The following is a 56420-nucleotide window of genomic DNA, read 5'->3' as shown; positions in this document are numbered from 1 at the left end:
GAAGCTGGCGCAGGCGTGGACCGCGCGCGAGCTCGAATCCCGCCTCGCGGACAAGGCCGACGAGCTTGCCGCCCGCGTGCGCAAGGGCGAGAGCCTGGAGGCGGTCGCCGCCTCGTCCGGGGCCAAGGTCGTTCACGTCAACGGCCTGACCCGCGCCGCGGCCGGCCAGAACCAGGCGCTCTCGGGCGAGATCCAGGCCCGCGTCTTCGACTCCAAGCCGGGCGAGGTCTTCACCGCCCGCACCAATGGCGTCGGCTACGTGGTCGGCAAGCTCGAGGCGATCCACGCCGGCCAAGGCGCCAACCTGGCGCAGATGGCCGAGGCCGCCCGCGGCCAGATGACCACCGCCTACGTGCGCGAGGTCGAGGACGCCGCCCGGCGCGCCGCCCGCAGCGAGGTCAAGGTCACGCTCGATGCGGAGCGCGCCCGCGCCGCCCTGGGCCTCGAAGCGGCCGGCCAGGCCAAGCCTCAGCCCGCTCAATGATCCTGGAGCCCGGCTTTGCGGAGTTCGAGTCCCGCTACGACGCGGGCGCTCCGCAACTCGTCTGGACCCGGCTGATCGACGATCTCGAGACGCCGGTCTCGGCCTATCTGAAAATCGGCCACGGGCGCACCCACGCCTTCCTGTTCGAATCCGTCGAGGGCGGCGCCTGGCGCGGCCGCTACTCGATCATCACCCTGGAGCCCGACCTGGTCTGGCGCTGCCGCGGCGACCGCGCCGAGGTGGCGGAGGGCGAAGATATCGCCGCGGGCCGTTTCACGCCCCAGGCCGGCGGGGCGCTTGATTCGCTGCGCGACCTGCTGGCCGCCTCGCGCATCGACCTGCCGGAGGGCCTGCCGCCGATGGCCGCGGGCGTGTTCGGCGCGCTCGGCTACGACATGATCCGGCTGGTCGAGCGGCTGCCCGACGTGAACCCCGATCCGCTGGACCTGCCGGACGCGGTGCTCACCCGCCCCTCCATCGTCGCGGTGTTCGATTCCATCGGCCAGGAGATCCTGCTGGTCACCCCGGTGCGCCGGAGCCGCGCCTCGGCGCGCGACGCCTATGCGGCGGCCCAGGCCAGGCTGGCCGGCGTGATGACCGACCTGCAGCGGCCCGCCCCTCGCCTGCTCGGCAACGGCGAGCCGCAGCCCGACCGCTTCGTCACGCCCGTCGATCGCCAGGCCTATCGCGCCATCGTCGAGCGGGCGAAGGCCTACGTCCGCGCCGGCGACGTCTTCCAGGTGGTGCCGAGCCACCGGTTCCGCTCGCCCTTTGGCCGCGACCCCTTCTCCCTCTACCGCTCGCTGCGGCGGATGAACCCCTCGCCGTTCCTGTTCTACCTGAACTTCGGCGACTTCCAGCTCGCCGGCTCCTCGATCGAGATCCTGGTGCGGCTGCGCGACGGCAAGGTCACCATCCGTCCGGTCGCCGGAACCCGGCCGCGCGGCGCGACGCCGGCCGAGGACGCCGCCCTCGAGCAGGAGCTGATCCACGATCCCAAGGAGCGGGCCGAGCACCTGATGTTGCTGGACCTCGGCCGCAACGACGTGGGCCGGCTGACGATGCTGAAGGAGGCCGGCGCCAACCAGCCCGCGTCCCAGGGGCGCCGGCCGCCCCGCGTGCGCGTCACCGACAGCTTCTTCATCGAGCGCTACAGCCACGTCATGCACCTGGTCTCCAACGTCGAGGGCGATGCGCCGGAGGGCCTCGATCCCGTGGACGTGGTCATGGCGGCGCTGCCCGCCGGCACGCTCTCCGGCGCGCCCAAGGTCCGCGCCATGCAGATCATCGACGAGCTCGAGGTCGAGAAGCGCGGCATCGCCTACGCCGGCGCGGTCGGCTACTTCGGCTGCGACGGCTCGGTCGACACCTGCATCGTGCTGCGCACCGCCCTCTTCAAGGACGGGACCATGTACGTCCAGGCGGGCGGCGGCATCGTCGCCGACAGCGATCCCGACGCCGAGTACGACGAGACCCTGCACAAGGCCCGCGCGCTGCGCCGCGCCGCCGAGGAAAGCTGGCGCTTCGTCTAGGGCATCAGGCGCGACGCGGCCTTCATCTGAAATCCGCAGAAGACGTTCGGCTGTTGGGAACCACGAAAGACACCAAAATCACGAAAGTCAGCCGAGACGCTCGGGCTCGCCATGATCAAGCGCGCCGCAGGGCGCGCTCCTTCCACCTTGGAACGACGTCTCAGGGCTATACCTTCCGCGTCCTTCGGCGTTTTCCGCGGTTCCTCCTTCTTTCGTGTTCTTCGTGTGTTTGGTGGTCCTCTTTAGGGCCCCGGCTTCAGCACGTGCTCGGAAATCACCGGAGGGGCCAGGATCATGGCCGTGGCGAAGGCGAGTGCGGAGAGCGCCAGCAGGCCCGCCGCCGCGAGCACCGGCCAAATCCGCTCGCGCGGCTTGGGCGCGGCGAGCAGCGCGCGGGCGCGGTCCATGGCCGCGGGATCGAGGGCCGATTCGGTGAACGACATCGCCGAGCCAGCATCACGGGAGTCGGCGCGGACGCCAATCGGCCCGCTTGGCGGAATGCGCAGCACGGCCTAGATGTGCCGGCATGATCCTGGTGATCGATAACTACGACAGCTTCACCTACAACCTCGTCCATTACCTGAACGAGCTGGGGGCGGAGACGCGCGTGGTCCGCAACGACGCGATCACCGTCGAGGCGGCGCTCGGGCTGCGGCCCGAGGCGCTGCTGCTGTCGCCCGGCCCCTGCACCCCGAACGAAGCCGGCGTCTGCCTGTCGCTGCTGCGCGCGGCGCCGGCCGACCTGCCGGTGCTCGGCGTCTGCCTCGGCCACCAGGCGATCGGCCAGGCCTACGGCGGAGCGGTGGTCCACGCCCGGGCGCTGATGCACGGCAAGATCAGCCCCATCCACCACACCGGCCAAGGCGTGTTCCGCGGCCTGAAGAGCCCGTTCAACGCCACGCGCTACCACAGCCTGTCGGTCCGCCGCGAGGACCTGCCGGGCGACCTCGAGGTCACCGCCTGGACCGACGACGGCGAGGTCATGGGCGTGCAGCACCGGTCCCGCCCGGTGCACGGCGTGCAGTTCCACCCGGAGTCGATCGCCACCGAGTGCGGCCACCAGCTGCTGGCCAACTTCCTCGAGATCGCCGGCGTGAGGCCGCTCGCCGAGGCCTGAGCCATGTCCGACGCCTTCAAGCCGCTGCTCTCGCGCCTGGCGGACGGCGCGACCCTGTCCGAGGCGGACGCGGGGACTTTCTTCGACGCCTGCCTGCGCGGCGAACCGACGCCCGCCCAGGTGGCCGCGGCGCTGACCGCGATGCGGATGCGCGGCGAGACGGTGGGCGAGATCACCGCCTGCGCCCGCGCCATGCGCAAGGCCGCGGTGACGCTGGAGCATCCGTTCGAGGTGATCGACGTCTGCGGCACCGGCGGCGACGGGCTGCACACGCTGAACATCTCGACCGCCGTGGCCTTCGTGGCGGCCGGCGGCGGCCTGAAGGTGGCCAAGCACGGCAACCGGGCGCTGTCCTCCAAGTCGGGCGGCGCCGACGTGCTGACGGAGCTCGGCGTCGACATCGCGGCCCCGGCCGACCGGCAGCTCAGGGCGCTGGACGAGGCCGGCATCTGCTTCCTGTTCGCCCCCGCCCACCACGGCGCCATGCGCCACGTGACGCCGATCCGCGCCGAGCTCGGCTTCCGCACGGTGTTCAACCTGCTGGGGCCGCTCGCCAATCCGGCCAAGGCCCGGCGGCAGCTCCTGGGGGTGTTCGACACCCGCTGGGTCGAGCCGCTCGCCCGGGTGCTGGGCGCGCTGGGCGCCGAGCGGGCCTGGACCGTCCACGGCCAGGGCATGGACGAGATCACCACCACAGGGGAGACCCAGGTCGCCGAATGGCGCGAGGGCCCAAATGGCGAGGGCCAGGTGCGGCTGTTCCGCATCACCCCGGAGGCCGTGGGCCTGCCGCGCGCCTCGCTCGCCGAGCTCACCGGGGGCAGCCCGAAGGAGAACGCCGCAGCCCTGCGCGACCTCCTGGCCGGCGCCAAGGGCCCGTATCGCGACATCGTGCTGATCAATGCGGCCGCCGCCTTCCTGGTCGCCGACAAGGTCGAGACCCTGCGCGAGGGCGTGGAGCTGGCCGGCCGCGTCATCGACGACGGCCGCGCCGCCCAGGCGCTGGCCCGCCTCGCCGCCATCGCGCCGGCCCCCGAGCCCGCATGAGCAATGATCTGCCCAGATGCTCCCCCCCAGGGGGAGCTGTCCCGAAGGGACTGAGGGGGTTGAAGGGTTCGTCCCTCGCCGGCTGCGAACTGCAACCCCCTCCGGCGCTTCGCGCCACCTCCCCCTCTTCGCGCTGCGCGCTGGGGGAGGATCGGTGAGCGACATCCTCGCCAGGATCGCGGCCTACAAGCGCGAGGAGGTCGCCGCCCGCAAGGCCGCGCGCCCGCCGGCCGAGATCGAGGCCGCCGCCCGCGTCGCGGGTCCGCCGCGCGGCTTCCGCGCCGCGCTGGCGCGCGCCCACGCGCCGGGCCGCCTGGCGCTGATCGCCGAGATCAAGAAGGCCTCGCCGTCCAAGGGGCTGATCCGCGCCGACTTCGATCCGCCGGCGCTGGCCCGGGCCTACGAGGCGGGCGGCGCGGCCTGCCTCTCGGTGCTGACGGACGAGCCGAGCTTCCAGGGCGCCGACGCCTATCTCGCGGCCGCGCGAGAGGCCGCCGCCCTGCCCTGCCTTCGCAAGGAGTTCCTGCTCGATCCCTGGCAGGTCGCCGAGAGCCGCGCGCTGGGCGCCGACGCGATCCTGGTCATCCTGGCGATGGTCGACGACGCGCTGGCGGCCGAGCTCATGGCGACGGCCCGCGCCTGGGACATGGACGTGCTGGTCGAGGTCCACGACGCCCCCGAGATGGCCCGGGCCGCCGCCCTGGGCGCCGGCATGGTGGGCGTCAACAACCGCGACCTTCGGACGTTTGCGACCGACCTCGCCGTGACCGAGCGGTTGGCGCGGCTCGCGCCCAGGGGCGCCCTGGTGGTCACCGAAAGCGGCATCTTCACGCCCGCCGACGCCGCGCGCCTCGAGCGGGCTGGCGCCGGCGCCATGCTGGTCGGCGAAAGCCTGATGCGCCAGGCCGACGTGGCGGCCGCGACGCGGGCCTTGCTGGCCGCCTGAGCGAGTCGGCGGCGCCGGCTTCGCCACGGAAAAATTCCGCTGATTATTCAACCGCAAGCCTGGTAACTTGACATTAATTCGGAACACCTAGAGAACATTCATTGACGTTTGCGCTTTGTTCTCGAAGCGCTACAACAAGGGTTCCGAAGGGTCGCCGCCATGCTCACCCGCAAGCAGCACGAATTGCTCATGTTCATCCATGAGCGGATCAAGGAGACCGGGGTCTCCCCCTCCTTCGACGAAATGAAGGATGCGCTGGGCCTCGCCTCGAAGTCGGGCATCCACCGGCTGATCACCGCGCTGGAGGAGCGCGGCTTCCTGCGCCGCCTGCCGCACCGCGCCCGCGCGCTGGAGGTGATCAAGCTGCCCGCGCAGGCGACCGCGGCCGCGCCGCCCAAGGGCCGCGCGCCGTTCAAGCCGCAGCTCGTCGACGTGGGCGCCGATGCGCCGGGCGCGGCCAACGACACGCGCGACCTGCCGGTGCTCGGCCGCATCGCGGCGGGCACGCCGATCGAAGCCATCCAGCAGGAGCGCGATCGCCTGCCGGTGCCCGAAACCCTGCTCGGCGCCGGCGAGCACTTCGTGCTGGAGATCCAGGGCGACTCGATGGTGGGCGCGGGCATCCTGGACGGTGACTTCGTGGTCATCCGCCGCACCAACACCGCCCAGTCCGGCGAGATCGTCGTGGCCCTGGTGAACGGCGAGGAGGCCACCCTCAAGCGGCTCCGCAAGAAGGGCGCCTCGATCGCGCTCGAGGCCGCCAATCCGGCCTACGAGACCCGCATCTTCGGTCCCGACCAGGTCGCCGTGCAGGGCAAGCTCGTGGGGCTCATCCGCCGCTATCACTGAGGGCGGGCCTCACGAAGAGTTGGCGATGGCGGGCGGCTCGCCGGTCGGCTGCGAGGCCGGCTCATCCGGCGTGCAACGGGGATGCCGCGGGAAGCCGCCCAGGGCGGCCTTCATGTCGCCGATGAGCTTTTCGAGGTGCGCCTCGACGGGGGTTTCGGCGAAGCCGTCGATGGCGGAGGCGAGCTCCACCCATTCCCCGATGGCGGCGAAGGTCTCGTCCAGCTCCTCGTCGGTCTCCTCGCTGCCGTCGTCCGGGTCGACCTCGTCGTAGACCAGGCGCATGGCGCGGCGCTGCACCGCCTCCTTCGCGGCCTCGATCTTGAGCTCCCTGGCGGCCTGCTCGGCGGCTTCCGCGGCCTTCGCCCGCTCGCGGGCGGCGCGCTCGGCCTCGATCTGATCGCGCTCGAGCCTGGCCTCGAGGAAGACGGTCTGGCGCAGCCCGCGCGTCACCTGGTGGAAGGCCTTGGCGAGCTTCGCCTTGTTGTCTTCGTCCGACGAGGAGACGACCGCGTCCGCCAGGTCCTCGGCGACCGCCAGCAGGAGCTGCTGCACGCGCTGCAGCACCGCCTCCCGTCTCGCCGCCTTCCCAGGATCCAAGGACATGAACAGAAGTAGAACACGGAAGCCGCGGATCGCCAAAGATTTCCGCTTTTTTTTGCAGACGCGAGGCAGAACGGGCGCCGTCGCCAGGCCCCTCCGGCGGCCCTCCAACCCCTGAACCGACATCCAATGAGTCAGCTGAGGGTGGAAAGCGGCATTCCGTTTCCATGGGCAACGGTAGAACGGGCGCGTCGCTGGCGACTTCGATCAATTAGGCGTCACGCAATCATTCGGCCCGCCGCGGCATTTATTGCTCCTCGGCGGCCGCGATGACGTGACCGAGATTGCGCGCCTGGTGGCGCTCTCGCAGCGCGGCCACGACGGCTTGGGTGCGGCTCGTCACGCCAAGCTTGTCATAGATACAACTCAGATGATTGCGCACCGTCTTGTCGGCGATGCTGAGGCGCGCCGCTATGTTGGCGTTGCTGAGTCCTTGGGAAAGACAGTCGAGCACCTGGCGCTCGCGCCATGTCAGGTTTGTCGAGCATTTCGCAGTGCGTCCGGCCGCGCCCATGAAGCGCGTCATCTCCGTGATCAACCCCGCCAGGCTTCCATTGCCGGCCCGCGGCACGTGGCTGCGACCGGCAAACTCCACGTAGGTGGCGCCGGGGATGGCTTCCGCCAAAGCCCGGCCCAGCGACGTCGGCGCAAGCTGGTCGCCGGTGTTATGGGCCACAAGGGTGGGAACCACGATCCGGCCGAGGAGCGGGCGCACGTCCATGACCTTCCAGCCCTGGAGGAAATTGACCGCGTCCGCGGGACCCGCGCAGCGGGAGCGGAAGGAATCGTACCAGGCTATCTCCTCGGCGGTCGCGTCGCCCAGCACGCCGGCGTTTAACCACATGTGGAACGGAGACTTGCGAGCTGACCATACGGCGCCGGTCGCTTCGATCATCGCTTCGAAGTACGAACGCAGGGCCGCGCTGCGCGAGAGGCCGGGCCCGTGGGGCTGGGCCCCATGCACCATCAGGCGCGACACCCGCTCAGGATTCTCCGCGGCGTAGGCGATGGCGGCGGCCGCGCCCTGGGACATTCCGAAAAGCGCGACGGGTCCACGGGGCTGCGCCGCGTCGACGACAGCGGCCAGGTCCTCGCGCCAGGCGTCAAGCGATTGACGCGACACCCCACGGTTGCTCGACCCGTACCCCCGGCTGTCGTAGCGCACCACCCGAAAGTGGCGGTTCAATTCACGGAGCAAGGGGGCTCGAAACGGGTTCTCGGCGTCTTCGACGATGCTGGTGTAGTTGTTGGGCGCCCAGATCAAGGTCGAAGCCCCTTCGCCGCTGGCGGACCAGGCAATCCGGACACCGTCGCTGGACGTGGCGTAGCAAAGTCTCTGCGAGCTCACAGCAGGCTCCTTACGCGGGATCTGGGACAAATGTCCTGGGTCACAGTGCCCCCCGGCCGTCCCACGGGCAAGACCCGCATCCGCATCGGGACAATCCGCCGATTGTGGAGGCCAGCGGGCGCATGGGAGCCTTGTGGTCTAGCGAGGACCCCATGCAACACGACGTTTCGCCTGACCATATCCTGCAGATCGGCTTTGGCTTTTGGGCGTCCAAGACGCTGTTGAGCGCGGTCGAGCTGGAGCTCTTTTCGCGGTTGGCTGATGAACCGAAAACGGCCCCGGAACTGCAGGCGGCCCTGGGACTGCATCCGCGGGGAACCTATGACTTTCTCGACACCCTCGTCGCCCTGGGATTGCTGGAGAGAGATGGCGCCGGCGACACCGGCAGGTACCGGAACACGCCCTCGACCGCCGTATTCCTCGACAAGGCGAGCCCGCAGTACATCGGCGGAATTCTCGAGATGGCGAACGCGCGCCTGTACCGGTTCTGGGCGGATCTGACTCCGGCCTTGAAGACCGGACAGCCTCAGAACGAGATCAAGGAAACCGGCGAGTCGATGTTCGCAGCGCTCTATGCGGACCCCGCGCGCCTGGAGCAGTTCATGGACGCGATGAGCGGTATCTCCATGGGCAACTTCATGGCCTTCGCCGAGAAGTTCGATTTTTCCAAGTACAGAACGCTGGCGGACATTGGCGGCGCCACCGGGCAGCTTTCGGCCATCGTCGCCTCGCGGCATCCGCACATGCTATGCCGGACCTGCGATCTCCCCGCTGTGCAACCGATCGCCGAAAGGCGCGCGCGGGCGCCTGACCTTGGTGGCCGGGTGACAGCCGATACGATCGACTTCTTCGCGGACGAGTTTCCCAAGGCAGATATCATCACGATGGGAATGATCCTCCACGACTGGAATCTGGAGGAAAAGAAGACCCTTATCGCCAAGGCCTACCGTGCGTTGCCGGTCGGGGGAGCGCTGGTGGCCATCGAGAACATAATCGACGATGAGCGCCGGCAAAACGGCTTCGGACTTATGATGTCTCTGAACATGCTCATCGAATTCGGGGCAGCGTTCGACTTCACCGGCGCGCAGTTCACCGATTGGTGCAAAGAGGCAGGGTTCAGCCGCTGCGAGATCATTCCCCTCGCAGGACCCGCAAGCGCAGCGGTGGCCTACAAATAGGTTGGCCCCTGACGCCGACATCCGGACGCGGCCGAGGTCCGCGTCGGGTCGCAGGCGGACCTTGGCGCGTGTTCCGAAAGGAGACCATCGGCGCACGCCCGAGACCGTGCCCGGGCGAGCTTTCCGACGCCACGGGCGGTGGGGGCCTAGGGTTCGTGACAATAGACGAAGTCGATCAGGTAGACGCTCTCGCCCGAGCCGTGCTGGGCGATGCGCATCAGGTCGTCCAGGCTCGCGAAGCCGGAGCGGCGGGCGATCTCCTCGGTGATGTCGCCGCGGTCTACGTGCTGGATGCGGGTGACCTCGACGTGACCGCCGCCCAGCCGATAGCGGCCGCCGAGCTTGACCCGCAGGCGCTTCCAGATCCTGACCGTGCAGGCGATCTCGCCGCGCATGATCGGCGCGCGCAGCCGCTGGGTGAAGGAGAGGCTCACCGCGGGTCGGGCCCCCAGCTCCAGGGCCGGCGGCCGCGGACGTCCTGCGCCCAGAGCACGCGCCACTCGCCGCCCGCGGCACGCCACAGCTCGGCCGCGCCGCCGCGCGCGAAATCGGCGCCGGTGAGCACCACCGGTGCGCGGCAGGCGTCCGGCCTGAAGTCGTTCCTGAGGATCACCAGCTCGGCGCTGGCGCAGATCTGCGCCAGGCGCTCCGGGTCGAGCGGCCGCTTGAGGTTCCAGGCCGCGGCGATCTTCAAGGGCGCGCCGGCCCTGGGCGCGCAGCTCCAGTGGTCGCAGTCATAGGCCGGGTCGCGCACCGCCGCCCCGCCCCCCGGATCGAGGCCGCGCCGGCGCGCCCACAGATCGGCCCCGAACAGCTTGACGTCGGGCCGGAAGAGGATCGCCTCGCGGCCGCTGCGCACGGCCGTCGCCGCCCCGTCGCCCGCCACCCAGGCGTCCGGCGGCGCGGGCCTTGGCGCCAGCGAGATGGCGAACGCCAGCGGCAGGCCGACCCAGCGGAGCGGCCCTCGCCAGAGACACAGCAGGAGGAGCCCGAGGAAGGCCGTCGGCAAGGTCCAGCCCGGTCCGCTCGCCACCACGAACTGCGCGTAGGGCGCGTGGGCCACCGTGCGCGAAATGTCGTTCATCAGGCGGATCGAGAAGCCCGCGACATCGAGCGGTCCCTGGCCCAGGCCGATGGGCGCCAGCGCCGCGCCGACGGCCAGGGCGGGCATCATCAGGAAGCTGGAGATCGGCTCGACGAGCAGGTTGGAGACCAGCCCCCAGGTCGAGACGCGGTTGAAGTGCTGGATGGCGAAGGGCCCTGTCGCCGCCCCCGCCACGAAGCTCGCCGCCGCGGCCGCCACGATCCAGCCGCCGAACCGCTGGACCATGCGGATCGGCCAGGGCGTGTTGATCTCGTGCACCGTGCGCGGCCAGACCTCGGCCATGGCGACCAGCGCGGCGGTCGCGGCGAAGGACATCTGGAACCCCGGCTGGGTGACCGCTTCCGGCTGCAGCAGCATGACCGCCATGGCGGCCAGCGCCAGCGCGTGCAGGCTGATCGCCTGGCGGTCGACCAGGATCGCGCCGAAGGCGATGGCCGCGGTGATCGCCGCGCGCTCGGCCGGCGGCGGCCAGCCCGACAGCACGAGGTAGCCGAGCACGGCTGAGAGCGCCACGGCGGCCGCCACCTTCTTGCCGTGGATGCGCAGCGCCAGCCACGGCCAGGCGGCGATGATGAGCCGCATGGCGGCGAACACGAAGCCGCCGACGATCGCCATGTGCAGGCCGGAGATGGAGGTGATGTGGGCGAGCCCCGAGGCCCTGAGGTCGTTCAACTGGTCGGGCGGGATAAAGGCGTCGTGGCCGGTGGTCATGGCGGCGGCGAGGCCGCCCGCCTCGGTCCCGAGCGCGCCGATGATCTGGCGGGTGAGCGACCAGCGGACGGCGTTGATCCGCATGGTGAGCCGCAGCCGCCACGGCGGGACCTCGTCGGTGACCCAGGTCGATGGCGGGCCAAGCGCAAAGCCGACCCCGCCCACGCTCTGGAAATAGGCGTCGCGGGCGAAGTCGTAGGCGCCGGGGCTGGCCGGGCCCGGCGGCGCGTCGATCACCGCCAGCAGGCTGATCGGCTCCCCCGGCGAGGGGGTGTAGCCTTCGCGCAGCGTCACGCGCACGCGAATGGGCGTCGCCTTCGCGGGCCAGTCGCCGATGCGCGCGGGCGCGATCAGCAGCCGGCGCCCGCCCTGGCCGGGGCTCACGATGTCGAGGACCCAACCCTGCAGCCGCTCGGGCGGAGCCCGGGCCGGCGCCACCGGCGCCCTGACGTGCTCGGTGCGCAGCTTGGCGGCCGAGAAGCCGCCGATCCCGCAGGCGAGCAGCACGAGGCCGACCGTCGCCGCGCGCCCGCCCCGCCACCGTGCGCCCGCCGCGAGCAGGAGCATGGCGAGGGCCGCGCCCGTCCAGGCCGTCCAGGCCTGCGGCTCCCGCAGCAGCGCGAAATAGGTCGCCGCGCCCGAGCCGAAGGCGACCGGCGTCCACAGCGTCCAGCGCGCGCCCTGCCGCTCCACCTGGCGCGCCAGCCAGGCGAGCCCGCCGGCCGCGCTAGGAAGCCTCGGAAGCCGCGTGCTAAGAGGCCCGGCCCAGGCGCCGCCATCCGGCGCGCCCCCAGCCTCCTCGACCCCCATGCCCGAACGCTCCGTCGTCACCCGCATCGCCCCCTCGCCGACCGGCATGATGCACATTGGCACGGCCCGGACGGCGCTTTACAACTGGTTGTACGCTCGCCACACCGGCGGCAAGTTCCTGTTGCGCATCGAAGACACCGACCGCGAGCGCTCCACCGCCGAGGCCGTGGAGGTGATCTTCGAGGGCCTGAAGTGGCTGGGGCTGGAGCCCGACGAGCCGCCCGTCTTCCAGGTCGCGCGCGCCGAACGCCATCGCCAGGCGGCGGACGAGCTGCTCGCCCGCGGCGGCGCCTACCGGGACTACATGACGCCCGAGGAGCTGGAGGCCGAGCGCGAGCTCGCCCGCGCCGAGGGGCGCGTGGTGCGCTCGCCCTGGCGCGACCGGGCGCCGAACAATGCGCCCGACCGGCCCTTCGTGGTGCGCCTGAAATGCCCGCTCGACGGCGAGACGCTGATCGACGACCAGGTGAAGGGGCCGGTGCGGTTCGAGAACAGGAACCTCGACGACCTGATCCTCTTGCGCACCGACGGGACGCCCACCTACAACCTCGCCGTGGTCGTCGACGACCACGACATGGGCGTGACCCATGTGATCCGCGGCGACGACCACCTGAACAACGCCGCGCGGCAGACCCTGATCTACCAGGGCCTCGGCTGGGACGCGCCGGTCTGGGCTCACCTGCCGATGATCCACGGGCCGGACGGCAAGAAGCTCTCCAAGCGGCACGGCGCCCAGGCGGTGAGCGAGTTCGCCGATCTCGGCTACCTGCCCGAGGCCATGCGCAACTACCTGGCCAAGCTCGGCTGGGGTCATGGGGACGACGAGATCTTCTCCGACGCGCAGGCGATGGCCTGGTTCGACGTCAGGGACGTGGTGAGCGCGCCGGCGCGCCTCGACTGGGACAAGCTCAACCACCTCAACAACCACTACATCCGCCAGGCCGACCCGCAGCGCCTGACCGAGCTCGTCGTCGGCATCCTGAAGAGCCGCGACTGGCGGCTGAAGAGCACCGACAAGGCCGTGCTCGAGCGCACGGTTCCCCTGGTGCGGGAGGGCGCCAAGACCCTGCTCGATCTTGCCGACGCGGTGGTGTTCGTCCTGAAGACCCGTCCGCTGGAGCTGCCGGAGAAGGCCCGCGGCCTGCTGGGCGAGGAGACGCTCGGCCGGCTGGACCGCCTGCGCCAGGACCTCTCCGGGGCCCCCGCCTGGGAGGTCCCCCCGCTCGAGGCGCGCATCCGCGCCTTCGCCGAGCGCGAGGGCGTCGGCATCGGCAAGTTCGGCCCGGCGCTGCGGATGGTGCTGGCGGGCGGATCGCCGGCGCCGGACCTGGCCAGCGCGCTGGTCTCCCTGGGCAGGGATGAAAGCCTGGCGCGCATCGCAGATGCGCTTTCGCTCGCGCGCTAAATCGGCTTTAAGGCCTCGAACAGGCGTTTCATTTCCGACGATTGGAGGGGCTCCGCATGGGCGACACGGCGAAGATCGGGATCGGCGGCAAGTCCTACGACCTGCCGGTGCTCAAGGGGACCGCCGGGCCGGACGTGGTCGACGTGCGCAAGCTCTACGCCGACGCCGACGTCTTCACCTACGACCCGGGCTTCACCTCGACGGCCAACTGCGAGAGCAAGATCACCTTCATCGACGGCGACAAGGGAATCCTGCTTCACCGCGGCTATCCCATCGACCAGCTGGCCGAGAAGTCGAACTTCCTGGAGGTCTGCTACCTGCTGCTGCACGGCGACCTGCCGACCGCCCCCGAGTACACGGAGTTCGAGCACAACATCACCTACCACACGATGTTGCACGACCAGTTCGATAGGTTTTTCCAAGGCTTCCGCCGGGATGCTCACCCGATGGCGATCATGGTCGGCGCGGTGGGGGCGCTGTCGGCCTTCTATCACGACTCGACCGACATCGAGGACCCGCAGCAGCGGACGATCTCGGCGCACCGGCTGATCGCCAAGATGCCGACCATCGCCGCGCGCGCCTTCAAGTACTTCCGCGGCCAGCCGTTCGTCTACCCGCGCAACGAGCTGTCGCACGCCGAGAACTTCCTGCGCATGTGCTTCTCGGTCCCGGCCGAGGACTGGAAAGCCAATCCGATCCTGACGCGGGCCATGGACCGCATCTTCATCCTGCACGCCGACCACGAGCAGAACGCCTCGACCGCGACGGTGCGCGGCGCCGGCTCCTCGGGCGCCAATCCCTTCGCCTGCGTCGCCGCCGGCATCGCCTGCCTCTGGGGCCCGGCGCACGGCGGGGCGAACGAGGAAGCCCTCAACATGCTCAAGGAGATCGGCACGGTCGACCGCATTCCCGAGTACGTCGCCGGGGTGAAGGACCGCCGCTACCGGCTGATGGGCTTCGGCCACCGGGTCTACAAGAACTACGATCCGCGCGCCAAGGTCATGCAGAGGACCTGCCACGAGGTGCTGGCCGAGGTCGGCGACAGCGACGATCCCCTGCTGAAGGTCGCCATGGAGCTCGAGAAGATCGCGCTCAACGACGAGTACTTCGTCGAGCGCAAGCTCTATCCGAACGTCGACTTCTACTCCGGCATCACGCTGCGGGCCCTGGGCTTCCCGCCCGAGATGTTCACGGTGCTGTTCGCGGTGGCGCGGACCGTGGGCTGGATCGCCCAGTGGAAGGAGATGATCGAGGATCCGGCGCAGAAGATCAGCCGCCCGCGGCAGCTCTACACCGGCGCGACCCAGCGGGATTACGTGCCGGTCGACAAGCGGGGCTGATCGCTCCGCCGCGATCCGAGGAGCTCGAGGACGGCCTCGGCCGCGGCCTCCGACGGGTCCGGGCCGCCGCGGCCCATCCTGTCCAGGGCGGCGGACTGGGCGGCCGCCTGGCGAGCGCGCAGGTCCGGATCGTCCAGCCGCCGCGCGACCTCGGCCGCGAGCTTCGCTCCCGTGCAATCCTCCTGCACCAGCTCAGGGGCGACGAAGGCCTGGGCGGCGATGTTGAACAGCGTGATGTAGGGGGTGCGGATCAGCCGCCGCGCGATCGTCGCGGTGATCGCGCCCAGCCGGTAGCCCACCACCATGGGGACGCCGGCCAGCGCCAGCTCCGTCGTCACCGTGCCGGAGCAGGCCAGCGCGACCGTCGCAGCCTTCATCGCGTCGAGCTTCGCCGCATCGCCCTCGACGAGGTGCGCCCGGTGCGGCCAACCCGCCATCCGGGCCCTCACCAGCTCGAGCACGGTGGGCGCGGCGGGCACCACGACATGCAGCCCCGGCCGCCCGGCCTTCAGGATGTTCACCGCGGCTTCGAAGGCCGGCATGACGCGCGCGATCTCGCCCGGGCGGCTGCCCGGCAGCACCAGGAGGATCGGATCGCCGGTCCCCGCCCCGATCTGCGCGCGCAGCCGCGCCGGATCGGCTGCGGAGAAGTCGAGGCTGAGCGCGGCGTTTCCCACGAAGGTCACCGGCAGGCCCGCCGCCTCGAAGTAGGGCGCATCGAAGGCATGGATGGAGAGCAGGTGATCGACGCTCGCCGCCAGGGTGCGGGCCCGGCCCGGGCGCGTCGCCCAGACCTGCGGGCCGACATACTTGATGAGCGGGAGCTTCGGATCGCGCGTCCTGAGCCGCTGGGCGACGCGCAGGGTGAAGCCCCAGGAGTCGATCAGGACGACGATGTCGGGCTTCTCGCGCGCGGCGATGGCGGCGGTCTCGTCCGCCCGGCGCACCACGCGCGGATAGGCCAGAAGGCCCTCCCAGAGGCCCAGGATGGACAGCTCGGCGATCTCGAACGGGCTCGCGACCCCTTCCGCACGCATCCGCTCGCCGCCCACGCCCACAAGGCGGACGCCCTCGCCCAGCCGGCGCCTGAGCGCGCGCGCCAGGCCCGCGCCGCGATCGTCGCCCGAGGCCTCGGCGGCGACCAGCATGACCGTGATCGGCGGCCCGCTCACGCCTGCGCAGGCTCCAGGCCGACCACGAACAGGCCGAGCTCGTCGGCGAGCGCGGCCACCGCATCCCGCTCGACGATCAGCAGACGGCCCGCTTCGCCGACCACGCCGGCCAGCCCTGCGGCGGCCGCGGCGCGCACGGTGTCCGGCCCGATGGTCGGCATGTCCACCCGCATCTCCTGGATCGGCTTGGGGGCTTTGGCGAGGACGCCGGCGCGGGCGTGCGCCGCGCCGCGCAGGGCCTCCGGCAGCCCGGCCACGCGGTCCAGCATCCCGGCCGTCCCCTCCTGCGCCTCCACCGCCAGGACCAGCCCGCGGCAGACGACCGCCGCCTGGCCGATGTCGAGCCGGCCGAGCGCGCGGGCGACCTCCAGCGCGCGGGCGGCGTCGGCGCGCGCATCGGCGTCAGGGCGGATGCGGCCGAGCGGGCCCGCGCCGAGCGCCAGGTCGGCGGTCACCTGCTGGGCGCCCTCCACCGCGAAGCCCTCCTTCTCGAACTCGCCCAGCAGGAAGCGCAGCAGCGCGTCGTCGCCCTTGCGGGCGGCCGCGATCGCGCCCGGCAGGGCGGCGAGGCCGCGCAGGTCCGGCTTCAGCGCGGCGAAGTCCGGCCGCGCGACCAGCCCCGCCAGGCACACCGTCTCGCAGCCCGCCGCCTTCAGCGCCTTGATGCAGCGGCCGAGCTCGGCCAGCCCGATCTCGGCCCCCGGATAGGCCGCCAGCTCCGGGCCGGCGAAGCCCCTCAGCCGCACCACGAACAGCGGCCGGCCGGTGCGCCGGCAATGCTCGGCGATCTCCCGCGGCAGACCGCCGCCGCCGGCGATCAGCCCGAGCTTCTTCATCACACCTCGCGTTCGGGCAGGCAGAGCGGGCGGCTGGCGTCGGCGCGGATGAAGTCGATGATCTCCATCACCGGGGCCGACTGGGCGAAGCTCTCGGCGGTGTCGTCGATGCGCTCCTGGAAGGTGCCCTCTTCCGCGAACAGCAGCCGGTAGGCGGAACGCAGCTCGGCGATCACCTCGCGGCTGAAGCCGCGGCGTTTCAGCCCGACGAGGTTGAGGCCTTCGAGGTGGGCGTGATTGCCCCACACCGAGCCATAGGGAATGACGTCCTTCGTCACCGCCGCCAAGCCGCCGACGAAGGCGTGCTTGCCGACCCTGGAGTTCTGGTGGACCGCCGCAAGGCCGCCGAGGATGACGTATTCGTCGATAACGACATGGCCGCCGAGAGTGGCCGATTGGGCGAGGACCACATGATCGCGCACCACGCAGTCATGGGCCACGTGCGCCGTCGCCATGAACAGACAGTCGCTGCCCACAATGGTCACGCCATCTCCGCCCCCGGTGGCGACGTGCATGGTCACGTGCTCGCGGATGGTGTTGCGGTCGCCGATCACCAGCTCAGTCGGCTCGCCGTTGTAGGGGGCCTGCGGCGGGCCGCCGAGGTTGGCGAACGGCCGGATCGTGTTGTCCTGGCCGATCGTCGTATGCCCCTCGATCGCCACGTGGGACAGCAGCTTGGTGTTCCGGCCGATCTTGACGTGCTCGCCGATCACGCAGAACGGGCCGATCGAGACCCCTTCGGCCAGCTCCGCGCCCTTCTCGACGATCGCCGTCGGATGCACCTCGATGCTCACGCTTTCATGTCTTCCCACGACTCAGGTCTCCACCACCATGGCTGCGAACTCGGCTTCGGCCGCCACCTTGTCGCTGACCATCGCCTTGCCGCGGAACTTGAAGACGTCGCCGCGCGCCCGCAGCACCTCGACATTCAGGCGCAGGACATCGCCGGGCCGCACCGGCGCGCGGAATCGGCAGCTGTCGAGCGACATCAGGAAGATCGCCTTGTCGTTCACGTCCACATCCAGCGATTTCGACATCAGGACCGCGCCGGTCTGGGCCAGCGCCTCGATGATCAGCACGCCCGGCATCACCGGATAGCCCGGGAAATGGCCCTGGAAGAAGGGCTCGTTCACGGTCACGCACTTGACGCCCACGATGGATTGGTTCGGCCGGTACTCCTCGCACCGGTCGACCAGCAGGAAGGGGTAGCGGTGCGGGATCCGGGCGAGGACCTCGGTGATGTCGATCTCGGACTCGCCCTCCGCAGTCGGCGCCTTGCGGCTCATTCCTGCGATCCCCCCTTGCGTGCGGCCATCCGGCCCACCCAGGCCGCTTCCTTCAGCCAGCGGCGGATCGGCCGCGCCGGAAAGCCGGCCCAGGTCTCTCCCGCCGGCACGTCGCCCATCACGCCGGCGGCCGCTGCGAGCCGGGCCCCGGCCCCGATCGTGACATGGTCCGCGATCCCGACCCGGCCGCCCATCTGGACGCCGTCGCCCACCTCGACGCTGCCGGAAATGCCCGTGTGGGCGGCCATCACGATGTTGCGGCCGATCCGGCAGTTGTGGCCAATCTGGACCAGGTTGTCGATCTTGGTGTTCTCTCCGATCACCGTGTCGTCGAAGGCCCCGCGGTCGATGCAGCTGTTGGCGCCCACGGTGACGTTGTCCTGGATGATCACCCGGCCGAGCTGGGGGATGTCCATCAGCCCCTGCGGCCCGACCGTGGCGCCGAACCCGGCCTCGCCGATGCTCGCACCGGCCAGGATCGTCACCCGGTCGCCCACCAGCGCGCAGCTCAGGGTCACGTTCGCCGAGATGGCGCAGTGGCGGCCGATGGCGACACCGGGACCGACCACCGAGTTCGGGCCGATCTGCGTACCGCGCCCGATCCGGGCGCCCGGCCCGATCACCACGCCCGGACCGAGGAGCACCTCCTCCTCCAGCTCGGCGCTGTCGGCGATCGCCGGACCGGGCGGAATTGTGCGCGCCCGATGCAGGCGCCCGGCCGCCACAGCATAGGCGCCCTGCGGCGTGCGGCTGACAAGTCCGATCCATCCCTTGGGAAGCGTATCGGCGTCGCGGGCCTGGACGAAGCACGCGCCGGCGGCCGAGGCGGGCAGGTGCTCGGCGTGCTTGCGATCGGTCAGGAAGGTGACGGTGTCGTCTCCGGCGTGGCTGAGGATCGACACGCCGCGGATCATCCGTCGCGCCGCGCCCGGCTGGGCGAGCTCGGCGCCGGCGAGCTGCGCGAGCTCGCCCAGCCCGATCGGGCCGAGCTCTTCGAAGAATCGCGGATCGGGCATGATCCCCCGCCTCGATCCGAGCCCGGGCCTAGCGGCGGGTCGCGGCCGGCCTGGCGGGGGTCGGCACCGTCGTCACCGGCGGCGGCGCAGCGGCGGCGGTCTGATCCAGGTGCTCGCGATCGAAGGCGAACTGGGTGATCTTTGCATTCAGCCCGGCGACCACCTGGGGCGTGATGTCCATGGCCGGATTGGCGAGCACGACAGCGGTCCGCTGCAGCAGGAGCCCGCAGCCCTTCTGCGCATAGGCCTGATGGACGATCGGCTCCATCTCCTGGCTGATGCGCCCGATGGCCTTCTGTTCGGTGGCCTGCAATTCCCGGTCGCGTTGCTGGGCCTTGCGCTGGAGCTCGTTGTAGCGGGCCTGCAGCGCCGAGCCGCGCTGCTCGAAGGTGTTGGCGTCGAGCGTCGCGCGTTGCGACTCGAGCGTCTTGCCTTCGGTCTGGATGGTGGTCTGTTCACCGCCGAGCTCGGCTTTCACCTGCGCGACCAGCTGCTGCATGCGGCTGTCGACATACTTGCCGACCGTCGAGCCGCCGATCGCAGCTTCGACATTGATCACGCAGACGCCGTTGATCACCGGACCCGGATTGCCGGGCGCGGCGGCCGCCTTCTGGGCGGAGGCGCTGGTCGCGATCGCCAGAGCGCCGAGGGCGGCGCACCCGGCCGTGAGGACGTGTTTGGAAGTCATGTGTGTTCAGAACCTGGTTGCAGTGGAGAACCGGAAGGCTTCGGTCTTGTCGTAGGGCTGCTTGGCGAGGACCGCGCTCAGGTCGAAGCGGAGCGGACCCATGGGCGACTTCCAGAATATGCTGATCCCCGCCGAGGCGCGCAGCGACAGATCGTCCTTGATGTCGGGGTTGGGCGCCAGGATGAAGCTGCCGTTGGCGTCCTTCTTGAAGCCCTGGGTCAGGTCGTTCGGATCGACCGGCACCGGCGTCAGCTTGTCGACCGGATCGAGGAGGCCGAGCGTGCCGAAGTCGGTGAACAAGGCGGCCTTGATGCCGTACTGCTCGGGCAGGAAGGTCGGCACGGTGAGCTCCACCGAGCCGATCGCATAGGCCTTGCCGCCGAGAGCGTCGCTGCGGCCGAACGAGAGGTCGCGCGGCCCGATGCCTGCCGTCTGGAACCCGCGGAAGTCGTTGCCGCCCTTGTAGAAGCGGTCGTTGATCCGCACGTGGTCGCCGCCCCAGCCGCCGACGAAGCCCGCCTCTCCGGTGACGCTCAGGATGAAGTCCTTGCTGAAGCCGTGGTACCAGCCGGTCTGGCCCTCCGTACGCACGTAGCGAACGTCGCCGCCGAGGCCTGCGAAGTCCTGGTTCACGCTGATGAAGAAGCCGCGTGACGGGTTGATCGCATCGTTGCGGCGGTCCAGCCGCCAGCCATAGCCGGCCAGGGAGGTGAGGAACGAGCCGCGCTCGTTGCAGATCGCGAAGGAAACCAGCCCGAGGGTGGGGTCGCACAGCGACGGATCGAGCGAGACGTTGTCGGTCCGAAGGGTGTAGAGCGCCGAACCGCGCGAGTTCAGGCTCATCGGGAAGCTCACCCGGACGTTCGCGCCCAGGCTCTTGCTGCGATAGGCGGAGAACTGGCTGAGGTCGTAGTCGTAGTAGTAGATGTCGGTCCCGAGCGCGAGGTCGCGCCCGCCGAACCGCGGTTCCGTGAACGACAGGTCCACCTGCTTGCTGATCGAGCCCCAGGAGACCCGCGCCCGCAGGTCCTGGCCGCGGCCCCTGAAGTTGTGCTGCGCAAACCCGACGTCGAGCACCAGCTGGTCGATCGACGAATAGCCGGCGCTGAACGTCAGCTCGCCGGTGGGCTGCTCGGTGACCTTTACCTGCAGGTTGGTGCGGTCCGGCGCGGAGCCCGGAGTCTCGGTGATGTCCACATCCTTGAAGAACCCCAGCGCCTTGATCTGCTGCTTCGAGCGATCCACCAGGGCGCGATTGTAGGCGTCGCCCTCGGTGACGTTCATCTCGCGCCGGATCACGTAGTCGAGGGTCTGGGTGTTGCCGACGATGTCGATGCGGCCGATGTAGACGCGCGGGCCTTCCTTGACGTCGAACACCACGTCGATGGTCTTGGTGTCGCGGTGGGCGGTGAACCGCGGCCGCACGTCGACGAAGGCGAAGCCGGCGGCGCCGGCCGCGAAGGTCAGGGCGTCGGTGGCGTCCTCCAGGCGCTTGTCCTGATAGATCTCCCCGGTGTGGATCGGCACCAGGGCCTGCAGGATGCCCGGATTGAGCTTCTGCAGCTCGGTCTCGACGCTGATCTTGCCGAACTTGTACTCCGGCCCCTCGTCGATGGTGTAGGTCACGACGAAGCCGTTCTTGTCCGGCGCCAGCTCGGCCACCGCGGAGATCACCCGAAAGTCATAGTAGCCGCGATTGCGATAGAACTTGCGCAGCTGCTCCTTGTCATACTCCAGGCGATCGGGGTCGTAGTTGGCCTCCGAGGAGAAGAATTTGTACCAGTGCGACTGCTCGGTCACCACGACGCCGCGCAGGTCGTTGTCGGAAAACGCCTTGTTGCCCAGGAAGTTGACGCGGAGGATGCCGGTCTTCGGGCCCTCGTCGATCTTGAAGATCAGGTCCACGCGCTTTTGCGGCAACTCCACGATCTGCGGCGTCACCGTCGCCGAGATGCGCCCTGAGCGGCGATAGAGCTCGAGGATCCTGGCCACGTCGGACTGCACCTTGGTGCGGGTGAAGATGCCGCGCGGCCGGACGCTCACCTCGTCCTTGAGCTTGTCTTCCTTGAGGCTCGAATTCCCCTCGAACAGCACCCGGTTGATGATCGGGTTCTCCACGACCGTCACGATGAGATCGCCGTCCTGGTAGTCGATCTTCACGTCGGAGAAGAGATCGGTGCGGAACAGCGCCTTCAGCGCAAGGTCGGCCTTGGCCGAGTCCACCGTGTCCCCCACCTGGATCGGCAGATAGGAGATCACGGTCGAAGGCTCGATCCGCTCGTTGCCCTTGACGATGATCCGCTTGACGACCCCGCCCTGCTGCACCTGCGCGGCCGCGGGCTCCGGCGCGACGAGCGCCGTCGACCCCAGAAGAAGGGCAAGGCCGGTGACGAGCGCGGCGCTGCGGGCGCGGGGTCTGGACATCGAATCAGCCGTTACTGGGAAAGGGCGACCTTAGGAGAAAAAGCCGCCCAGGAAAGTGAGCACGTGCTGGCGCTGCAGATCATTCCATGTCGCGAACAACATCAATCCGAGCACCAGAGCAAGGCCCACCCGATAGCCTGCGGCCTGAACCTTGGCAGCAAGAGGGCGCCGCGCCACCGCTTCGTATGCATAGAAGAGCAGAGCTCCCCCGTCGAGCACGGGCAGCGGCAGCAGGTTCCCGATCCCCAGGCTGACGGAGATGATCGCGGCCATCTGGATCAGATTGACGCTCACGCCGACCAGCATCGCGCCCAAGCTCGGCGCGCCCTCCGCGCCGAGCGCGGCGACCTTGCCCGTGGCGCTGGCCAGGCCCAGCGGACCTCGCAGGCCATCGGCCGGGACCTGCCCGCTGAGCATCCGGCCGACGTAGTAGACCGTCGTGGTGACCATCCGCCAGGTGCGCGCCGTGGCCTCCCCCACGGCCGGGATCGGCCCATAACGCACATGCTTGATTTCGCTCAGCGACGCCCCCGCGCCGATGCCCAGCATGCCCTCGTGCTGCGGGCCCGCCACCGGATCGTCGACGATCTCCGACCTCGGCGTGGCGACCAGGCGGATGCGGCGATCGCCTCGGCTGACCAGGAAGTCCATCGGCACGCCCGCGCGGAAGGCCACCAGCTGCTTGAGGGCGTCGAAGTCCTCGATCGCCCGGCCGTCGGCCGCCAGGATGAGGTCGCCTTTCCGGAAGCCCGCGGCCGCGGCGGCGCTGTTCGGCTGGACCAGTCCCACCCGCGCCGGGATCACCTCGTGCCCGAACGCCATCAACAGGCCGGCGAACAGCACGATCGCGAGCAGGAAATTGGCCGCGGGCCCGGCGATCACGATCAGCGTCCGCTGCCAGATCGGCTTGAAGTGGAAGTAGCGGCGAAGCGCCTGCGGTCCCTCCCGCGCGGTGATGGTGCGCCGCAGGGTCTCCAGCTCGTCTTCGTCCGGAATGGACGAGGCGTTCTCGTCGCCGGCGAAGCGGACGTAGCCGCCGAGCGGCAGCCAGCCGATGCGCCACTCCACGCCCGAGCGGTCGCGCCGGCTGGCCAGCGGCCGGCCGAAGCCGATCGAAAACCGGTCGATCGCGGTCCCGAGCCATTTGGCGACGAGGAAGTGGCCAAGCTCGTGGATGGTGACCAGCAGCCCCACCACCAGGATGAAGGAGAGCAGGTAGAGCGGAGCTGCTTGCAGGAAGCCGAGCATGCCGGCGCGTCTCCTTCCGGATCAGGCCTGAGCCATAAGGCCGCTCACCACGTCGTCCGCCACGCGGCGCGCCGTCGCATCGGTCGTGCGCGCCGCCTCCAGGACATCGCCGCCCGCCGAGCCCAGCCAGCCATGCCGATCGAGCTGCTCCAGGGTCTCTTCCACCACGCGGGGAATATCGAGAAAGCCGATTCGGCGGTCAAGGAAGGCGGCCACGGCGCGCTCGTTGGCGGCGTTGAGGGCGCCGGGCGCGCGGCCGCCGGCGGCGAGCGCCGCCTTGGCGATGGCGAGCGCCGGAAAGCGCTGCGGGTCAGGCGCCTCGAAGGTCAGCGGGCCCGAGGCCACCAGGTCGAGCCTGGGCGCGGGCCACGGCAGGCGGTCGGGCCAGGCGAAGGCGCAGGCGATCGGCGCGCGCATGTCGGGCGGCCCCAACTGGGCGAGCGTGGAGCCGTCGGCATACTCCACCAGGCTGTGAATGATCTGCTGCGGATGCACCAGGACCTCGATCCGCTCCGCCGGCATGGCGAACAGGTAGGACGCCTCGATCACCTCCAGCCCCTTGTTCATCATGGTGGCCGAATCGATCGAAATCTTGGCGCCCATGCTGAAGTTGGGGTGCGCCAGCGCCTGGGCCGGGGTCGCCGCCGCCATCTGCTCGCGCGCCGCCCCGCGGAAGGGGCCGCCGGAGGAGGTGAGGATCAGGCGGGACACCTGGGCGGCGTTCTCGGGTTCCAGCACCTGGAAGATCGCCGAATGCTCGGAGTCCACCGGGATCACCGCCCCGCCGCAGAGCTTGGCCGTGCGAAGCAGCTCGGGACCCGCGCACACCAGGCTTTCCTTGTTGGCCAGCGCCACGACCGCGCCGGCGCGCGCGGCGGCCAGCGTCGGCGCCAGGCCCGCGAAGCCGACGATCGCCGACATCACCCACTGGGCGTCCGCAGCGGCCGCCTCCAGCACCGCGGCGGGGCCGGCGGCGGCGGCGACGCCCGATCCGGCCAGCCGCTCGCGCAGTTCCCGCAGCCCGGCCTCGTCCTCGATCACCGCGACGTCGGGACGCCAGCGCCGGGCCTGCTCGGCGAGGAGCGCTGCATTGCGGCCGGCGGCGAGGGCCGCGACCTCCACCTCCACGCCGGATCGGGCCAGGAGGTCGAGCGTGGAGACCCCCACCGAACCCGTCGAGCCCAGGACGCTGATCTTACGCGGTAGGTTCAATGGCCCCATCCCAGGTGGTTGGCGAGGCGGGCGGCGGCCATCACCACGACGGCGAACATCAACCCATCGACCCGGTCGAGCAACCCGCCATGTCCGGGGATCAGGTCGCCGGAGTCCTTCACCCCGAAGCGCCGCTTCAGCGCGGATTCCCACAGATCGCCGGCCATGGTGGCGAGCCCCACGGCCAGACCCACCAGCGCGGCGGCGCGAAGATCCAGCCGGAAGGTCGACTTCGCGGCCATCAGCGTGCCCACCGCGGTCGCCGCCGCCAGTCCGCCCACGAACCCCGACCAGGTCTTGTTGGGCGAGAACCTCGGCCAGAGCTTCGGCCCCTTGAGCAGGCTTCCGACCGCGAAGGCGCCGATGTCCGCCGCCCAGGTGCAGGCGAACAGCATCAGCGTCCACCATTCGCCCTGATTGGTCGAGCGCAGCCAGACCAGGCACACCGCGGCCGGGGCGATGTAGAGCACGCCGTAGGCGGCGTCGACGGCGCGCTCGGCGACCCCGCGCGCGATCACGGCGGCGGCGATCGCGCCCAGGGGCACCGCCAGCCAGGCGGTCTTGATCAGCCCGAGGTGCCCCAGGAACACGGCCGCCAGCACGGCCGCGGTGACCGCGGCGGCGACCCGAACCGGGGCGCGCGGCGCGCTCATCCCGCCCCACTCGATGGCCAGCAGCGCCAGGCCGATCGAGATCACCAGCAGGAAGATCCAGCCGCCGTGCCAGGCGGCGAACAGGGCCGAGGGGACGAGGACGACGGCCGAGGCGACCCGCAGGCGCAGGTTCGACCAGTCGAAGCGCCTAGCCTGTGGCAAGGGCGTCATCGGGCACGACGGCGCCGTAGCGGCGGTTGCGGGTGTAGAACTCCGCGAGCGCCGCTGCGAGATGGTGGGCCGAATAGTCCGGCCAGAGCACGTCCTGGAAGACGAATTCGGCGTAGGCCGCTTGCCAGAGCATGAAGTTCGAAAGCCGCTGCTCGCCGGAGGGTCGGATGATGACGTCCGGGTCCGGAACGCCGTCGGTCGAGAGCAGGTCCGCGAACCCGTCTTCGGTAAGCTGGTCGGGATCGGCCCGGCCGGCTGCGACCTCGCGGGCGAAGCGGCGGGCGGCCTCGACGATGTCGGCCTTGCCGCCGTAGTTGAAGGCCACCGTCAGGAAGAAGGCGTCGTTGCCGGCCGTGCGCGCCTCGGCCTCGTCGCAGATCTTCACCAGGTCCCGTCGCAGGCCGCGCTTGCCGCCGATCACGCGGACGCGCACGCCTTCGCGCTCCAGCCGCGCCAGATCAGTTTCGAAGTAGCGCTTCGGCAGCGCCATCAGCTCGGCGACCTCCGCCGCCGGCCGGCTCCAGTTTTCGGTCGAGAAGCCGAACACGGTCAGCCACTTGATATTGAGCTTGGGCGCGGCCTCGACGATGCGTTTGAGCGCCTCCACCCCCGCGCGATGGCCGAGAGTCCGCGGCAGCCCGCGGCGCTTCGCCCACCGGCCGTTCCCGTCCATCACGATCGCGACGTGCAACGGCGGATGGGCTTGGCCATCCTGACCGCGGTCGCCCTCGGTCGGGGTGTCGTTCGGGGTGGCCATCGACGTTCCGGAAGCCCTTCAGGCGCGAGCGCGCACGCCTAGACGTGCATGATCTCTTGTTCCTTGGTTTTCAAGGCTTCGTCGATGCGCTTGATCGCCTCGTCGGTGATCTTCTGCACCTCGCTTTCCATGCGCTTGTGCTCGTCCTGATTGATCGCCCCGTCCTTCTCCGCCCTCTTCAGGTCGTCGTTGGCGTCGCGCCGCACGTTGCGCACCGCCACACGCTGCTGCTCGGTGTACTTGTGGGCGATCTTGACGATCTCCTTGCGGCGCTCCTCGGTGAGCGCGGGGATCGGGATGCGCAGGTTTTGCCCGTCCACCACCGGGTTCAGCCCCAGGCCCGCGTTGCGGATGGCCTTCTCGACCGAGACGACCAGGCCCTTGTCCCACACGCTGACCATCAGCATGCGCGCCTCCGGCACGCTGACCGCGCCCAACTGGGTGAGCGGCATCGCGGAGCCGTAGGCCTCCACGTGCACCTGGTCGAGCAGGCTGGCGGAGGCCCGGCCGGTGCGCAGGCTGCCGAACTCGTCCTTCAGCGCCTGGACCGCCTTGTCCATGCGATCCTTGTATCTGGAGAGCACGGGTTTTTCCGTGGCGGCCATGGTCTTGCTCCTTCGTCCGGCTCGCGGCGGCGGCTCAGGCGATGGTGGTGAACACCCCTTCGCCGGTCAGCACCTTCAAGAGGTTGCCCCGTTCGCGGATCGAGAAGACCACGATCGGGATGTGGTTGTCGCGCATCAGGCTGACGGCCGAGGCGTCCATCACCCGCAGGTCCTTGGCCAGCACGTCCTGATAGGTGAGCGTCTCGTAGCGCTCGGCCTTGCGGTCGGTCTTCGGATCGGCGGTGTAGACCCCGTCGACGCTGGTGCCCTTGAAGAGCGCGTCGCAGCCCATCTCGGCGGCCCGCAGAGCCGCGGCGGAATCGGTGGTGAAATAGGGTGCGCCGAGCCCGGCCGCGAAGATCACCACGCGGCCCTTCTCCAGGTGCCGCAGCGCGCGGCGGCGGATGTAGGGTTCGCAGACCGCCTCCATCGGGATCGCCGACTGCACGCGGGTGTAGACGCCCTTCTGCTCCAGCGACGCCTGCAGGGCGAGCGCGTTCATCACCGTCGCCAGCATGCCCATGTAGTCGGCGCTGGCCCGCTCCATGCCGGTCTCGGCGAGCGCCGCGCCGCGAAAGATGTTGCCGCCGCCGACCACCAGGCAGACCTGCACGCCGGCGCGCACCACCTGGCAGATCTCGTCGGTGACGATGTCCAGCGTCCTGGCGTCGATCCCGAACTGGTCGCCGCCCACGCCCGCCTCCCCCGAGAGCTTCAGGAGGATGCGTTTGTAGCGGGGCGGGGCGTCGGGCATGGCCCAATCCCTATCGCAAACCGCACATAAGCCAAGGGCGCGGCGCGCTTTCGCGACGCCGCGCCCCGGCCGATCCCATTGGCGCGTTCAGGCCTTGCCGGTCATCTGCGCGACCTCGGTGGCGAAGTCCGGCCCGTCGGGGCCCTTGTCCACGCCTTCGCCGAGCTCATAGCGGACGAAGCCCTTCACCGCGACGGGCGCGCCGAGCTGCTTGGAGGTTTCGGCGAGTAGCTGTTCGACGGTCTGGTCGGGATTCATGACGAACGGCTGCTTCAGCAGGACCACCTCCTCCTGCCATTTGCGGATGCGGCCCTCGACCATCTTCTCGGCGATCTCCCGCGGCTTGCCGGATTCCATCGCCGCCTGGGTCTGGATCTCCCGCTCCTTGGCCACCACCGCCGGGTCGAGCTCGTCGGAGGTCAGCGCCAGGGGCGGCGTCGGCGTGCCGGCCACGTGCATCGCGATCCGGCGGCCGACGTCCTTCAGCACGGCGGGATCGCCGGTGCTCTCGAGCGCCACCAGCACGCCCAGCCGCGCCACGCCCTCGCCCTGCACGTTGTGCAGATAGAGCGCGACCGCGCCGTCGGCGACCTCCAGCCGCGCGGTGCGGCGCAGGCGCATGTTCTCGCCGATCGTGGCGATCAGGGCGGTGATCATGTCGCCGATCACCTCGCCCTCGCCGGTCTGGGCCTCGGCGATGGTCTCCAGGATGTCGTGCTCCAGCGCGGTGGCGGCGATCTTGCGCGCCGCAGCCTGGAACTTGTCGTTCCGGGCCACGAAGTCGGTCTCGGCGTTCAGCTCGATCAGCACGCCGCGCTTGCCGTGGCCCGAGACGAGGCCCGCCACCAGGCCCTCGGCCGCGGCGCGGCCCGCCTTCTTGGCGGCCTTGGACAGCCCCTTGGTGCGCAGCCAGTCCATGGCCGCGTCCACATCGCCCTGGTTTTCCTGCAGGGCCTTCTTGCAGTCCATCATGCCTGCGCCGGACTTCTCCCGCAGGTCCTTGACCAGCGCAGCGGTCACTTCCGCCATGGTCGGCTCCTTCGATTCATCTCAGACGTCGGCGCGACCTCGCGGCCGCGCCATGACAGGGTTGCGGGCGCGAGGGCCTTTGCCCTTCAGCCCGCCTGCTCTTCGCTCGGGGACTCGGCTGCGGCGGCGTCTTCCGCCGCCGCGGTGGTCTCCGGCTCGGCCTCGGGCTTGGCGGCCGCGGCCTCCAGCTCGGCCGCCGCGGCTTCGAGCTCGGGGGTCACGGCTTCCGGCTCGGCCGGCGCAGCCGGTTCGGGAGCCGCCTTGGCCGCCGCCTTGCGCGACAGCGCGGGCTCCACGGGAGCCTCGGCCGCGCCGAGATCGACGCCCGCCGCCGCCTGCCCGGCCGCCAGGCCGTCGAGGATCGCATCGGCCATCAGGTCGCAATAGAGCTGGATGGCGCGCGCGGCGTCGTCGTTGCCCGGGATCGGGAAGGTGATGCCGTCGGGCCCCGAGTTGGTGTCCAGGATCGCGATCACCGGGATGTTCAGCTTGCGCGCCTCCTGGATCGCGATCGCCTCCTTGTTGGTGTCGATCACGAACATCAGGTCCGGGATGCCGCCCATGTCCTTGATGCCGCCCAGCGACAGCTCCAGCTTGTCGCGCTCGCGGGTGAGCTGCAGCAGCTCCTTCTTGGTACGGCCGCTCTCGCCGCCCTCCAGCAGGCCCTCCAGTTCGCGCAAGCGTGCGATGGAGTTGGAGACGGTGCGCCAGTTGGTGAGCGTGCCGCCGAGCCAGCGGTGGTTGACGTAGTACTGGGCGCAGCGCTTCGCCGACGTGGCGATCGGCTCGGAGGCCTGGCGCTTGGTGCCGACGAACAGGATCCGCCCGCCCGCGGCCGCGACCTCGCGGGCCTTCACCAGCGCCTGGTGCAGCAGCGGGATCGACTGGCTGAGGTCGATGATGTGGATGTTGGAGCGGACGCCGAAGATGTACCGCTCCATCTTCGGGTTCCAGCGGTGGGTCTGGTGGCCGAAGTGGGCGCCGGCTTCCAGGAGCTGACGCATGGAGAATTCAGGAAGCGCCATTGGCTTTCACAAAGTCCTTCTTCCGGTTCTTGCCGCCGCAGGCTGCCCCTCCCGAGGGAGGACCGGACTGGAGAACGCCGGGATGTCTCCCCGTCGCCGCCAAACGCCTGCGTGTGGAATGAGGCGGGCAGATAGGGGCTAAGCCGCGAAAAAGCAAGCGCCTCGCGCCGGCGCGGCGGTCCAGGCTAGGGCGCGCGCACCACCACCATCGCCATCTTGCGCCGCAGGCGGTAGCCCAGCGCCTGATAGACGGCGATCGCCCGGGCGTTGTGGTCGTAGACGTGCAGGAACGGCGTCTCGCCGCGCGCGACGATCCGCTCGGCCACCACGCTCATCAGCCCGGCGGCGTAGCCTCGGCCCTGGTCGCCGGGGCGAACGCAGACGCCGGAGACCTCCGTGAAGCCGTCCGGCTTCAGCCGCTCGCCCGCCATGGCGATCAGCTCGCCGTCCCGCTTGACGCCCACGAAGTCGCCGAGCCGATGGGTGCGGCTCGAGAAGGGGCCCGGCCGGGTGAGCTCGGCGAGCGCCAGCATCTGCGGCGCATCCGCCTCGGCGAGGTCGACCCATTCGAAGTCCGGCGGCACGAGCTTCAGGTCCTCGGCGAGCATCTGCCAGAGCACCGCGCGCGAGACGACCTCGAGGCCGGCCGGCAGGTCGGGCGGCTCGGCCTCGACCAGCGCCGCATCGCCGTGCGCGCGCACCAGGGCGGTGAGCGCCTCGCGGCTGTCTTCGGAGGCGTCGCGGGCGACGGCGAAGACCCCGTAGGCCGGATCGATGCGGCGGGCCCGCTCGTCGCCGAACGCCAGGCCCTGCTGGCGCGTGGCGAGCGCGGTCCAGATCGGGCGGTCCAGCGGATGCGGCATGGCCCGGGCACTCTAGGCGATGCGGGCGCGGCGCGCTCGTCGCGTTCGGCTCAGTCGGCCTTCCCGGGGCGCTTCTCGTGGTCGAGATAGCTGAATCCCTTCCAGCGCTTCACCGGGTGGAAGCTCGAGGGTCCGAGCGGCTCGATCTCCGCCATGCCCGGGCGATGACGCCCGGCGGCGTGCGTCTTCGGCGCGCGCGGCGCGTGGAAACCGGCCAGGCGATGCGTGCGGCCCTCCGCAGCGCCGGCGAAGGCCAGGGCGAGCGACAGGCTCAGCACGCCGGCTCGGATCATCACAGATCCTCCACGAACACCACGCCCGGCGCGGTCTTCAGCGCCCCGCGCACCGCCGGGTCCAGGCTGAACCGGCCGGGAAGCTTCACCTCCACCTCGCGCCCGCCGCCGATGCCGGCGACCAGCACGATCTCGCCGCCCCGCCGGTTGGAGAGGCTCTCCAGGCGACGCTTCAGGGCCTCGATCTCGGCGCTGCGCGGGGCCAGGTGGACGCGCAGCCCCGCGACCACGTTCTCCACCGCCTTCTCGACCGGCTCGGCGCTGTCGCCGAAGAACCGCACCTCGCCGTCCTTGGCCGAGGCCCGCACCGTGATCGCCACCGCCCTGCCCGGCTCCAGCAGCTCGCGGCAGCGGCGCAGGGATTCCGGCGGGAACATCACCTCGTACTCGCCGGTGGGGTCGGAGAGCGTCACGAAGGCGAACTTCTCGCCGGACTTCTGGCTGGTCCGTTCCTGCTTGCGGCGGACGACGCCCGCCATCCGCAGCGCCTCGGTCCCGGCTTCCGCCTTGGCCACGGCGTCGGCGAAGAGCTCGGTGCGCCGCCGGCGCAGCGCCTCGACCATGTCGTCGAGCGGGTGACCGGAGAGATAGAAGCCCACCGCCGCCAGCTCCTCGTCCAGCCGCTGCACCGGCGTCCACGGCTCGACCTTGGGCAGGCGGGGGCGGGCGGCGTCGGCCTGATCGCCGCCGAACAGGCTGACCTGGGCCGAGGCGCGGTCGGCCGCGACGCTCTGGGCGTAGCCGATCAGCGCGTCGGCCGCGGCGGCGAGCTGCGCCCGGTCCGGGTGGATGGAATCGAACGCCCCGGCGCGGGCCAGGGTCTCGAAGGTGCGCTTGTTGACCTGCCTGGGATCGATGCGCTCGACGAAGTCGAAGATATCGCGGAACGGACCGCCTTCGCGGCGCGCCTCGGCCACGTGCTGCATCGCCTGCAGGCCGACGTTGCGGATCGCGCCCAGGGCGTAGAGGACCTCGCCCTCCTCCACTTCGAAATCGGCGGCCGAGCGATTGACGTCCGGGGCGCGGATCTTCACGCCGAAGCGCTTGGCGTCCTGGTAGAACACCGAGAGCTTGTCGGTGTTGGCCAGATCGAGGCTCATCGAGGCGGCGAAGAACTCGACCGGCGCGTTCGCCTTCAGCCAGCCGGTCTGGTAGGCGATCAGCGCATAGGGCGCGGCGTGGCCCTTGTTGAAGCCGTAGCCGGCGAACTTCTCCATGCGTTCGAACAGCAGGTTGGCCGTGCCTTCCGGCAGGCCGCGCTCCAGCGCCCCGGAGAGGAACCGCGCCCGCTGCAGGTCCATCTCCTCCTTCTTCTTCTTGCCCATCGCGCGGCGCAGAAGGTCGGCCTCGCCCAGGCTGTAGCCCGCCAGGATCTGGGCGATCTGCATCACCTGCTCCTGGTAGACGATGACCCCATAGGTGTCCTTCAGCACCGGCTCGAGCAGCGGATGGACCACGTCGACCGGCCGGCGGCCCATCTTGCAGTCGACGTACTCGGGGATGCTCTCCATCGGCCCCGGCCGGTAGAGGGAGATCAGCGCGGTGACTTCCTCCAGGGAGGCCGGGCGCAGCTGGCGCAGGATGTCGCGCATGCCCTGGCTTTCCAGCTGGAACACCCCCAGCGTCTGGCCCGAGGCCATCAGCTCGTAGGTGGGATGATCGTTCAGCGGGATGGATTCCAGGTCGAAGCCCGCCCCGCGCCGCTCCAGGTGGCGCATCGCCCGGTCGAGCACGGTGAGCGTCTTCAGGCCCAGGAAGTCGAACTTCACCAGCCCGGCGGATTCGACCCACTTCATGTTGAACTGGGTGGCCGGCAGGTCCGAGCGCGGATCGCGGTAGAGCGGCACGAGCTCGGTGAGCGGCCGGTCGGCGATGACCACCCCGGCGGCGTGGGTCGAGGCGTTGCGGTAGAGGCCTTCGAGCTGCAGCGCGATGTCCAGGAGCCGGGCGACGCCCTCGTCCTCGTCGCGCGCCTGCTGCAGCCGGGGCTCGATCTCGATGGCCCTGGCGAGGCTCACCGGGTTGGCCGGATTGGCCGGCACCATCTTGGCCAGCCGGTCCACCTGGCCGAGCGGCAGCTGCAGCACCCGGCCGACGTCGCGCAGCACGGCGCGCGCCTGCAGCGTGCCGAAGGTGATGATCTGGGCGACCCGGTCGCGGCCGTACTTCTCCTGGACGTAGGCGATCACCTCCTCCCGCCGCTCCTGGCAGAAGTCGATGTCGAAGTCCGGCATCGAGATCCGCTCGGGATTCAGGAAGCGCTCGAAGATCAGGTCGTAGCGGATGGGATCGAGGTCGGTGATCATCAGCGACCAGGCGACCAGCGAGCTCGCCCCCGAGCCGCGGCCGGGCCCCACGGGAATGCGCCGCGCCTTGGCCCACTTGATGAAGTCCGAGACGATCAGGAAATAGCCGGGGAACCCCATCTCGGCGATCACCCCGATCTCGCGCTCGAGCCGCTGGTCGTAGGCCGCGCGCTCGGCCGCCAGCGGATGGGTGGCCAGGCGGGCGTTCAGCCCCTCGCGCGCCTGGTGGGCCAGCTCCTCGGCCTCGCTGCGGCCCGCCGCGGTCGGGAATCGCGGCAGGATCGGATCGCGCTTCGCCACCATGAAGGCGCAGCGGCGGGCGATATCGAGGGTGTTGTCGCAGGCTTCGGGCAGATCGGCGAACAGCGCGCGCATGTCGGCGGCGGGCTTGAACCCGTGCTCCGCCGTGACCCGCCGGCGCTCGTCCTGGCCGATGAAGGCGCCGTCGGCGATGCACAGCAGCGCGTCGTGCGCCGCATGCATCGCGGCCGACTGGAAATAGACGTCGTTGGTGGCGACCAGAGGGACGTCGGCCTCGTAGGCGAAGGCCACCAGCTCCGGCTCGGCCGCGGCCTCGCGCGCTTGACCGTGGCGCTGCAGCTCCACATAGAAGCGGTCGCCGAACACCCGGTGCATCTCGGCGAGCGCCGCGCGGGCTTCCTTGGCCTTGCCGGCGGCGAACAGGTGGTCGACCGGCCCGTCCGGGCCGCCGGAGAGCAGGATCAGGCCCTCGGCGTGGGCGGCGAGCTTCGCCCAGGGCACGTGCGGCTCCTCCGCCGCGTCGATCTCGAGAAAGGCCGCCGAGGAGAGCTCGGAGAGGTTGCGGTAGCCCGCCTCGTTCTGGGCCAGCAGGACCAGCGCCGGCGTTCGCGCCCATCGCTCCGGCGGCGGCTCGCCGAGGCCGCTCACCGGCAACAGGCAGCCCACGATCGGCTGCACGCCCGCGCCCTTGGCGGCGACCGAGAACTCCAGCGCGCCGAACAGGTTGGCGCGGTCGGTGAGCGCCACGGCCGGCATCTGCGCGGCCCGGGCGAGCTCCCCCAGCTTGTCGGCCTTGATGGCGCCTTCCAGCAGCGAATAGGCGGAGCGGACGCGCAGGTGGACGAAGCCTTCGTTCGTCTCGCTCAAGGCGGCCTGCTCCCCCATCCGCATGGCGGTCAGCCCAGATGGACCGCCACGGCGCACATCATCCAGACAAAGCTGGCGACCGACATAAAGGCCAGCGATTCTCGCGCGAGACGAACCATGTGCGACGTTCCAGCTGTGGATGTTCCGGGTACGTTCCTATTCGCCTTTTGTTCCCGCTGTCAAGCTGTGGTACGCTGCCGTCATGATCGACAAGGCGCCTGCCAGCCGCCGCGGAAGCGAGTTCGCCGACGCCGACGTGGTCGGATCGTACGCCAATCGCACGCCCTACCCGGCCGCGCTCTGCGAGCGGCTCGCGGCGCTGACGCCGGCCCGCGGGCGGGCGCTGGATCTGGGCTGCGGGCCCGGCAAGCTCGCCATCCCGCTGGCCGATCTGTTCGGCGAGATCGTCGCGGTCGATCCGTCTCGAGCGATGATCGCGGCGGCCCGCGCCGCCGACGCCGGCCGGCACGGCGCCATCCGCTGGGTGCTGTCCCTTGTGGAGGACGCCGACCTTGCCGGCTCATTCGACCTGGCGGTGGCCGGCGCGAGCATCCACTGGATGGAGCACCGCCGGCTCTTCCCGAAGCTCGCCGACGCGCTGGCGCCGGAGGCGCCGCTGGTCGTGGTCGGGGGGGACGGGCCGGCTGAGGCCCCCTGGATCGACGCCTACCGCGCGGTGATCGTCAGCTGGGTGGAAAGGCTCGGCGGCGAGTGGAACAGCCCGGAGTTCGTCGCTGCGGCCCGCGCCCACGAGGCCTGGATCGACCTCGAGGGGCGAGACGAGGTGTGGGGCGATTGCCGGATGCCGATCGAGGCGCTGATCGACGGCGAGCACTCCCGCGCCACCTGGACCCGCGCCAAGCTCGGCCCTGAGCGCGCCGCCGCCTTCGACGCCGACCTGCGCGCCGTGCTGACGCCCCACGCCGAGGACGGCCTCGTCAGCTTCCGCACCCGAGCGACGCTGCTCTGGGGACGGCCGCGGCGGGAGCCGAAAGCCGACCTCCGGCCTCAATAGCCGCTCAGCCGCGCCCCTGCGGCTCCAGGTGTCCGTCCTTCAGCGCGAGCACCCGGTCCATGTGGCGGGAGAGCTCGAGGTTGTGGGTGGCGATCAATGCGGCGACGCCGGCCTTGCGGGCGAGCGCGTAGAGGTTCTCGAACACCGCGGCCGAGGTCGCCGGGTCGAGGTTGCCGGTCGGCTCGTCCGCCAGCAGCAGCTTCGGCGCATTGGCGAGCGCGCGGGCGACCGCCACCCGCTGCTGCTCGCCGCCGGAGAGCTGGGCCGGCTGGTGCTGCACGCGATCGGCCAGGCCGAGCTCGCGGAGCAGGCGCTGGGCGCGCGCGTGCGCGGCCTTGCGGCTGCGGCCGGCGATCATCTGCGGCAGGGCCACGTTGTCCAGCGCCGAGAACTCCGGCAGCAGGTGATGGAACTGATAGACGAAGCCGATGGTCGCCAGCCGGATGCGCGTGCGGGCGCGGTCGCCGAGGTTCGAGCAATCGAGGCCCAGGATGCCGATGCGTCCGGCGTTCGGATGCTCCAGGAGCCCGGCGGCGTGCAGCAGCGACGACTTGCCGGAGCCGGACGGTCCGATCAGGCCGACGATCTCGCCCGGATAGAGATCCAGATCGACGCCCTTGAGCACCGGCAGCGGCCCGGCCGCGGTCTCGTAGGTCCGCTGGAGTCCGCGGATGGAGAGGACGGGGTGGCGGCCCTCACTCATAGCGGAGCGCTTCCACCGGATCGAGCCGCGAGGCCCACCAGGCGGGCGGCAGGGTCCAGACGCAGGACATGATCAGCGAGAAGACGATGATCGCGCTGACCTCGCTCCAGTCCACCTTGGCCGGGAGCCGGCTGAGGAAATAGACGTCCGAGGAGAACACCGCCTGGCCCGTGGCCCACTCCACGAACGCCTGGATCTGATCGATGTAGAGGCTGAACAGCGTGCCGACGACGACCCCGGTCAGGGTGCCGAGGACGCCGATGGTCGCCCCGGCCATGAAGAAGATCCGCAGCACCGCCCCCTGCCCCGCGCCCATGGTGCGCAGGATCGCGATGTCGCGGCCCTTGTTCTTCACCAGCATGATCAGGCCCGAGATGATGTTCAGCGCGGCGATCACGATGAGCAGCGACAGGATCAGCGCCATGACGTTGCGCTCGACCTTCAGCGCGCCCCAGAAGGAGGTGTCGCGCTGCGTCCAGTCGGTCACCAGCGCGGTCGGCCCGGCGGCCCTGGCGATGACGGCCTTCATCCGCTCGGCCTGGTCGGGGTTCTTCAGCTTCACCTCGATCTCGTCGACCGAGCCCTCGCGCCCCAGAAACAGCTGTGCCTGCTGCAACGGCATGTAGATGTAGGCCTGGTCGTACTGGCTCATGCCGACCGTGAAGGTCGCCCCGACCTGGAAGGTCTTCTGCACCGGCGAGCCGCCGAAGGCGGTGGCGGCGCCGGAGGGCGAGACCAGGGTCAGCGGATCGCCGGCCTTGACGCCCAGCGTCTCGGCGAGCCGGTCGCCCAGCAGGATGACGTCGCCGCCGTCCTCGCCCTGGCCGTAGCCCTTCAGCGCGCCATGGGTGATGTTCCTGGCGATGATCGGCGTCTGGGCGACGTCGGCCGCGGAGACGCCGCGCACGATGGCCCCGGTGATCAGGTTGGGGCCCATGGCCAGCACCTGGCCCTGCACGACCGGCACCGCCTGGACCACGCCGGGCACCGCGCGGATGCGCTGGACCGCGGGCTGCAGGGCGGGCCCGTCGAGCACGCCGCCGGCCACGAAGACGTGCCCCTGGAAACCCAGGATGCGGCTCAGCAGCTCGGCGCGGAAGCCGTTCATCACCGACATGACGATGATCAGCACCGCCACCGCGATGGAGATCCCGGCGAAGGCGATCAGCGAGATGAGCGCGACGCCGGCCTCGCTGCGCTTGGGCCGCAGGTAGCGCATGGCCAGGATGCGCTCCCAGGCGCTGAAGGCGTGCGCGGGCAGCAGCTCCGAAGCGTCGCCGGTCACGGCCGGCTCACGTGGCGATGGCCTTCACGGCGGCCTCGAGCGGCAGGGTCTGGCGCTCGCCCGTGGCGCGCCGCTTGATCTCCACGACGCCGTCGGCCACGCCCTTGGGCCCGACGATCAGCTGCCAGGGAAGGCCGACGAGGTCGAGGGAGGCGAACTTCGCGCCGGGCCGCTCGTCCCTGTCGTCCAGCAGGGTCTCCTTGCCGGCGGCCTGCAGCGCCCGGTAGGCCGCCTCCGCGACCCGATCCACCGCGGCGTCGCCGGCGCGCAGGTTGACGACGGCCGCGTCGAACGGCGCCACGCTGTCCGGCCAGATGATGCCGGCCGCGTCGTGGCTCGCCTCGATGATCGCGCCCATCAGCCGGGTGACGCCCACGCCGTAGGATCCCATCTGCACCGGCCGCTCGACCCCATCGGGGCCGGCCACGACCGCCTTCATGGGCTTCGAGTACTTCTCCCCGAAGTAGAAGATGTGCCCCACCTCGATGCCGCGGGCGCTCATCCGCTTGGCCTGCGGAACCTCCGCCTCGAAACGCGCCCGGTCGTGCATCTCGTCGGAGGCGGCGTAGAGGGAGGTCCGCCGGTCGACCAGCGGCTGCAGGTCGCCGTCCCAGTCGATGTCGGGCCCCGGCGCGCCCATCTCCACCAGGTCCTGGTGGGCGAACACCTCGCTCTCGCCGGTGTTCGCCAGGATGATGAACTCGTGGCTGAGGTCGCCGCCGATCGGCCCGGTGTCGGCGCGCACCGGGATCGCCTTCAGCCCCATCCGCGCATAGGTGTTCAGGTAGGCGAGGAACATCCGGTTGTAAGACCGCCGCGCGGCCGCCTCGTCGATGTCGAAGGAGTAGGCGTCCTTCATCAGGAACTCGCGGCCGCGCATCACCCCGAAGCGGGGCCTCCGCTCATCGCGGAACTTCCACTGGATGTTGTAAAGATTCTTTGGCAGGTCTTTGTAGGACTTGATGTATCCGCGGAAGATGTCGGTGATGACCTCCTCCGCCGTCGGGCCGAACAGCAGGTCCCGCTCGTGGCGGTCCTTGATGCGCAGCATCTCCTCGCCGTAGTCGTCGTAGCGGCCGCTCTCGCGCCACAGGTCGGCGAGCTGCAGGGTGGGCATCAGGACCTCGATGGCGCCCGCCCGGTTCATCTCCTCGCGCACGATCTGCTCGACCTTCTTGAGCACGCGCAGGCCGAGCGGCAGGAAGGCGTAGATGCCGGCCGCCTCCTGGCGGATCAGCCCGGCGCGCAGCATCAGCTGGTGCGAGACGATCTGCGCGTCGGAGGGCGCCTCGCGCAGCGTCGGCATGAAGTAACGCGAAAGGCGCATGCGGCTCCCGTGGGGTGAAGGGCGAACGGCCCTGATAGCGCCCGGCGAGGCGGCTTGGCAACGCAGCCCTGGCGTCAGCGGACCTCGTGGACCTCGCCGGGCAGGTTCGGCAGGTGGATCAGGTGGAAGTGCAGCGCGGTCCAGAAGAGCACGCAGATCACCGCCGCGATCCAGGTGGTGGTGAGGAATTTCCGCTTCAGCTTGGGATCGACCGGCGCCCCCGGATCGCCGCCGTCGCCCTTGTCGATGCCGGCCTCGGCGTGGCTGACCACGCCGATCGGCAGCACCGCGAACAGCACGGTCCACCAGACCGTGAGGTAGATGGCGGCCCAGGTGAAGGGGCTCATGCGTGCGCTCCCTGCGGATGCTCCATCAGCTCGACGAGCACGCCGCCCATGTCCTTCGGATGGACGAAGATCACCGGCACCCCGTGGGCGCCGATGCGCGGCTTGCCGCCGTTCAGCACGGTCGCCCCCTTCGCGGCGAGGTCGTCGCGGGCCGCCTCGATGTCGTCCACCTCGAAACAGACGTGGTGTTGGCCGCCCTTTGGGTTTTTTTCAAGGAAGGCGCGGATCGGCGAGGCCTCGCCATAGGGCTCGATCAGCTCGATCTGGCTGTTCGGCAGGTTCACGAAGCAGACCCAGACGCCCTGCTCGTCCATGACGAACTTCTCGCCGATGGAGGTCGCGCCCAGCAGGTCGCGATAGAGCCGCACGGAGTCCTCGATCGAGGGCGTGGCGACGCCCACGTGGTTCAGTTTGCCGATCATGCGGCCGGTATAGCGCCGGCCGGCGCGATGCGCGAGGTCACTCGGCGGCCGCCGCCGCGCGGTGCGCCCGCGCCCGGCCCCAGACGGCGGAAACCAGGCCCGCGGCGGTCAGCGCCCAGGCCGCCAGCGCCACCCAGACCATGGCCGCCGCGATCCGGCGCAACCGGGCGAATTCGGCGGCCAGGCCCAGCCTCAGGCTCGCCAGGGCGTACATGCCGAGCGGGAAGACCAGGCTCCAGAGCATGGGCGTGTAGGCCAGCGGAACCCGCTTCAGCCCGTGCTTCCACAGGCCGAACAGCACCAGCAGCGGGATCCACCAGGTCGCCCAGATCCACAGGATCAGGCTCACCCCGTCGACGAACGGCCGCATCGCCTCGAGGAACGCGGCGCTGGTCCCGCTGAGGATCAGCACGGAGCCGGCGTTGCTGCTGATCGCCGCGGCGCCCATCACCACCCACAGGAACGGCGTGAGGTCGTCGGGCCCGACCTCGAAGAACAGGATGCGGTAGCAGAACAGGGTGATGAAGATGCCGTAGAGGCCGAGGCCCACGCCCCACAGCATGTGGATGAGCACGAACAGCGAGGGCGCGAGCGCCCCCTGCCCCGGAACGATCCGGGCCCCGAGGATGACCAGCGACTGGGCGCCGACGATGGCGATCAGCCAGCCGCCGTGCACCACGTCGGCGACCTGCACGGTGTTCCGGAAGGTGAGCACCGCAAAGCCGAAATAGATCAGCGCGATCCAGGTCACCAGCGCGAAGCCCCACAGCGCGAAGGCCGCCCCGCCATGGCCGCGAAGGTCGAGCCCGACGCCGAGCACGTCGGTGGCGGCCACCAGCGTGAAGAAGCCGAACACCCGTCGCGGGTCGATGAGGTCGGCCCACAGCCGCGCGCGGTGCCGCGCGAGCCGCAGGCCGGTCAGCGCCAGCAGCCAGGGATAGGCGATCAGGACGACGCCGAACAGCAGCTCCGAGGAGACGCGGAAGCCCTGCAGCCACAGGGTGTTGGCGATGATCCCGGTGGCCATGACGAGGGCGAAGCAGCCCGGGAAGAGCTCGGCCGCCTCGCGATCGATCCAGGCGGCCAGGCGAGGCCGGCCGTCCCGATGCTGGGCGCGATCGGTCACTCCGCCGGCCGCGTCAGGCGGATTCCAGCGGGACCGGCTGGCGCGCCTCGAACACCGCGCCCGAGGCGATCAGCGCCTCGATCCGCTCGCGCGGGACGCCGAAGGCGTCCAGCACCTCGCGGCTGTGCTCGCCGAGGTCGGGGGTCGGCAGATGGTAGCCGCCCGGCGTGCGGGCGAACTCGGCGAAGGCCCTGATCCCGATCAGCGGCCCCAGGCGCGGGTGCTCCCAAGGCTGGAAGAATCCGTTGTCCCACAGCCACTCGTCTTCCAGCGCCTCGGCCGAGCGCAGGACGGGCGCAGCCGGAACTCCGGCCGCGACGAGGGCGTGCAGCGTCTCGGCGCGGGGCCTAGCGACGAACGCCGTCTCCAGGGTGCGGGCGAGATCTCCGTCGCGCGCCGCGCTCAGGGCCTCGGCAGGATCGAGCTCGAGCCCGAGCACGCGGCCGAGCGCGCGGGCCTCGTCCGGCGCGCCGCAGGCGATCCCGATCCAGCCGTCCGCGCAGAGGTAGTAGCGCTCGAGCGCGCTCGCCCCGATGCAGTCGATCTCGCCGGGCGTGTTCGGCGGCCGTCCGGGATAGGTGGTCACCTCCTGCAGCTGGAACAGCAGGCTCGAGGCCATCAGGCTGGTGAGGATCTCCTGGCCCTCCCCGGTCCGCTCGCGGGCGTTCAGCGCCGCGACCACCGCGGCGGTCACCGAGCCCGCGGTCGCCACGTCGTTCACCGGGATGGTGATCAGCGTCGGATGCTCGGCGCCGCTCTGGCCCGACTGCATCCCGCCCTCGGACTGCAGGAGCGGATCGAACCCGGGCCGCGCGGCCCTGGGGCCGGTGTCGCCATAGGCGTTGATCGAGCAGGAGATGATCCGCGGATTGATCGCCTTCAGCGCCGGATAGTCGATGCCGAGGCGGGCGCGCACCCCCAGCCGGTAGTTGTCGATCACTACGTCGGACGACTGGGCGAGCTCCAGGAACAGCGCCCGCGCGTCCGCCTGCTTGAGGTCGAGCCCCAGCCCGCGGCAGCCGCGGTTGTAGGCCAGGAAGCCCACCCCGTCGGAGCGGAACGGATCGCCTTCCGGGCCCTCGATCTTGATCACCTCGGCGCCGAGGTTGGCCAGGATCGTCCCGGCATAGGCGCCGGCGATCACGGTGCCCAGGTTCAGCACCCGCACCCCGGCCAGCGGCGCGGCGCGGCCGGGCTTGCCGCTGCGGGTCGGACGAGGCTCCCACCTGGGCGGCTCAGAAATCGGCTGGCCCAGGCCCTTCACCCTGGCCGGCGTCGCCGAAAGCCGCGCGGGCGGGGCGGGCATGGCGACCTCGCCCAGCTCCGGATGCTGGAAGGCGAGCCGCAGCCCCGCCTCCCGCACCGTCTCGCCGGCGAACCAGTCCTCACGGTCGAGGACGGGGGCGCAGGGCACGTCATTGGCCTGCAGCACCTCCAGCCACTCCTGCCGCGGCCGGGTGGCGAAGATCTCGGTCAGCAGGTCGCGCGCGGCGACCATGTCGATCTCCATGGCCTCGAACACATCGCCGAGCCCCAGGGTCTCGAACGCCTTGCGGTAGAAGTTCGTGAACAGCGTGCCCAGGAAGAACCACTGCCCGTCGGCGCACCGGTAGAGGCGATAGCGCGGATTGGCGCCCGGCGGGATGCCGCGCGGCAGCGGCGCCTGCCGCTGGGCGCGGGAGATGCCGGAGACCTCGGCGGCGCCGTTCAGCCCGCTCACCGTCACCGCCTGCCCCTGGCCGCTGCGGCTGCGCTCCAGCAGCGCCGAGCCGATCGCCGCGGCGCCCATCACCGCCTGGCCATACCAGAGCAGCGGCTGGATCAGGTGCACCGGCTGGTCGGCGTAGGCGCCCTGCCGCATCGCCGCCGCGATCAGGCCGGCCAACAGGTTGTGGTGGGCGGGCAGCCCGCTCCAGACGCCGCTCGTCCCATAGGGCGGCATCCAGGCATGGATCAGCGCCGGATGGGCCGCCGTCAGGGTCTCGGCGTCCAGGCCGAGCGGCGCGAGCGCGCCGGGGGCATGGTCGAACATCGCCACGTCCGCGCCGGCGATCAAAGCCTTGGCGGTCTGCAGGTCGCCGGCCCCGGCGAGGTCCAGCCTCAGGATCTGCTTGTTGCGGTTGAAGGCGAGATAGCCGGGGTGGTCCCTGTAGCGGTCGCCCCCCGGCGGCTCGATCTTGACGATCTCGGCCTCGAAGTCCCCGAGCAGCATGGCGGCCATCGGCCCGGCCACCCCTTGGGTGAAATCGACGATGCGCACGCCGGCGTAAGCGCTCACTGGGCCACTCCCTGAACCGACGGGCGCGTCTTGCGGCGCCCTTAGGTCAGCATCAAAGCGTTCCGCCGCCGGTTCCGCAACGGCTTAGGACGCCGCTGTCAGACGCGCAGCACAGTGGTCTCGACGACCGGGCGGCGGCCCCAGATGCGCTGGCTGGCCTTCTTGACGGCGCGCGACATCGCCGTCTCGATCGTCTCGTCCAGCTCACGCTCGCCGCCGGAGAGGCGGGTCAGGGCCTGCTCGGCGGCTTCGGCGAGATCGTCCAGCACCTCGTCCAGCGGATACTCCGCATCGGTCGGCAGGCCGAGCGCGCGGACCTGCGGGCCAGACGCGATGCGGCCCCGGCGGTCCAGCACCACGGCCACCGAGACCACGCCGTTGAAGGCGGCGTGTCGGCGTTCGCGCAGCGCCTGGCCGTTCTCCGGCGTCAGCACGCCGGCGTCGAGGTAGAGGCGCCCCGCCGGCGTCTCGTCGATGACCTCCGCCCGGCCGGGCGCCAGGCGCACCATGTCGCCGTTGCGCGGCGCGAGCTGCTGCGGAACCTGCAGGTCGCGGGCGAAGGCGGCGTGCTCCAGGAGGTGGCGGCGCTCGCCGTGCGTCGGCACCGCGATCTCGGGCCTCGCCCAGTGGTACATGTCGGCGAGCTCGTCGCGGCACGGATGGCCGGAGACGTGGATCCCCGGATGGTCGCGCTCGGTGTAGAGCCGCACGCCACGGTCGGCGAGCTTGTTCTGCAGGTTGCGGATGGGGATCTCGTTGCCCGGGATGATCCGCGAGGAGAACACCGCCGCATCGCCCTGGCCCAGGGTGACGTGCGGATGCGTCCCGTCGGCGATCCGGGCCAGGGCCGCGCGCGGCTCGCCCTGGCTTCCGGTGCAGAGGTAGAGGATCGCTTCGGGCGGCAGGTAGCCGGCCTCGTTCTCCTCCAGGAACGGCTGCAGGTCCGTCATCAGCCCGACCGACTTCGCCGCCGAGGCCATGCGCCGCATCGAGCGGCCCACCAGGCAGACGCGCCGGCCGGCGGCTTCGGCGGCGCGGCAGACGCTGTCCATCCGCGCCACGTTGGAGGCGAAGCAGGCGACCGCGACCTTGCCCTTGAGCCCCGCGATCAGCGGCATCAGGGTCTCGCGCACCGCCGCCTCGGAGCCTGCGCGCCCGTCCACGAAGACGTTGGTCGAATCGCAGACCATGGCCAGCACGCCCGCATCGCCGAGCCGGCGGATGGCCGCCACGTCGGTCGGGCCGCCGAGCAGCGGGTCCGGATCGATTTTCCAGTCGCCGGTGTGCAGCACCGTGCCCAACGGCGTCTTGATCGCCAGCCCGTTCGGCTCCGGGATCGAATGGGTGAGGGTGATCAGCTCCAGATGGAACGGCCCCAGGTCGATCGCGCCGCCCAGCGGGACCTCGATGATCTCGACCTCCTCGAGCAGGTCGGCCTCGCGGAGCTTCTCGCGCAGCACGAAGGCGGTGAACGGGGTGGCGTAGATCGGCGCCTTCATCCGCGGCCACAGCCAGGCCACCGCGCCGATATGGTCCTCGTGCGCATGGGTCAGCACGATCCCCAGGATGCGGTCGGCGTAGGCCTCGATGTAGCTCGGGTCCGGCAGGATCACCTCCACGCCCGGCGTCGACTGGTCGCCGAACGTCACGCCGAGATCGACCACGATCCAGCGCCGGTCGTGGGCCGGGCCGTAGCCGTAGAGGTTGAAGTTCATGCCGATCTCGTTCGAGCCGCCGAGCGGCAGGAAGACCAGCTCGTCCTCGGCTCGGGGCGCGGCCATCAGCTCCGGCCCTGGTTGCGTCGCCAGATCTCCAGGAGCCCGCGGATGGTGAGGTCCGGATCGAAGTGGTCGACGCTCGCCGTGGCGCCGTGGAACAGCGAGGCGATGCCGCCGGTCGCCACCACCGTCAGCGGCGCGCCCCGCTCGGCCTTGATGCGCGTCGTCAGGCCTTCGATCATGGCGATATAGCCCCAGAACACGCCGGACTGCATGGCCCCCACGGTGTCGGTTCCCACCACCTTGTGCGGCTTCTGGATGGCGACCCGGGGAAGTTTGGCCGCCGCGCTGTGCAACGCCTCCATCGACAGGTTGATCCCGGGCGCGATCACCCCGCCCTCGAAGGCGCCGTCGGCGGCCACCACGTCGAAGGTGGTGGCGGTGCCGGAATCGATGACGATCAGCTCGCCGGGATAGGCCGCGTGGGCGCCGATGGCGTTGACCAGCCGGTCGTCGCCGGCCTCCGTGGGCTTGTCGATGCGGATGTCGATGCCGAGCTCGGCGTTCTCGCCGATCACCAGCGGCTCCACGTGCAGGTAGCGCCGCGACAGGTTCCGCAGGTTGAAGATCGACTGCGGCACGACCGAGGAAATGATGCAGCCGTCGAAGACGCCGAGCTGCAGGCCGGCCATGTTGAGGAGTTGCGACAGCCACACCGCGTACTCGTCCGCGGTCCGGGCGCTGTCGGTCGCCGTCCGCCACTGGGCCGACCACGTCTGCCCGTCGTGCACGGCGAACAGCGTGTTGGTGTTGCCCTGCTCGATGGCCAGCAGCATGGCCTACGCCCCCCCGAAGAAGACTTCGCCCGCGGTTATGCGCTCCAGGCCGCCGTCGTCCAGCCGCAGCCTGAGCGCGCCGTCCGGATCGAGCCCCTCGGCGACGCCGGCCACCGTGCGGTTCGGGAGCCGCGCCTCGCAGGGCTGGCCGAGGCCGAGCGCCCTCGTGCTCCAGGCCCGCGCGACGGGCGCGAATCCCTGCATCGCCCAGACCTGCCGCCAGGCCTCGAAGCGCGCGGCGAGCACCTCGAGGGCGGCGAGCGGCTCGGGCGGCCGGCCCGCCATGTGCTCGGCGTAGGCGGTCGCCGGCCGCTCCACGTTGGGCGGCGCATGGGCGAGGTTGACCCCGATCCCGACCGCCAGCCACAGGCGGCCGTCGGCGCGCGCGCCGGATTCCACCAGGATGCCGGTGCACTTCCGCCCGTGGATCAGCACGTCATTGGGCCATTTCAGCCCGGCGACGTCGGGGCCCAGGCAGGCGTCGGCGAGCTCGGCGGCGGCGAGCGCGGCCACGAAGGAGAGCTGCGCGGCCTCGAGAGGCGGCGCCTCGGTGGTCATCATGAGGGTGGCGGCGAGATTGCCCCGCTCCGTCGACCAGTTCCGCCCGCGCCGGCCGCGGCCGGCGGTCTGCACGGCCGCGGCGATCCACACCGGCCCTTCGTCTCCCGCCTCGGCCCGCCGGCGCGCCTCGGCGTTGGTCGAGTCGATCTCGTCATAGGCTTCGATCGGCGGATGCGTCGTCATGCGAAGAACCACGGATTCCACGGATTTCCACGGATCGCGACTGCGAGCGAGTGCGAGCGATCCATTCCGGGATCTGGCAAGGTGATCGCGCCTCCGGCGCGGAAGCGGCTATCCGTGAAATCCGTGGAATCCGTGGTTCCCAATTCCTACGCCAGGCCGAAGGCGCGGGCGGCGGTGGCGGCGAGCGGGTCGATCCAGCGGAGCGCCACCATCACCACCGGGAACGAGAACAGCGCCAGGGCGACGGCGATGCCGCGGGCCTCCGGCGCCGGGCGGTCGGTCGCGCCCTCGGCCGCGTCGAACCAGATCACCTTCACCAGCCGCAGGTAGTAGAAGGCCGCCACCACCGAGCCCACCAGGCCCAGCACCGCCGGCCAGGCGAGCCCCGCGTGCAGCGCGGCCTTGAAGACGTAGACCTTGGCCCAGAAGCCGGAGAACGGCGGCAGGCCGAGCGCCGAGAGCGAGAAGGCGGTCATCGCCAGCCCCAGCCCCGGCTGCGCCTTGATCAGCCCCGCCATGTCGTCGATCGTCTCCATCGGCCGGCCCTGGCGCGACAGCGCCGCAAGGCAGGCGAAGAAGCCGGTCACGTCGATCATGTAGAGCACCATGAACACCAGCATGGACTGCATGCCCTCGGTCGTGCCCGAGGCCATGCCGAGGATCGCGTAGCCGACGTTGGCGATCGAGGAATAGGCCAACAGCCGCTTCAGGTTCTTCTGGGCGAGGCCGGCGAACGCGCCCACCCCCACCGAGATCAGCCCGAGGGCGATCAGCACCTCCTGCCACTGGCCCGCCGCGCCGGCGAAGCCCTGGCCGAGCGCGCGGCCGAACAGCACCATGGCGGCGAGCTTCGGGGCGGCGGAGAAGAAGGCCACCACCGGCGTGGGCGCGCCCTCGTAGACGTCCGGCGTCCACATGTGGAAGGGCGCGGCGGAGACCTTGAAGGCCAGTCCGCAGATCAGGAAGATGAGGCCGAAGAGCACGCCGGTCCCGGCCCCGTGCCGCACCGCCGCGGCGATGTCGGTGAACACGGTCGATCCCGCAAAGCCGTAGATCAGGCTCGCGCCATAGAGCAGCAGGCCCGAGGAGAGCGCGCCCAGCACGAAGTACTTCAGCCCCGCCTCCGAGGCGCGGGCGTCGTCGCGGTGCATGGCGGCCAGCACATAGAGCGCCAGCGAGTGCAGCTCGACGCCGACGTAGAGCGAGATGAGGTCGCCGGAGGAGGCCATCATCCCCATGCCGAGCGCGGCGATGAGGATCAGGATCGGGAACTCGAAGTTGCGCACGCCGCGCCGCTCGAACCAGCGCTGGCCGAGCGGCACGCACACCGCGCTCGCGATGTAGATGGCGACCTTGGCGAAGGCGGCGGCGGAATCGAACACCAGGCCCCCCGCGAACGCCGAGCCCAGCGGCTGCAACGCCGCGGCGACGGCCGCGGCCGCCAGCACCAGGATGCTGAGCGCGCCGACCAGGCCGGTGTTGCGCGGCGCGAACGCGCCCAGCACCAGGAGCACCAGCGCGCCAAGGCCCAGGATCAGTTCCGGATAGGCGACCGCGAGCTCGGCGGAGAAGTTCATCTAAGGCCTAGCCCCCGATGGCTGCGCGGTAGACCTGGGCCAGATGTTCGGCCGAGACCTGGGTGAAGTTGAAGACGAATGCCGGCATGACGCCCATGACCAGGGTCGCGATCATCAGCGGGGCGAAGACCACGACCTCCCGGACCTCGAGATCGGCGATGGCCGCGAGCTTCGGGTTCACGAGCTCGCCGAACACGACCCTGCGATAGAGGGTCAGCATGTAGACCGCCGAGAGGATGACGCCGGTGGCCGCCAGGATCGCGGTCCAGGTGGACGCCTGATAGCCGCCGACCATCGACAGCATCTCGCCGACGAAGCCCGAGGTGCCCGGCAGACCCACATTGGCCATGGTGAAGAGCATGAACACCGCCGCATACCAGGGCATCCGGTTCGCCACCCCGCCGTAGAAGGCGATCTCGCGGGTGTGCATCCGGTCGTAGACCACCCCGACGCACAGGAAGAGGGCGCCGGAGATCACGCCATGGCTCAGCATCTGGTAGATCGCGCCCTGCTCGCCCTGCACGTTGCCGGAGAAGATGCCGATCGTGACGAGACCCATGTGGGCCACCGACGAATAGGCGATCAGCTTCTTCATATCGACCTGCCGCCAGGCGACGAGCGAGGTGTAGATCACCGCGATGACGCTGAGCGCGAAGACCAGCGGCGTGAAGAACTGCGAGGCGTGCGGGAACATCGGCAGCGAGAAGCGCAGGAATCCGTAGCCGCCCAACTTCAGCAGGATGCCGGCCAGGACGACGGAGCCCGCGGTGGGGGCTTCGACGTGGGCGTCCGGCAGCCAGGTGTGCACCGGCCACATCGGAAGCTTCACTGCGAATGATGCGGCGAAGGCGAGCCACAGCCAGATCTGCAGGCCCGGGTCGAAGTGGTAGGTCATCAGCACCGGTATCGAGCTGGTGCCGGAGACCGCCACCATGGTCAGGATGGCCGCCAGCATCAGCACCGAGCCCAGCAGCGTGTAGAGGAAGAACTTGAACGCCGCGTAGACCCGCCGCTGCCCGCCCCAGATGCCGATGATCAGGAACATCGGGATCAGGCCGAACTCGAAGAAGATGTAGAACAGGATCAGGTCGAGCGCCGTGAACACCCCGATCATCAGGGTCTCGAGCAGCAGGAAGGCGATCATGTACTCGAGCACGCGGCTGGTGATCGATTTCCAGGACGCGATGATGCACAGCGGCAGCAGGAAGGTGGTCAGGATCACGAACAGCACCGAGATCCCGTCGACGCCCATGCGGTAGCGGAAGACGCCGAACCAGGGCGTGTCCTCCAGGAACTGGAATCCCGCCTGGTTGGGGTCGAAGCCGGCCAGCATCAGGACCGAGAGCGCGAAGGTCGCCAGCGTGGCGATCAGCGCGATCCACTTGGCCGCGCCCACCGTGCGCGCATCCTCCGGCTGGCCGAAGAAGCGCAGGATCAGGATGCCGACCACGCCCACGATGGGGGCGAAGGTGGTGAGCGACAGGATGCCGGTCATGCGTGCGCCCTCCCCTTACGCGTTCCACGCCCACAGGGCGTAGGTGAGCAGGCCCGCGACGCCCAGCAGCATCACGAAGGCGTAGTGGTAGACGTAGCCGGTCTGCAGCAGGCCGGTCCGCCGGCCCATGGCGTAGGTGACCGCCGACACGCCGTCGGGGCCCAGCCCGTCGATGACCCGCTGGTCGCCGCCCTTCCAGAAGAGGTCGCCCAGGAAGCGGGCCGCGCGCACCAAGGTCGCGTCGTAGAGCTCGTCGAAGAACCACTTGTTGTAGAAGAACAGGTAGAGCGGCCCCTGCCGGGCGGCGAGGCGCGCGCCCAGGCCTTCCCTGGCAAGATAGACGTAGGCCGCGACCAGCAGGCCCACCACCGAGACCGCCAGCGGCGCCGAGACGATCCACCAGGGCGCGTTCAGCGGCCCCAGCACGTGGTTGTTGCTCGCCGTGAAGATCGCGCCGCGCCAGAAGGCGTGCTGCCCGGCGCCCACGAAGCGCTCCTCGAACAGGAAGCCGGAGGCGATCGCACCGATCGCCAGCAGGATCAGCGGCAGGCGCATGGTCCAGGCGGTCTCGTGCGGCTCGGCCTCGCCCTGGCCGTGGGCGGTCGCGGCATGCTCCTCGAGCGGCTCGTCGTGGGTCTCGATCTGCGCGGCCGTGGCGTGGTCGTCGTGCGCGTCGTGCGCATGGTCGCGGTTGTGCCAGTGGTGCTCGAGGTCCTCGCGGGTCCAGCGCGCGTGGCCGTTGAAGGTGAAGAAGGCCAGCCGCCAGGAATAGAAGGCGGTCAGCCCCGCCACGAAGACGCCGATGACGAAGGTGAAGTAGCCCATCGGATCGCCCGCCATCCCGGCCGCATAGCCGGCGTGGATGATCGAATCCTTCGAATAGAAGCCCGCGAAGCCCCATTCCAGGCCCGGGATGCCGAGGCCGGTGATGGAGATGGTGCCGATCACCATCACCGCGAAGGTGACCGGCAGGAACCGCGCGAGCCCGCCATAGCGGCGCATGTCCTGCTCGTGCGCCATGGCGGTGATCACCGAGCCCGCGCCCAGGAACAGCAGCGCCTTGAAGAAGGCGTGGGTGAACAGGTGGAACATGCCGGCCTGGTAGGCGCCGACGCCGGCGGCCATGAACATGTAGCCGAGCTGCGAGCAGGTCGAATAGGCGATCACCCGCTTGATGTCGTTCTGGGTCATGCCGACGGTGGCGGCGAACAGGGCGGTGATCGCGCCGATGAAGGCGACGAGGTTCTTCGCCACCGGCGCGTATTCGAACATCGGCGAGAGCAGGCAGACCATGTAGACGCCCGCCGTCACCATGGTCGCCGCATGGATCAGCGCCGAGACCGGCGTCGGGCCCTCCATGGCGTCGGGCAGCCAGGTGTGCAGGAAGAACTGCGCCGACTTGCCCATCGCGCCGACGAACAGCAGCGCGCAGGCGAGGTCCATCAGCCGGAAGTCCCAGCTCGCGAAGCGCCAGGCCTGATGGCTGTGCGCGGCGACGGCCGGGAAGATCTGGGCGAACTGGATGCTCCCGAACGCCCAGAAGGTGGTCATGATGCCGAGCGCGAACCCGAAGTCGCCAACCCTGTTGACCACGAAGGCCTTGATCGCCGCGGCGTTGGCGGTGGGCTTCTTGAACCAGAAGCCGATCAACAGGTAGCTCGCCAGGCCCACGCCCTCCCAGCCGAAGAACAGCTGCATGAAGTCGGCGGCGCCGATCAGCGCCAGCATGGCGAAGGTGAACAGCGACAGGTAGCTGAAGAACCGGGGCTTGCTGTCGTCCTCGGCCATGTAGCCCCAGGAATAGAGGTGCACCAGCGAGGAGACGCTCGTCACCACCACCAGCATCACCGCCGAGAGGCCGTCGAGCCGGAAGCTCCAGTTCGAGACGAAGGTCCCGACCTGGATGAACGGCGCGTAGGTCAGCGTGAAGGGTTGCAGTCCGCCCCAGGTCCACTGCGCGAACACCACCCATGAGAGCGCCGCCGAGAGGAACAGCAGCCCCGTGGTCACCGCCATCGAGGCCACGTCGCCGATGCGCCGGCCGACGAAGCCCGCGATGGCCGCCCCGAGGATGGGGGCGAACAGGATGATGGTGACCAGCGTCTGAGGTGACATGCGCGCGGCTCAGCCCTTCATCATCGAGGCGTCGTCGACGGCGATGTCGCCGCGGTTGCGGAAGAAGGTGACCAGGATCGCCAGCCCCACCGCCGCCTCGGCCGCGGCCACGGTCAGCACGAACATGGCGAACACCTGCCCCACCACATTGCCGAGATAGACCGAGAAGGCGACCAGGTTGATGTTCACCGCCAGCAGGATCAGCTCGATCGACATCAGGATGACGATCACGTTCTTGCGGTTCACGAAGATGCCGAACACCCCGATCGTGAATAGGATGGCGGCGACCGCCAGATAGTGCGGCAGACCGATCATTCGCCGACGCCCTGGCCGGGCTTCAGGGACACCACGCGCATCCCGGTCCGCGTCGTGCGGGCCACCTGATCGGCGATGACCTGCCGGCGCACGTGCGGCTTGTGGCGCAGCGTCAGCACGATCGCGCCGATCATCGCCACCAGCAGCACCATCCCGGCCGCCTGGAAGAAGTAGATGTAGTTGGTGTAGAGCACCCGACCGATCGCCTCGGCGTTGGTGACGTTCGCCGCCGCGGCCGCGCCGCGCGCCATCGGCTGGTCGTTGAGCCTGGCGGCCCCTTGCGTGGCGACGGTCGTCGAGACCACCACCATCTCGATGGCGAGCCCTGCGGCCACCAGGCCGCCCAGCGGCATGTAGCGGGCGAAGCCTTGCCGGAGCGCGGCGAAGTCGACGTCCAGCATCATCACCACGAACAGGAAGAGCACCGCGACCGCGCCCACGTAGACGACCACCAGCAGCATGGCCAGGAACTCCGCGCCCATCAGCACGAAGAGGCCGGCGGCGGAGAAGAAGGCGGCGATCAGGAACAGCACCGAGTGGACCGGACTGCGCGCCGAGACGACGGCGAATCCGGACCCGACCGTCGCCGCCGCCAGTAGGTAGAATGCGATCGCCTGCAGGGCCATCCGGCTCTTCTCAACCCCTCGAAATTACGCTCGTCCAACTCCGCCCCGAGGCTCGCCCGGTCGGCCGGAGCCGCTCGGCGGATCGCGCCGTCCTGTTATCGGTATGGCGCGTCCAGTTCCAGATTCTTCGCGATCTGCCGCTCCCAGCGGTCGCCGTTGTCGAGCAGCTTCTCCTTGTCGTAGTAGAGCTCCTCGCGGGTCTCGACGGCGAACTCCAGGTTCGGGCCCTCGACGATCGCGTCCACCGGGCAGGCCTCCTGGCAAAGCCCGCAGTAGATGCACTTCACCATGTCGATGTCGTAGCGCGTGGTCCGCCGCGAGCCGTCGGCGCGCGGCTCGGCCTCGATGGTGATCGCCTGCGCCGGGCAGATCGCCTCGCACAGCTTGCAGGCGATGCAGCGCTCCTCGCCGTTGGGGTAGCGGCGCAGCGCATGCTCGCCGCGGAAGCGCGGGCTCTGCGGGTTGCGTTCGTGCGGGTACTGCACGGTCGCCTTGGGCCGGATCATGTACTTCATCCCGAGCCCGAAGGCGCCGGCGAAATCGAGGAGCGCCGCGCCCTTCACCGCCTGCCGGATCCGCTGCAGCATCCTCATTTCCTCTCACAGGCGTAGTCGCCGATGTACTCGGGATCTCCGCCGCTCTCGAGCACCAGGGTTCCGCCCTTGGCCGTGCAGTCCGCATGCGCCTGGCGCAGCGCATCGTAATTGGCGATCCCGCCTTCCGGCGCGGGCGAGGCGCAGGCCGCGACCAGCCCGGCCAGGGCAAGAGCCGCGATCGGCCTCACGCGCCCGCTCCGAACACGCGCCAGGCCGAGACCGCCACCACCGCCACCAGCGAGCTCGGCAGGAACACCTTCCAGCCCAGCCGCATCAGCTGGTCGTAGCGGTAGCGGGGCACCACCGCCTTGGCCATGGCGACCAGGAAAAAGAAGAAGATGATCTTCAGGAAGAACCACATGAAGCCGAAGAAGCTCGCCGCCGTCGGCGGCCAGGAGGCGGTGAACGGCGTCGGGAACGGCGCCTGCCAGCCCCCGAAGAACAGGATCGAGGTCATCGCGCAGATCAGCACGATGTTGGCGTACTCGCCGATCTGGAACAGCAGGTAGGGCGTCGAGGAGTACTCGACCGCGTAGCCCGCCACCAGCTCGCTCTCGGCTTCCGGCAGGTCGAACGGCGGCCGGTTGGTCTCCGCCAGCCCCGAGACGAAGAAGATCACCGCCACCGGCAGCATGATGACGGTCAGGAGCTTGGTCCAGATCGGCCCCGGCCCGCCGAACACGTTCCAGTTCCAGAAGCCGCCGGCCTGCGCCGCCACGATCTGCTGCAGGTTCAAGGTGCCGGCCAGGATCACCACGGTGACGATGATGAAGCCGATCGAGACCTCGTAGGAGACCATCTGGGCCGCGGAGCGCAGGCTGCCGAGGAACGGGTATTTCGAGTTCGACGCCCAGCCGCCCATGATGATGCCGTAGACGCCGAGCGAGGAGATCGCGAACAGGTAGAGCACGCCGACGTTGATGTCGGAGACCACCCAGCCGGGGGCGAGCGGGATCACCGCCCAGGCCCCGAACCCGAGCGTGAAGGCGATCAGCGGGGCCATCAGGAACACCGCCCTGTCGGCGCCGTCCGGCACCACGATCTCCTTGATCAGGAACTTCCCGAAATCCGCGAACGACTGGAGGAGGCCGAACGGCCCGACGACATTGGGGCCTTTGCGCATCTGCACGCCGGCCCAGATCTTCCGGTCGGCCAGCAGCAGGAAGGCGAGCGAGAGCAGGATCCAGACCACCACGGCCAGGATCTGGCCCACCGTGAGCAGGGTCCAGCCGCCGGGGGTGGCCCAAAAGCTCTGAGCGCCGGTCATCGCCTACTCCGCCGCGAGCCTTGCCGGGCCCGCGGCGAGCGCCGCGCACTCGGCCATCGTCACGCTGGCGCGGGCGATGGGGTTGGTGAGGTGGAACGCCTTGATCGGGCTCGCGAACGGCTCGTCGGCAAGCTCGCCCGGCCCGCCGAGCGCGGCGAGGTCGAGCGAAGCCGCCCCCGCGCGGCCCTCGACGTAGTCGATGCGCCCGAAGCTCGGGTGGTCGGCGAACAGCTTGCGGCGCAGGTCGTCCAGCGTGTCGTAGGGCAGCCGTTGGCCGAGCCGGTCGGAGAGCGCCCGCAGGATCGCCCAGTCCTCCCGCGCCTCGCCCTTCGGGAAGACGGCGCGGACGCCGAGCTGCACGCGGCCCTCGGTATTGACGTAGATGCCGTTCTTCTCGGTGTAGGCCGCGCCCGGCAGGATCACGTCGGCCCGGTGCGCGCCGCGGTCGCCGTGCGTGCCGAGGTAGACGGTGAAGGCCTTGCTGGCCGAGAGGTCGATCTCGTCGGCGCCCATGAGGAACAGCACGTCCGCGCCCCCTTTGGCGGCGAGCTCGCGCGCGCTCTTGCCGCCCGGCTGGGGAACGAAGCCGAGGTCGAGGCCGCCCACCCGCGACGCCGCGGTGTGCAGCACGTTCCAGGTCGCGCCGACGCTCCTGGCGAGCCCGGCGGCGGCCTTGACGACGGGGGGGCTGTCGGGGCGGGACAGCGCGCCCACGCCGAGGATCACGGCCGGCGCCTTGGCGGCCTTGAAGGCCTGCACGAACTCGTTGCGCTGCCGCGAGAGGCCGCCCAGCGCCTTCGGGCCCGCGCCGAGGTGGTCGTAGGGATAGGTCAGATCCGCCGCCTCGCCGATCAGGCCGATCCGCAGCGCCCCCGCCAGCCAGCGCTTGCGCAGCCTGGCGTTCAGCACCGGCGCCTCGAGCCGCGGATTGCTCCCGACCAGCAGCGCCACATCGGCCTGCTCGATGCCCGCGATGGTCGAGTTGAACAGCCAGCTGGCGCGCGGGCCCTCGCCCAGCGCCATGCCGTCCTGCCGGCAATCGAGGCTCGCCACGCCCAGCGCGCGGAACAGGTCGAGCGCGGCCTTCATGGATTCGGCGTCCTGCAGGTCGCCGGCGATCACCCCGATCCGCTCCGGCCTGGCCGCCTTCAGCCTGGAGGCCACCAGGTCCAGCGCCTCGCTCCAGGAGGCCTGGCGCAACCGGCCGCCCTCGCGGACGTAGGGCCGGTCCAGCCGCTGGCGCGAGAGCCCGTCCACGGCGTAGCGGGTCTTGTCGGAGATCCACTCCTCGTTGATGTCCTCGTTGGTGCGCGGCAGCACGCGCAGCACGGCGGAACCGCGGCTGTCCACCCGGATCGAGGCGCCCAGCGCATCGTGCACGTCGACGCTTTCGGTCTTCTTCAGCTCCCAGGGCCGGTAGTTGAAGGCCCAGGGCTTGTGGGTCAGCGCGCCCACCGGGCAGAGGTCGACGGCGTTGCCGCTGAGCTCCGAGGTCACCGCGCGGTCGAGGTAGGTGGTGATCTCGACGTCTTCGCCGCGGGAGATCAGCCCGATGTCCGGAACCCCCGCCACCTCGGTGATGAAGCGGACGCAGCGGGTGCACTGGATGCAGCGGGTCATCACCGTCTTGATGACCGGGCCCATGAACTTCTCTTCGACCGCCCGCTTGTTCTCGGTGTAGCGGCTGTCGTCGCGGCCATAGCCCATGGCCTGGTCCTGCAGGTCGCACTCGCCGCCCTGGTCGCAGATCGGGCAGTCCAGGGGGTGGTTGATGAGCAGGAACTCCATCACCCCGTGCCGCGCCTTCTTCACCATCGGCGTGTCGGTGAAGATCTCCATGTTCTCCGCGGCCGGCAGCGCGCAGGAGGCCTGCGGCTTGGGCGGGCCGGGCTTCACCTCCACCAGGCACATGCGGCAGTTGCCGGCGATCGACAGCCGCTCGTGGTAGCAGAACCGCGGGATCTCCCGGCCGGCCAGCTCGCAGACCTGCAGGACGTTCATCCCCGGCTCGAACTCGACCTCTTCGCCATCGACCTTGCAGACTGGCATCAGCTTACGACCTCGCGGCCTCTGGCGGCCGTCTTCACGGAATGCGCGGGCGTGGCGAAGCGGGCGATCCAGTCCAGCATCGCCTGCGGCGTGTGGTGGGCGTCATCGGTCACCGCCGAGGAGCGCGCAAGGACACGTCCGTCCGGCTCCGCCACCACAAGATAAGGATAGCCGTCTATCGTCTTGATATCGAACCGCTTCAGCACCTGCCGGTTCTCGTCGTCGCGGCTTTTCTCGGCGCTCGTCACGGCGATCGAGACGACCTCGAAGTGAGCCTTGATGAACGGCTCGGCTTCGGGGAGTTCCATCACCGCCGCCAGCAGCCGACACCAGCTGCACCAGTTGCCGCCCAGATCGACGATCACCCGCTTGTGCGAGACCCTCGCGCGGGCGAAGGCCGCGTCCAGGGCGGCGTCGACGGATTTGGCCGAAGCCTTTTCGTCGTACGGATAAGGCAGCGGCGTGGGCAGCGCCTTCAACGTGCGCACCTCCAGCCTCGGCGTGATTTCCGCGGCGTGGCTGGGTGAGACGAGCCCCGGGCCGATGGCGAGCGCCATGGCCAGGGCGGCGACGGCGGGAAGCGAGCTGCGGGCCATCTCCTACTCCGCCGCCACCCTGGCGCCGGGGAAGGATCCCTTGCGCGC

General features: G+C 70.2%; 54 protein-coding genes (1 of these 54 running past the window's edge). 10 read left to right on the top strand and 44 right to left on the bottom strand.

The window, feature by feature from the left end; all coding sequences use genetic code 11:
* Both VLI41_RS03060 and trpE read left to right on the top strand, forming a co-directional pair.
* A protein-coding gene (locus VLI41_RS03060; RefSeq protein WP_325266584.1) for a peptidylprolyl isomerase crosses the window boundary here: on the top strand, positions 1-484 show its final stretch. The gene continues 1433 nt to the left of window position 1, outside the view; 484 of the gene's 1917 nt are visible here — the last part of the coding sequence; its start codon lies off the left edge, out of view; the stop codon is at positions 482-484.
* Entirely contained in the window at positions 481-2016 is a 1536-nt protein-coding gene (gene trpE, locus VLI41_RS03055; protein ID WP_325266583.1) for an anthranilate synthase component I, read from the top strand. Before VLI41_RS03060 ends, trpE begins: the two co-directional genes overlap by 4 nt.
* A gap of 242 nt (positions 2017-2258) precedes the next feature.
* Here the strand turns inward: trpE and VLI41_RS03050 are convergent, their stop codons facing one another.
* Complete coding sequence (locus tag VLI41_RS03050; RefSeq protein ID WP_325266582.1) at positions 2259-2459, bottom strand: hypothetical protein; 201 nt, start codon at positions 2457-2459, stop codon at positions 2259-2261.
* 83 nt (positions 2460-2542) lie between these two features.
* Here VLI41_RS03050 and VLI41_RS03045 point away from each other — a divergent pair, with 83 nt between their 5' ends.
* The 4 genes from VLI41_RS03045 (at position 2543) to lexA (ending at position 5972) form a co-directional block, all read left to right on the top strand.
* The gene (locus VLI41_RS03045) at positions 2543-3133 is read left to right on the top strand and encodes an aminodeoxychorismate/anthranilate synthase component II (protein ID WP_325266581.1); all 591 of its coding nucleotides are present in this window, start codon (positions 2543-2545) and stop codon (positions 3131-3133) included.
* Positions 3134-3136: 3 nt separating this feature from the next.
* Positions 3137-4177, top strand: coding sequence for an anthranilate phosphoribosyltransferase (gene trpD / locus VLI41_RS03040; protein WP_325266580.1), 1041 nt, complete (start codon positions 3137-3139; stop codon positions 4175-4177).
* Between the two features lie 154 nt (positions 4178-4331).
* Positions 4332-5123 carry an indole-3-glycerol phosphate synthase TrpC gene (trpC, locus tag VLI41_RS03035; protein WP_325266579.1) on the top strand — a complete coding sequence of 264 codons (792 nt, stop codon included), beginning with the start codon at positions 4332-4334 and terminating at the stop codon, positions 5121-5123.
* A 159-nt stretch (positions 5124-5282) separates the two neighbouring features.
* The gene (gene lexA / locus VLI41_RS03030) at positions 5283-5972 is read left to right on the top strand and encodes a transcriptional repressor LexA (protein WP_325266578.1); all 690 of its coding nucleotides are present in this window, start codon (positions 5283-5285) and stop codon (positions 5970-5972) included.
* A gap of 9 nt (positions 5973-5981) precedes the next feature.
* Here the strand turns inward: lexA and VLI41_RS03025 are convergent, their stop codons facing one another.
* Together VLI41_RS03025 and VLI41_RS03020 are read right to left on the bottom strand one after the other, a co-directional pair.
* Complete coding sequence (locus VLI41_RS03025) at positions 5982-6536, bottom strand: hypothetical protein (protein WP_325266577.1); 555 nt, start codon at positions 6534-6536, stop codon at positions 5982-5984.
* A 283-nt stretch (positions 6537-6819) separates the two neighbouring features.
* Positions 6820-7920 carry an alpha/beta fold hydrolase gene (locus VLI41_RS03020; protein WP_325266576.1) on the bottom strand — a complete coding sequence of 367 codons (1101 nt, stop codon included), beginning with the start codon at positions 7918-7920 and terminating at the stop codon, positions 6820-6822.
* 152 nt (positions 7921-8072) lie between these two features.
* Here VLI41_RS03020 and VLI41_RS03015 point away from each other — a divergent pair, with 152 nt between their 5' ends.
* The gene (locus VLI41_RS03015; RefSeq protein ID WP_325266575.1) at positions 8073-9098 is read left to right on the top strand and encodes a class I SAM-dependent methyltransferase; all 1026 of its coding nucleotides are present in this window, start codon (positions 8073-8075) and stop codon (positions 9096-9098) included.
* Positions 9099-9244: 146 nt separating this feature from the next.
* On the opposite strand, the gene VLI41_RS03010 is transcribed toward VLI41_RS03015, so the two are convergent.
* Together VLI41_RS03010 and VLI41_RS03005 are read right to left on the bottom strand one after the other, a co-directional pair.
* On the bottom strand, positions 9245-9532 hold the full coding sequence (locus tag VLI41_RS03010) for a hypothetical protein (protein WP_325266574.1): 288 nt from the start codon (positions 9530-9532) through the stop codon (positions 9245-9247).
* The gene (locus VLI41_RS03005) at positions 9529-11751 is read right to left on the bottom strand and encodes a ComEC/Rec2 family competence protein (RefSeq protein WP_325266573.1); all 2223 of its coding nucleotides are present in this window, start codon (positions 11749-11751) and stop codon (positions 9529-9531) included. Before VLI41_RS03005 ends, VLI41_RS03010 begins: the two co-directional genes overlap by 4 nt.
* On the opposite strand from VLI41_RS03005, the gene gltX reads away from it, so the two are divergent.
* Positions 11723-13129 (top strand): glutamate--tRNA ligase, encoded by a 1407-nt coding sequence (gltX, locus tag VLI41_RS03000; protein ID WP_325266572.1) that lies wholly within the window; start codon positions 11723-11725, stop codon positions 13127-13129. The two genes, VLI41_RS03005 and gltX, sit on opposite strands and share 29 nt — an antisense overlap.
* 56 nt (positions 13130-13185) lie before the next feature.
* A complete protein-coding gene (gene gltA / locus VLI41_RS02995; protein WP_325266571.1) occupies positions 13186-14469 on the top strand; it encodes a citrate synthase in 1284 nt (427 codons plus the stop codon).
* Here gltA and lpxB read toward each other — a convergent pair.
* The 19 genes from lpxB to sidA form a co-directional block, all read right to left on the bottom strand.
* Entirely contained in the window at positions 14442-15617 is a 1176-nt protein-coding gene (gene lpxB, locus VLI41_RS02990; RefSeq protein ID WP_325266601.1) for a lipid-A-disaccharide synthase, read from the bottom strand. The genes gltA and lpxB overlap by 28 nt on opposite strands.
* Before the next feature lie 20 nt (positions 15618-15637).
* The gene (gene lpxI / locus VLI41_RS02985; protein WP_325266570.1) at positions 15638-16477 is read right to left on the bottom strand and encodes a UDP-2,3-diacylglucosamine diphosphatase; all 840 of its coding nucleotides are present in this window, start codon (positions 16475-16477) and stop codon (positions 15638-15640) included.
* Positions 16477-17265 carry an acyl-ACP--UDP-N-acetylglucosamine O-acyltransferase gene (gene lpxA / locus VLI41_RS02980; protein ID WP_325266600.1) on the bottom strand — a complete coding sequence of 263 codons (789 nt, stop codon included), beginning with the start codon at positions 17263-17265 and terminating at the stop codon, positions 16477-16479. Before lpxA ends, lpxI begins: the two co-directional genes overlap by 1 nt.
* 27 nt (positions 17266-17292) lie before the next feature.
* The gene (gene fabZ, locus VLI41_RS02975; protein ID WP_325266569.1) at positions 17293-17763 is read right to left on the bottom strand and encodes a 3-hydroxyacyl-ACP dehydratase FabZ; all 471 of its coding nucleotides are present in this window, start codon (positions 17761-17763) and stop codon (positions 17293-17295) included.
* Entirely contained in the window at positions 17760-18779 is a 1020-nt protein-coding gene (lpxD, locus tag VLI41_RS02970; protein ID WP_325266568.1) for a UDP-3-O-(3-hydroxymyristoyl)glucosamine N-acyltransferase, read from the bottom strand. Before lpxD ends, fabZ begins: the two co-directional genes overlap by 4 nt.
* Positions 18780-18807: 28 nt before the next feature.
* Complete coding sequence (locus VLI41_RS02965; protein WP_325266567.1) at positions 18808-19467, bottom strand: OmpH family outer membrane protein; 660 nt, start codon at positions 19465-19467, stop codon at positions 18808-18810.
* Positions 19468-19473: 6 nt separating this feature from the next.
* Positions 19474-21891: an outer membrane protein assembly factor BamA gene (bamA, locus tag VLI41_RS02960; RefSeq protein ID WP_325266566.1), complete on the bottom strand. Its 2418-nt coding sequence runs from the start codon at positions 21889-21891 to the stop codon at positions 19474-19476.
* Positions 21892-21921: 30 nt separating this feature from the next.
* Positions 21922-23139 carry a M50 family metallopeptidase gene (locus VLI41_RS02955; RefSeq protein WP_325266565.1) on the bottom strand — a complete coding sequence of 406 codons (1218 nt, stop codon included), beginning with the start codon at positions 23137-23139 and terminating at the stop codon, positions 21922-21924.
* Between the two features lie 21 nt (positions 23140-23160).
* Complete coding sequence (gene dxr, locus VLI41_RS02950; protein WP_325266564.1) at positions 23161-24360, bottom strand: 1-deoxy-D-xylulose-5-phosphate reductoisomerase; 1200 nt, start codon at positions 24358-24360, stop codon at positions 23161-23163.
* Complete coding sequence (locus VLI41_RS02945) at positions 24348-25175, bottom strand: phosphatidate cytidylyltransferase (protein ID WP_325266563.1); 828 nt, start codon at positions 25173-25175, stop codon at positions 24348-24350. Before VLI41_RS02945 ends, dxr begins: the two co-directional genes overlap by 13 nt.
* Positions 25153-25932 (bottom strand): polyprenyl diphosphate synthase, encoded by a 780-nt coding sequence (gene uppS, locus VLI41_RS02940; protein ID WP_325266562.1) that lies wholly within the window; start codon positions 25930-25932, stop codon positions 25153-25155. Before uppS ends, VLI41_RS02945 begins: the two co-directional genes overlap by 23 nt.
* 38 nt (positions 25933-25970) lie before the next feature.
* Positions 25971-26537, bottom strand: coding sequence for a ribosome recycling factor (frr, locus tag VLI41_RS02935; protein ID WP_325266561.1), 567 nt, complete (start codon positions 26535-26537; stop codon positions 25971-25973).
* Positions 26538-26571: 34 nt separating this feature from the next.
* Positions 26572-27291, bottom strand: a complete 720-nt coding sequence (gene pyrH / locus VLI41_RS02930; RefSeq protein ID WP_325266560.1) for a UMP kinase — start codon at positions 27289-27291, stop codon at positions 26572-26574.
* Positions 27292-27378: 87 nt separating this feature from the next.
* Entirely contained in the window at positions 27379-28320 is a 942-nt protein-coding gene (tsf, locus tag VLI41_RS02925; RefSeq protein WP_325266559.1) for a translation elongation factor Ts, read from the bottom strand.
* An 86-nt stretch (positions 28321-28406) separates the two neighbouring features.
* Positions 28407-29345 (bottom strand): 30S ribosomal protein S2, encoded by a 939-nt coding sequence (gene rpsB / locus VLI41_RS02920; RefSeq protein WP_325266558.1) that lies wholly within the window; start codon positions 29343-29345, stop codon positions 28407-28409.
* A gap of 185 nt (positions 29346-29530) precedes the next feature.
* The gene (locus VLI41_RS02915; protein ID WP_325266557.1) at positions 29531-30208 is read right to left on the bottom strand and encodes a GNAT family N-acetyltransferase; all 678 of its coding nucleotides are present in this window, start codon (positions 30206-30208) and stop codon (positions 29531-29533) included.
* A gap of 50 nt (positions 30209-30258) precedes the next feature.
* Positions 30259-30501 (bottom strand): hypothetical protein, encoded by a 243-nt coding sequence (locus VLI41_RS02910; protein WP_325266556.1) that lies wholly within the window; start codon positions 30499-30501, stop codon positions 30259-30261.
* On the bottom strand, positions 30501-33953 hold the full coding sequence (dnaE, locus tag VLI41_RS02905; protein WP_414692517.1) for a DNA polymerase III subunit alpha: 3453 nt from the start codon (positions 33951-33953) through the stop codon (positions 30501-30503). Before dnaE ends, VLI41_RS02910 begins: the two co-directional genes overlap by 1 nt.
* Before the next feature lie 11 nt (positions 33954-33964).
* A complete protein-coding gene (gene sidA, locus VLI41_RS02900) occupies positions 33965-34054 on the bottom strand; it encodes a cell division inhibitor SidA (protein WP_325266554.1) in 90 nt (29 codons plus the stop codon).
* Positions 34055-34137: 83 nt separating this feature from the next.
* Between sidA and VLI41_RS02895 the strand changes: the two genes are divergently transcribed.
* A complete protein-coding gene (locus tag VLI41_RS02895) occupies positions 34138-34950 on the top strand; it encodes a class I SAM-dependent methyltransferase (RefSeq protein WP_325266553.1) in 813 nt (270 codons plus the stop codon).
* Between the two features lie 4 nt (positions 34951-34954).
* On the opposite strand, the gene VLI41_RS02890 is transcribed toward VLI41_RS02895, so the two are convergent.
* The 20 genes from VLI41_RS02890 to VLI41_RS02795 form a co-directional block, all read right to left on the bottom strand.
* The gene (locus tag VLI41_RS02890; protein WP_325266552.1) at positions 34955-35653 is read right to left on the bottom strand and encodes an ABC transporter ATP-binding protein; all 699 of its coding nucleotides are present in this window, start codon (positions 35651-35653) and stop codon (positions 34955-34957) included.
* Positions 35646-36872 carry a lipoprotein-releasing ABC transporter permease subunit gene (locus VLI41_RS02885; protein WP_325266599.1) on the bottom strand — a complete coding sequence of 409 codons (1227 nt, stop codon included), beginning with the start codon at positions 36870-36872 and terminating at the stop codon, positions 35646-35648. The genes VLI41_RS02890 and VLI41_RS02885 overlap by 8 nt, the downstream gene beginning before the upstream one ends.
* Before the next feature lie 73 nt (positions 36873-36945).
* Positions 36946-38265, bottom strand: a complete 1320-nt coding sequence (proS, locus tag VLI41_RS02880; protein ID WP_325266551.1) for a proline--tRNA ligase — start codon at positions 38263-38265, stop codon at positions 36946-36948.
* A gap of 74 nt (positions 38266-38339) precedes the next feature.
* Complete coding sequence (locus VLI41_RS02875) at positions 38340-38612, bottom strand: DUF1467 family protein (protein WP_325266550.1); 273 nt, start codon at positions 38610-38612, stop codon at positions 38340-38342.
* On the bottom strand, positions 38609-39034 hold the full coding sequence (mce, locus tag VLI41_RS02870; RefSeq protein WP_325266549.1) for a methylmalonyl-CoA epimerase: 426 nt from the start codon (positions 39032-39034) through the stop codon (positions 38609-38611). The genes VLI41_RS02875 and mce overlap by 4 nt, the downstream gene beginning before the upstream one ends.
* A 37-nt stretch (positions 39035-39071) precedes the next feature.
* Positions 39072-40160: a tellurite resistance/C4-dicarboxylate transporter family protein gene (locus tag VLI41_RS02865; RefSeq protein ID WP_325266548.1), complete on the bottom strand. Its 1089-nt coding sequence runs from the start codon at positions 40158-40160 to the stop codon at positions 39072-39074.
* Positions 40161-40173: 13 nt separating this feature from the next.
* Complete coding sequence (locus tag VLI41_RS02860; RefSeq protein WP_325266547.1) at positions 40174-42438, bottom strand: CoA transferase; 2265 nt, start codon at positions 42436-42438, stop codon at positions 40174-40176.
* Positions 42439-42536: 98 nt separating this feature from the next.
* The gene (locus tag VLI41_RS02855) at positions 42537-44219 is read right to left on the bottom strand and encodes a ribonuclease J (protein ID WP_325266546.1); all 1683 of its coding nucleotides are present in this window, start codon (positions 44217-44219) and stop codon (positions 42537-42539) included.
* A complete protein-coding gene (locus VLI41_RS02850; RefSeq protein ID WP_325266545.1) occupies positions 44219-44992 on the bottom strand; it encodes a type III pantothenate kinase in 774 nt (257 codons plus the stop codon). The genes VLI41_RS02855 and VLI41_RS02850 overlap by 1 nt, the downstream gene beginning before the upstream one ends.
* Before the next feature lie 3 nt (positions 44993-44995).
* Positions 44996-45736, bottom strand: a complete 741-nt coding sequence (locus tag VLI41_RS02845) for a biotin--[acetyl-CoA-carboxylase] ligase (protein ID WP_325266544.1) — start codon at positions 45734-45736, stop codon at positions 44996-44998.
* A gap of 146 nt (positions 45737-45882) precedes the next feature.
* Positions 45883-47313, bottom strand: a complete 1431-nt coding sequence (nuoN, locus tag VLI41_RS02840; protein WP_325266543.1) for an NADH-quinone oxidoreductase subunit NuoN — start codon at positions 47311-47313, stop codon at positions 45883-45885.
* A gap of 7 nt (positions 47314-47320) precedes the next feature.
* On the bottom strand, positions 47321-48808 hold the full coding sequence (locus tag VLI41_RS02835) for an NADH-quinone oxidoreductase subunit M (protein WP_325266542.1): 1488 nt from the start codon (positions 48806-48808) through the stop codon (positions 47321-47323).
* Positions 48809-48823: 15 nt separating this feature from the next.
* On the bottom strand, positions 48824-50923 hold the full coding sequence (gene nuoL / locus VLI41_RS02830) for an NADH-quinone oxidoreductase subunit L (RefSeq protein ID WP_325266541.1): 2100 nt from the start codon (positions 50921-50923) through the stop codon (positions 48824-48826).
* A gap of 9 nt (positions 50924-50932) precedes the next feature.
* Positions 50933-51238, bottom strand: coding sequence for an NADH-quinone oxidoreductase subunit NuoK (gene nuoK, locus VLI41_RS02825; RefSeq protein WP_325266540.1), 306 nt, complete (start codon positions 51236-51238; stop codon positions 50933-50935).
* Positions 51235-51864, bottom strand: a complete 630-nt coding sequence (locus VLI41_RS02820; RefSeq protein WP_325266539.1) for an NADH-quinone oxidoreductase subunit J — start codon at positions 51862-51864, stop codon at positions 51235-51237. The genes nuoK and VLI41_RS02820 overlap by 4 nt, the downstream gene beginning before the upstream one ends.
* A 95-nt stretch (positions 51865-51959) precedes the next feature.
* Positions 51960-52451 carry an NADH-quinone oxidoreductase subunit NuoI gene (nuoI, locus tag VLI41_RS02815; protein WP_325266538.1) on the bottom strand — a complete coding sequence of 164 codons (492 nt, stop codon included), beginning with the start codon at positions 52449-52451 and terminating at the stop codon, positions 51960-51962.
* Between the two features lie 2 nt (positions 52452-52453).
* Positions 52454-52648: a hypothetical protein gene (locus tag VLI41_RS02810; protein ID WP_325266537.1), complete on the bottom strand. Its 195-nt coding sequence runs from the start codon at positions 52646-52648 to the stop codon at positions 52454-52456.
* Entirely contained in the window at positions 52645-53727 is a 1083-nt protein-coding gene (gene nuoH / locus VLI41_RS02805) for an NADH-quinone oxidoreductase subunit NuoH (RefSeq protein ID WP_325266536.1), read from the bottom strand. The genes VLI41_RS02810 and nuoH overlap by 4 nt, the downstream gene beginning before the upstream one ends.
* Positions 53728-53730: 3 nt before the next feature.
* Complete coding sequence (gene nuoG / locus VLI41_RS02800; RefSeq protein ID WP_325266535.1) at positions 53731-55776, bottom strand: NADH-quinone oxidoreductase subunit NuoG; 2046 nt, start codon at positions 55774-55776, stop codon at positions 53731-53733.
* Positions 55776-56372: a thioredoxin family protein gene (locus VLI41_RS02795; protein WP_325266534.1), complete on the bottom strand. Its 597-nt coding sequence runs from the start codon at positions 56370-56372 to the stop codon at positions 55776-55778. Before VLI41_RS02795 ends, nuoG begins: the two co-directional genes overlap by 1 nt.
* Positions 56373-56420: the final 48 nt, after the last annotated feature.

It is taken from the genome of Phenylobacterium sp., from assembly GCF_035475775.1.
Classification (GTDB): domain Bacteria; phylum Pseudomonadota; class Alphaproteobacteria; order Caulobacterales; family Caulobacteraceae; genus Phenylobacterium.
Note: the sequence above shows the minus strand (reverse complement) of the source record. Positions and strands in the feature narration are given on the sequence as shown.

Excerpts from the sequence above, each read along its gene's own strand:
- lpxB (WP_325266601.1), bottom strand. The coding sequence starts at position 15,617 with ATGCTGGTCGCCGCCGAGGCCTCGGGCGACGATCGCGGCGCGGGCCTG.
- nuoG (WP_325266535.1), bottom strand. The coding sequence starts at position 55,776 with ATGCCAGTCTGCAAGGTCGATGGCGAAGAGGTCGAGTTCGAGCCGGGG.
- VLI41_RS02795 (WP_325266534.1), bottom strand. The coding sequence starts at position 56,372 with ATGGCCCGCAGCTCGCTTCCCGCCGTCGCCGCCCTGGCCATGGCGCTC.
- VLI41_RS02875 (WP_325266550.1), bottom strand. The coding sequence starts at position 38,612 with ATGAGCCCCTTCACCTGGGCCGCCATCTACCTCACGGTCTGGTGGACC.
- nuoH (WP_325266536.1), bottom strand. The coding sequence starts at position 53,727 with ATGACCGGCGCTCAGAGCTTTTGGGCCACCCCCGGCGGCTGGACCCTG.
- VLI41_RS02855 (WP_325266546.1), bottom strand. The coding sequence starts at position 44,219 with ATGGCCGCGCCCCGAGCCGAGGACGAGCTGGTCTTCCTGCCGCTCGGC.
- trpD (WP_325266580.1), top strand. The coding sequence starts at position 3,137 with ATGTCCGACGCCTTCAAGCCGCTGCTCTCGCGCCTGGCGGACGGCGCG.
- nuoK (WP_325266540.1), bottom strand. The coding sequence starts at position 51,238 with ATGATCGGTCTGCCGCACTATCTGGCGGTCGCCGCCATCCTATTCACG.
- rpsB (WP_325266558.1), bottom strand. The coding sequence starts at position 29,345 with ATGGCGCTTCCTGAATTCTCCATGCGTCAGCTCCTGGAAGCCGGCGCC.
- lpxI (WP_325266570.1), bottom strand. The coding sequence starts at position 16,477 with ATGAAGAAGCTCGGGCTGATCGCCGGCGGCGGCGGTCTGCCGCGGGAG.
- trpE (WP_325266583.1), top strand. The coding sequence starts at position 481 with ATGATCCTGGAGCCCGGCTTTGCGGAGTTCGAGTCCCGCTACGACGCG.
- VLI41_RS02835 (WP_325266542.1), bottom strand. The coding sequence starts at position 48,808 with ATGACCGGCATCCTGTCGCTCACCACCTTCGCCCCCATCGTGGGCGTG.
- VLI41_RS03050 (WP_325266582.1), bottom strand. The coding sequence starts at position 2,459 with ATGTCGTTCACCGAATCGGCCCTCGATCCCGCGGCCATGGACCGCGCC.
- proS (WP_325266551.1), bottom strand. The coding sequence starts at position 38,265 with ATGCGCCTTTCGCGTTACTTCATGCCGACGCTGCGCGAGGCGCCCTCC.
- mce (WP_325266549.1), bottom strand. The coding sequence starts at position 39,034 with ATGATCGGCAAACTGAACCACGTGGGCGTCGCCACGCCCTCGATCGAG.
- VLI41_RS02945 (WP_325266563.1), bottom strand. The coding sequence starts at position 25,175 with ATGACGCCCTTGCCACAGGCTAGGCGCTTCGACTGGTCGAACCTGCGC.
- VLI41_RS02965 (WP_325266567.1), bottom strand. The coding sequence starts at position 19,467 with ATGACTTCCAAACACGTCCTCACGGCCGGGTGCGCCGCCCTCGGCGCT.
- VLI41_RS03015 (WP_325266575.1), top strand. The coding sequence starts at position 8,073 with ATGCAACACGACGTTTCGCCTGACCATATCCTGCAGATCGGCTTTGGC.
- nuoL (WP_325266541.1), bottom strand. The coding sequence starts at position 50,923 with ATGTCACCTCAGACGCTGGTCACCATCATCCTGTTCGCCCCCATCCTC.
- VLI41_RS03045 (WP_325266581.1), top strand. The coding sequence starts at position 2,543 with ATGATCCTGGTGATCGATAACTACGACAGCTTCACCTACAACCTCGTC.
- VLI41_RS02890 (WP_325266552.1), bottom strand. The coding sequence starts at position 35,653 with ATGAGTGAGGGCCGCCACCCCGTCCTCTCCATCCGCGGACTCCAGCGG.
- VLI41_RS02915 (WP_325266557.1), bottom strand. The coding sequence starts at position 30,208 with ATGCCGCATCCGCTGGACCGCCCGATCTGGACCGCGCTCGCCACGCGC.
- lexA (WP_325266578.1), top strand. The coding sequence starts at position 5,283 with ATGCTCACCCGCAAGCAGCACGAATTGCTCATGTTCATCCATGAGCGG.
- lpxD (WP_325266568.1), bottom strand. The coding sequence starts at position 18,779 with ATGCCCGATCCGCGATTCTTCGAAGAGCTCGGCCCGATCGGGCTGGGC.
- frr (WP_325266561.1), bottom strand. The coding sequence starts at position 26,537 with ATGGCCGCCACGGAAAAACCCGTGCTCTCCAGATACAAGGATCGCATG.
- VLI41_RS02820 (WP_325266539.1), bottom strand. The coding sequence starts at position 51,864 with ATGGCCCTGCAGGCGATCGCATTCTACCTACTGGCGGCGGCGACGGTC.
- sidA (WP_325266554.1), bottom strand. The coding sequence starts at position 34,054 with ATGGTTCGTCTCGCGCGAGAATCGCTGGCCTTTATGTCGGTCGCCAGC.
- VLI41_RS03005 (WP_325266573.1), bottom strand. The coding sequence starts at position 11,751 with ATGCGGGTGACGACGGAGCGTTCGGGCATGGGGGTCGAGGAGGCTGGG.
- nuoI (WP_325266538.1), bottom strand. The coding sequence starts at position 52,451 with ATGCTGCAGCGGATCCGGCAGGCGGTGAAGGGCGCGGCGCTCCTCGAT.
- dnaE (WP_414692517.1), bottom strand. The coding sequence starts at position 33,953 with ATGGGGGAGCAGGCCGCCTTGAGCGAGACGAACGAAGGCTTCGTCCAC.
- VLI41_RS02955 (WP_325266565.1), bottom strand. The coding sequence starts at position 23,139 with ATGCTCGGCTTCCTGCAAGCAGCTCCGCTCTACCTGCTCTCCTTCATC.
- nuoN (WP_325266543.1), bottom strand. The coding sequence starts at position 47,313 with ATGAACTTCTCCGCCGAGCTCGCGGTCGCCTATCCGGAACTGATCCTG.
- VLI41_RS02850 (WP_325266545.1), bottom strand. The coding sequence starts at position 44,992 with ATGCTGCTGGCCATCGAGCAGGGCAACACCAACACGCTGTTCGCCGTG.
- pyrH (WP_325266560.1), bottom strand. The coding sequence starts at position 27,291 with ATGCCCGACGCCCCGCCCCGCTACAAACGCATCCTCCTGAAGCTCTCG.
- dxr (WP_325266564.1), bottom strand. The coding sequence starts at position 24,360 with ATGGGGCCATTGAACCTACCGCGTAAGATCAGCGTCCTGGGCTCGACG.
- fabZ (WP_325266569.1), bottom strand. The coding sequence starts at position 17,763 with ATGAGCCGCAAGGCGCCGACTGCGGAGGGCGAGTCCGAGATCGACATC.
- VLI41_RS02895 (WP_325266553.1), top strand. The coding sequence starts at position 34,138 with ATGATCGACAAGGCGCCTGCCAGCCGCCGCGGAAGCGAGTTCGCCGAC.
- uppS (WP_325266562.1), bottom strand. The coding sequence starts at position 25,932 with ATGGCCACCCCGAACGACACCCCGACCGAGGGCGACCGCGGTCAGGAT.
- VLI41_RS02910 (WP_325266556.1), bottom strand. The coding sequence starts at position 30,501 with ATGATCCGAGCCGGCGTGCTGAGCCTGTCGCTCGCCCTGGCCTTCGCC.
- bamA (WP_325266566.1), bottom strand. The coding sequence starts at position 21,891 with ATGTCCAGACCCCGCGCCCGCAGCGCCGCGCTCGTCACCGGCCTTGCC.
- gltA (WP_325266571.1), top strand. The coding sequence starts at position 13,186 with ATGGGCGACACGGCGAAGATCGGGATCGGCGGCAAGTCCTACGACCTG.
- VLI41_RS02885 (WP_325266599.1), bottom strand. The coding sequence starts at position 36,872 with ATGCGCTACCTGCGGCCCAAGCGCAGCGAGGCCGGCGTCGCGCTCATC.
- VLI41_RS02845 (WP_325266544.1), bottom strand. The coding sequence starts at position 45,736 with ATGACGACGCATCCGCCGATCGAAGCCTATGACGAGATCGACTCGACC.
- gltX (WP_325266572.1), top strand. The coding sequence starts at position 11,723 with ATGCCCGAACGCTCCGTCGTCACCCGCATCGCCCCCTCGCCGACCGGC.
- tsf (WP_325266559.1), bottom strand. The coding sequence starts at position 28,320 with ATGGCGGAAGTGACCGCTGCGCTGGTCAAGGACCTGCGGGAGAAGTCC.